General features: G+C 67.4%; 68 protein-coding genes and 1 tRNA gene (2 of these 69 running past the window's edge). 59 read left to right on the top strand and 10 right to left on the bottom strand.

Going from position 1 to position 54,891, the window contains the following annotated elements:
* Positions 1–87, bottom strand: the start of a protein-coding gene (locus PQI66_RS10175; protein WP_339998010.1) for a carbon-nitrogen hydrolase family protein. The gene continues 804 nt to the left of window position 1, outside the view; 87 of the gene's 891 nt are visible here — the first part of the coding sequence; its start codon is at positions 85–87; its stop codon lies off the left edge, out of view.
* Positions 88–123: 36 nt separating this feature from the next.
* Between PQI66_RS10175 and PQI66_RS10170 the strand changes: the two genes are divergently transcribed.
* The 12 genes from PQI66_RS10170 to PQI66_RS10115 all read left to right on the top strand — a co-directional run bounded on the left by PQI66_RS10170 (position 124) and on the right by PQI66_RS10115 (position 14,006).
* Positions 124–1,599, top strand: a complete 1,476-nt coding sequence (locus PQI66_RS10170) for a SulP family inorganic anion transporter (RefSeq protein WP_339998009.1) — start codon at positions 124–126, stop codon at positions 1,597–1,599.
* Between the two features lie 173 nt (positions 1,600–1,772).
* The gene (locus tag PQI66_RS10165) at positions 1,773–2,072 is read left to right on the top strand and encodes a hypothetical protein (protein ID WP_339998008.1); all 300 of its coding nucleotides are present in this window, start codon (positions 1,773–1,775) and stop codon (positions 2,070–2,072) included.
* Complete coding sequence (locus PQI66_RS10160) at positions 2,072–3,472, top strand: alpha/beta hydrolase (protein WP_339998006.1); 1,401 nt, start codon at positions 2,072–2,074, stop codon at positions 3,470–3,472. Before PQI66_RS10165 ends, PQI66_RS10160 begins: the two co-directional genes overlap by 1 nt.
* Entirely contained in the window at positions 3,473–4,651 is a 1,179-nt protein-coding gene (locus PQI66_RS10155) for an NAD(P)-binding domain-containing protein (RefSeq protein ID WP_339998005.1), read from the top strand.
* Positions 4,652–4,719: 68 nt separating this feature from the next.
* Positions 4,720–5,802, top strand: a complete 1,083-nt coding sequence (locus PQI66_RS10150; protein ID WP_339998004.1) for an LLM class flavin-dependent oxidoreductase — start codon at positions 4,720–4,722, stop codon at positions 5,800–5,802.
* A 413-nt stretch (positions 5,803–6,215) separates the two neighbouring features.
* Complete coding sequence (locus tag PQI66_RS10145; RefSeq protein WP_339998003.1) at positions 6,216–6,851, top strand: Abi family protein; 636 nt, start codon at positions 6,216–6,218, stop codon at positions 6,849–6,851.
* A 334-nt stretch (positions 6,852–7,185) separates the two neighbouring features.
* Entirely contained in the window at positions 7,186–8,112 is a 927-nt protein-coding gene (locus tag PQI66_RS10140; protein WP_339998002.1) for an exodeoxyribonuclease III, read from the top strand.
* Positions 8,113–8,144: 32 nt separating this feature from the next.
* Positions 8,145–8,786, top strand: coding sequence for a GyrI-like domain-containing protein (locus PQI66_RS10135; RefSeq protein ID WP_339998001.1), 642 nt, complete (start codon positions 8,145–8,147; stop codon positions 8,784–8,786).
* A 148-nt stretch (positions 8,787–8,934) separates the two neighbouring features.
* Positions 8,935–10,332 (top strand): alpha/beta fold hydrolase, encoded by a 1,398-nt coding sequence (locus tag PQI66_RS10130; RefSeq protein WP_339998000.1) that lies wholly within the window; start codon positions 8,935–8,937, stop codon positions 10,330–10,332.
* Between the two features lie 21 nt (positions 10,333–10,353).
* A complete protein-coding gene (locus PQI66_RS10125; RefSeq protein WP_339997999.1) occupies positions 10,354–11,886 on the top strand; it encodes an amino acid permease in 1,533 nt (510 codons plus the stop codon).
* 27 nt (positions 11,887–11,913) lie between these two features.
* A complete protein-coding gene (locus PQI66_RS10120; protein ID WP_339997998.1) occupies positions 11,914–12,777 on the top strand; it encodes a PhzF family phenazine biosynthesis protein in 864 nt (287 codons plus the stop codon).
* On the top strand, positions 12,774–14,006 hold the full coding sequence (locus tag PQI66_RS10115; RefSeq protein WP_339997996.1) for an MFS transporter: 1,233 nt from the start codon (positions 12,774–12,776) through the stop codon (positions 14,004–14,006). The genes PQI66_RS10120 and PQI66_RS10115 overlap by 4 nt, the downstream gene beginning before the upstream one ends.
* On the opposite strand, the gene PQI66_RS10110 is transcribed toward PQI66_RS10115, so the two are convergent.
* Complete coding sequence (locus tag PQI66_RS10110) at positions 13,983–14,489, bottom strand: heat shock protein transcriptional repressor HspR (protein WP_339997995.1); 507 nt, start codon at positions 14,487–14,489, stop codon at positions 13,983–13,985. The genes PQI66_RS10115 and PQI66_RS10110 overlap by 24 nt on opposite strands.
* Positions 14,490–14,509: 20 nt before the next feature.
* A complete protein-coding gene (gene dnaJ, locus PQI66_RS10105; RefSeq protein WP_339997994.1) occupies positions 14,510–15,715 on the bottom strand; it encodes a molecular chaperone DnaJ in 1,206 nt (401 codons plus the stop codon).
* Between the two features lie 150 nt (positions 15,716–15,865).
* Here dnaJ and PQI66_RS10100 point away from each other — a divergent pair, with 150 nt between their 5' ends.
* The 3 genes from PQI66_RS10100 to PQI66_RS10090 are packed head-to-tail and all read left to right on the top strand — an operon-like array spanning position 15,866 to position 20,788.
* Positions 15,866–16,933, top strand: coding sequence for a hypothetical protein (locus PQI66_RS10100; protein WP_339997993.1), 1,068 nt, complete (start codon positions 15,866–15,868; stop codon positions 16,931–16,933).
* A 5-nt stretch (positions 16,934–16,938) separates the two neighbouring features.
* Positions 16,939–19,734, top strand: a complete 2,796-nt coding sequence (locus PQI66_RS10095; RefSeq protein ID WP_339997992.1) for a hypothetical protein — start codon at positions 16,939–16,941, stop codon at positions 19,732–19,734.
* Positions 19,735–19,756: 22 nt separating this feature from the next.
* Positions 19,757–20,788 carry a hypothetical protein gene (locus PQI66_RS10090; RefSeq protein ID WP_339997991.1) on the top strand — a complete coding sequence of 344 codons (1,032 nt, stop codon included), beginning with the start codon at positions 19,757–19,759 and terminating at the stop codon, positions 20,786–20,788.
* 111 nt (positions 20,789–20,899) lie between these two features.
* On the opposite strand, the gene grpE is transcribed toward PQI66_RS10090, so the two are convergent.
* Positions 20,900–21,532: a nucleotide exchange factor GrpE gene (gene grpE / locus PQI66_RS10085; protein ID WP_339997989.1), complete on the bottom strand. Its 633-nt coding sequence runs from the start codon at positions 21,530–21,532 to the stop codon at positions 20,900–20,902.
* A gap of 2 nt (positions 21,533–21,534) precedes the next feature.
* Positions 21,535–23,391 (bottom strand): molecular chaperone DnaK, encoded by a 1,857-nt coding sequence (gene dnaK, locus PQI66_RS10080; RefSeq protein WP_339997986.1) that lies wholly within the window; start codon positions 23,389–23,391, stop codon positions 21,535–21,537.
* 209 nt (positions 23,392–23,600) lie between these two features.
* Here dnaK and PQI66_RS10075 point away from each other — a divergent pair, with 209 nt between their 5' ends.
* The 7 genes from PQI66_RS10075 to PQI66_RS10045 all read left to right on the top strand — a co-directional run bounded on the left by PQI66_RS10075 (position 23,601) and on the right by PQI66_RS10045 (position 30,723).
* Complete coding sequence (locus PQI66_RS10075) at positions 23,601–24,563, top strand: alpha/beta hydrolase (RefSeq protein WP_339997985.1); 963 nt, start codon at positions 23,601–23,603, stop codon at positions 24,561–24,563.
* A 96-nt stretch (positions 24,564–24,659) separates the two neighbouring features.
* Positions 24,660–25,766: a hypothetical protein gene (locus tag PQI66_RS10070; protein ID WP_339997983.1), complete on the top strand. Its 1,107-nt coding sequence runs from the start codon at positions 24,660–24,662 to the stop codon at positions 25,764–25,766.
* 119 nt (positions 25,767–25,885) lie between these two features.
* The gene (locus PQI66_RS10065; protein WP_339997982.1) at positions 25,886–27,172 is read left to right on the top strand and encodes a pyridoxal phosphate-dependent aminotransferase; all 1,287 of its coding nucleotides are present in this window, start codon (positions 25,886–25,888) and stop codon (positions 27,170–27,172) included.
* 12 nt (positions 27,173–27,184) lie between these two features.
* Entirely contained in the window at positions 27,185–28,546 is a 1,362-nt protein-coding gene (locus tag PQI66_RS10060) for a sensor histidine kinase (RefSeq protein WP_339997980.1), read from the top strand.
* Between the two features lie 33 nt (positions 28,547–28,579).
* Positions 28,580–28,783: a hypothetical protein gene (locus PQI66_RS10055; RefSeq protein ID WP_339997979.1), complete on the top strand. Its 204-nt coding sequence runs from the start codon at positions 28,580–28,582 to the stop codon at positions 28,781–28,783.
* Between the two features lie 26 nt (positions 28,784–28,809).
* Complete coding sequence (locus PQI66_RS10050; RefSeq protein WP_339997978.1) at positions 28,810–29,517, top strand: response regulator transcription factor; 708 nt, start codon at positions 28,810–28,812, stop codon at positions 29,515–29,517.
* 30 nt (positions 29,518–29,547) lie between these two features.
* Complete coding sequence (locus PQI66_RS10045; RefSeq protein WP_339997977.1) at positions 29,548–30,723, top strand: lipase family protein; 1,176 nt, start codon at positions 29,548–29,550, stop codon at positions 30,721–30,723.
* A gap of 385 nt (positions 30,724–31,108) precedes the next feature.
* Here the strand turns inward: PQI66_RS10045 and dcd are convergent, their stop codons facing one another.
* Positions 31,109–31,720, bottom strand: coding sequence for a dCTP deaminase (gene dcd, locus PQI66_RS10040; RefSeq protein ID WP_339997976.1), 612 nt, complete (start codon positions 31,718–31,720; stop codon positions 31,109–31,111).
* Positions 31,721–31,824: 104 nt separating this feature from the next.
* Here dcd and PQI66_RS10035 point away from each other — a divergent pair.
* A tRNA-Gly gene (locus PQI66_RS10035) sits at positions 31,825–31,898 on the top strand.
* 183 nt (positions 31,899–32,081) lie between these two features.
* On the opposite strand, the gene PQI66_RS10030 is transcribed toward PQI66_RS10035, so the two are convergent.
* Together PQI66_RS10030 and PQI66_RS10025 are read right to left on the bottom strand one after the other, a co-directional pair.
* Positions 32,082–32,246: a hypothetical protein gene (locus tag PQI66_RS10030; RefSeq protein WP_339997975.1), complete on the bottom strand. Its 165-nt coding sequence runs from the start codon at positions 32,244–32,246 to the stop codon at positions 32,082–32,084.
* A 70-nt stretch (positions 32,247–32,316) separates the two neighbouring features.
* On the bottom strand, positions 32,317–32,742 hold the full coding sequence (locus PQI66_RS10025) for an XRE family transcriptional regulator (protein WP_339997974.1): 426 nt from the start codon (positions 32,740–32,742) through the stop codon (positions 32,317–32,319).
* A 228-nt stretch (positions 32,743–32,970) separates the two neighbouring features.
* Here PQI66_RS10025 and PQI66_RS10020 point away from each other — a divergent pair, with 228 nt between their 5' ends.
* From PQI66_RS10020 to PQI66_RS09995, 6 genes are all read left to right on the top strand, one after another.
* Positions 32,971–33,162 carry a helix-turn-helix domain-containing protein gene (locus tag PQI66_RS10020; protein ID WP_339997973.1) on the top strand — a complete coding sequence of 64 codons (192 nt, stop codon included), beginning with the start codon at positions 32,971–32,973 and terminating at the stop codon, positions 33,160–33,162.
* A 98-nt stretch (positions 33,163–33,260) separates the two neighbouring features.
* Positions 33,261–34,205, top strand: coding sequence for a lambda-exonuclease family protein (locus PQI66_RS10015; protein ID WP_339997972.1), 945 nt, complete (start codon positions 33,261–33,263; stop codon positions 34,203–34,205).
* On the top strand, positions 34,202–35,158 hold the full coding sequence (locus PQI66_RS10010; RefSeq protein ID WP_339997971.1) for a hypothetical protein: 957 nt from the start codon (positions 34,202–34,204) through the stop codon (positions 35,156–35,158). The genes PQI66_RS10015 and PQI66_RS10010 overlap by 4 nt, the downstream gene beginning before the upstream one ends.
* The gene (locus tag PQI66_RS10005; RefSeq protein WP_339997970.1) at positions 35,155–35,985 is read left to right on the top strand and encodes a hypothetical protein; all 831 of its coding nucleotides are present in this window, start codon (positions 35,155–35,157) and stop codon (positions 35,983–35,985) included. Before PQI66_RS10010 ends, PQI66_RS10005 begins: the two co-directional genes overlap by 4 nt.
* Positions 35,982–36,281 carry a hypothetical protein gene (locus PQI66_RS10000; RefSeq protein WP_339997968.1) on the top strand — a complete coding sequence of 100 codons (300 nt, stop codon included), beginning with the start codon at positions 35,982–35,984 and terminating at the stop codon, positions 36,279–36,281. The genes PQI66_RS10005 and PQI66_RS10000 overlap by 4 nt, the downstream gene beginning before the upstream one ends.
* On the top strand, positions 36,278–36,526 hold the full coding sequence (locus tag PQI66_RS09995) for a hypothetical protein (RefSeq protein WP_339997967.1): 249 nt from the start codon (positions 36,278–36,280) through the stop codon (positions 36,524–36,526). Before PQI66_RS10000 ends, PQI66_RS09995 begins: the two co-directional genes overlap by 4 nt.
* A 106-nt stretch (positions 36,527–36,632) precedes the next feature.
* Here the strand turns inward: PQI66_RS09995 and PQI66_RS09990 are convergent, their stop codons facing one another.
* Positions 36,633–37,217, bottom strand: coding sequence for a hypothetical protein (locus PQI66_RS09990; RefSeq protein WP_339997966.1), 585 nt, complete (start codon positions 37,215–37,217; stop codon positions 36,633–36,635).
* Positions 37,218–37,881: 664 nt separating this feature from the next.
* Here PQI66_RS09990 and PQI66_RS09985 point away from each other — a divergent pair.
* From PQI66_RS09985 to PQI66_RS09935, 11 genes are all read left to right on the top strand, one after another.
* Positions 37,882–38,160, top strand: coding sequence for a hypothetical protein (locus tag PQI66_RS09985; protein ID WP_339997965.1), 279 nt, complete (start codon positions 37,882–37,884; stop codon positions 38,158–38,160).
* Positions 38,161–38,236: 76 nt separating this feature from the next.
* A complete protein-coding gene (locus PQI66_RS09980) occupies positions 38,237–38,413 on the top strand; it encodes a hypothetical protein (protein WP_339997964.1) in 177 nt (58 codons plus the stop codon).
* Positions 38,391–38,600 carry a hypothetical protein gene (locus tag PQI66_RS09975; protein ID WP_339997963.1) on the top strand — a complete coding sequence of 70 codons (210 nt, stop codon included), beginning with the start codon at positions 38,391–38,393 and terminating at the stop codon, positions 38,598–38,600. Before PQI66_RS09980 ends, PQI66_RS09975 begins: the two co-directional genes overlap by 23 nt.
* 75 nt (positions 38,601–38,675) lie before the next feature.
* A complete protein-coding gene (locus PQI66_RS09970) occupies positions 38,676–39,191 on the top strand; it encodes a single-stranded DNA-binding protein (RefSeq protein ID WP_339997962.1) in 516 nt (171 codons plus the stop codon).
* Positions 39,192–39,201: 10 nt separating this feature from the next.
* Positions 39,202–39,438 (top strand): hypothetical protein, encoded by a 237-nt coding sequence (locus tag PQI66_RS09965; RefSeq protein WP_339997961.1) that lies wholly within the window; start codon positions 39,202–39,204, stop codon positions 39,436–39,438.
* Between the two features lie 109 nt (positions 39,439–39,547).
* Entirely contained in the window at positions 39,548–39,826 is a 279-nt protein-coding gene (locus tag PQI66_RS09960) for a hypothetical protein (protein WP_339997960.1), read from the top strand.
* A complete protein-coding gene (locus PQI66_RS09955) occupies positions 39,823–40,770 on the top strand; it encodes a hypothetical protein (protein ID WP_339997959.1) in 948 nt (315 codons plus the stop codon). The genes PQI66_RS09960 and PQI66_RS09955 overlap by 4 nt, the downstream gene beginning before the upstream one ends.
* Positions 40,767–41,090 (top strand): hypothetical protein, encoded by a 324-nt coding sequence (locus PQI66_RS09950; RefSeq protein ID WP_339997958.1) that lies wholly within the window; start codon positions 40,767–40,769, stop codon positions 41,088–41,090. The genes PQI66_RS09955 and PQI66_RS09950 overlap by 4 nt, the downstream gene beginning before the upstream one ends.
* A complete protein-coding gene (locus tag PQI66_RS09945; protein WP_339997956.1) occupies positions 41,080–41,457 on the top strand; it encodes a hypothetical protein in 378 nt (125 codons plus the stop codon). Before PQI66_RS09950 ends, PQI66_RS09945 begins: the two co-directional genes overlap by 11 nt.
* Positions 41,454–41,846, top strand: coding sequence for a hypothetical protein (locus PQI66_RS09940; protein ID WP_339997954.1), 393 nt, complete (start codon positions 41,454–41,456; stop codon positions 41,844–41,846). The genes PQI66_RS09945 and PQI66_RS09940 overlap by 4 nt, the downstream gene beginning before the upstream one ends.
* Positions 41,847–41,896: 50 nt before the next feature.
* Positions 41,897–42,784, top strand: coding sequence for an oxidoreductase (locus PQI66_RS09935; RefSeq protein ID WP_339997953.1), 888 nt, complete (start codon positions 41,897–41,899; stop codon positions 42,782–42,784).
* Between the two features lie 148 nt (positions 42,785–42,932).
* Here the strand turns inward: PQI66_RS09935 and PQI66_RS09930 are convergent, their stop codons facing one another.
* The gene (locus PQI66_RS09930) at positions 42,933–43,304 is read right to left on the bottom strand and encodes a hypothetical protein (RefSeq protein ID WP_339997952.1); all 372 of its coding nucleotides are present in this window, start codon (positions 43,302–43,304) and stop codon (positions 42,933–42,935) included.
* Between the two features lie 116 nt (positions 43,305–43,420).
* Between PQI66_RS09930 and PQI66_RS09925 the strand changes: the two genes are divergently transcribed.
* The 19 genes from PQI66_RS09925 to PQI66_RS09835 all read left to right on the top strand — a co-directional run.
* Positions 43,421–43,672 (top strand): hypothetical protein, encoded by a 252-nt coding sequence (locus PQI66_RS09925; protein ID WP_339997951.1) that lies wholly within the window; start codon positions 43,421–43,423, stop codon positions 43,670–43,672.
* A 100-nt stretch (positions 43,673–43,772) separates the two neighbouring features.
* Positions 43,773–44,015, top strand: a complete 243-nt coding sequence (locus tag PQI66_RS09920) for a hypothetical protein (RefSeq protein WP_339997950.1) — start codon at positions 43,773–43,775, stop codon at positions 44,013–44,015.
* 127 nt (positions 44,016–44,142) lie between these two features.
* Positions 44,143–44,562: a hypothetical protein gene (locus PQI66_RS09915; RefSeq protein WP_339997949.1), complete on the top strand. Its 420-nt coding sequence runs from the start codon at positions 44,143–44,145 to the stop codon at positions 44,560–44,562.
* Positions 44,559–44,933, top strand: a complete 375-nt coding sequence (locus PQI66_RS09910) for a hypothetical protein (RefSeq protein WP_339997947.1) — start codon at positions 44,559–44,561, stop codon at positions 44,931–44,933. Before PQI66_RS09915 ends, PQI66_RS09910 begins: the two co-directional genes overlap by 4 nt.
* Positions 44,930–46,069 carry a DNA polymerase III subunit beta gene (dnaN, locus tag PQI66_RS09905; RefSeq protein ID WP_339997946.1) on the top strand — a complete coding sequence of 380 codons (1,140 nt, stop codon included), beginning with the start codon at positions 44,930–44,932 and terminating at the stop codon, positions 46,067–46,069. Before PQI66_RS09910 ends, dnaN begins: the two co-directional genes overlap by 4 nt.
* A 51-nt stretch (positions 46,070–46,120) precedes the next feature.
* Positions 46,121–46,594, top strand: coding sequence for a WhiB family transcriptional regulator (locus PQI66_RS09900; protein ID WP_339997945.1), 474 nt, complete (start codon positions 46,121–46,123; stop codon positions 46,592–46,594).
* Entirely contained in the window at positions 46,591–47,034 is a 444-nt protein-coding gene (gene dut / locus PQI66_RS09895) for a dUTP diphosphatase (RefSeq protein ID WP_339997944.1), read from the top strand. Before PQI66_RS09900 ends, dut begins: the two co-directional genes overlap by 4 nt.
* The gene (locus tag PQI66_RS09890) at positions 47,031–47,288 is read left to right on the top strand and encodes a glutaredoxin family protein (RefSeq protein WP_339997943.1); all 258 of its coding nucleotides are present in this window, start codon (positions 47,031–47,033) and stop codon (positions 47,286–47,288) included. Before dut ends, PQI66_RS09890 begins: the two co-directional genes overlap by 4 nt.
* Positions 47,285–47,659, top strand: a complete 375-nt coding sequence (locus tag PQI66_RS09885) for a DUF3310 domain-containing protein (RefSeq protein WP_339997941.1) — start codon at positions 47,285–47,287, stop codon at positions 47,657–47,659. The genes PQI66_RS09890 and PQI66_RS09885 overlap by 4 nt, the downstream gene beginning before the upstream one ends.
* A 96-nt stretch (positions 47,660–47,755) precedes the next feature.
* The gene (locus PQI66_RS09880) at positions 47,756–47,929 is read left to right on the top strand and encodes a hypothetical protein (RefSeq protein WP_339997940.1); all 174 of its coding nucleotides are present in this window, start codon (positions 47,756–47,758) and stop codon (positions 47,927–47,929) included.
* A 171-nt stretch (positions 47,930–48,100) separates the two neighbouring features.
* Entirely contained in the window at positions 48,101–48,475 is a 375-nt protein-coding gene (locus PQI66_RS09875) for a hypothetical protein (protein ID WP_339997939.1), read from the top strand.
* Positions 48,472–48,735, top strand: coding sequence for a hypothetical protein (locus PQI66_RS09870; RefSeq protein ID WP_339997937.1), 264 nt, complete (start codon positions 48,472–48,474; stop codon positions 48,733–48,735). The genes PQI66_RS09875 and PQI66_RS09870 overlap by 4 nt, the downstream gene beginning before the upstream one ends.
* A gap of 43 nt (positions 48,736–48,778) precedes the next feature.
* Positions 48,779–49,348: a hypothetical protein gene (locus PQI66_RS09865; RefSeq protein WP_339997935.1), complete on the top strand. Its 570-nt coding sequence runs from the start codon at positions 48,779–48,781 to the stop codon at positions 49,346–49,348.
* A 50-nt stretch (positions 49,349–49,398) separates the two neighbouring features.
* On the top strand, positions 49,399–49,977 hold the full coding sequence (locus PQI66_RS09860; RefSeq protein ID WP_339997933.1) for a hypothetical protein: 579 nt from the start codon (positions 49,399–49,401) through the stop codon (positions 49,975–49,977).
* A gap of 29 nt (positions 49,978–50,006) precedes the next feature.
* The gene (locus PQI66_RS09855) at positions 50,007–50,645 is read left to right on the top strand and encodes an SOS response-associated peptidase family protein (RefSeq protein WP_339997932.1); all 639 of its coding nucleotides are present in this window, start codon (positions 50,007–50,009) and stop codon (positions 50,643–50,645) included.
* A gap of 769 nt (positions 50,646–51,414) precedes the next feature.
* The gene (locus PQI66_RS09850; RefSeq protein WP_339997931.1) at positions 51,415–51,948 is read left to right on the top strand and encodes a ParB N-terminal domain-containing protein; all 534 of its coding nucleotides are present in this window, start codon (positions 51,415–51,417) and stop codon (positions 51,946–51,948) included.
* Positions 51,949–52,040: 92 nt separating this feature from the next.
* Positions 52,041–52,454, top strand: coding sequence for a hypothetical protein (locus tag PQI66_RS09845; RefSeq protein ID WP_339997930.1), 414 nt, complete (start codon positions 52,041–52,043; stop codon positions 52,452–52,454).
* Positions 52,454–53,671 (top strand): PBSX family phage terminase large subunit, encoded by a 1,218-nt coding sequence (locus tag PQI66_RS09840; protein ID WP_339997929.1) that lies wholly within the window; start codon positions 52,454–52,456, stop codon positions 53,669–53,671. The genes PQI66_RS09845 and PQI66_RS09840 overlap by 1 nt, the downstream gene beginning before the upstream one ends.
* On the top strand, positions 53,668–54,891 hold the 5' portion of the coding sequence (locus PQI66_RS09835) for a phage portal protein (protein ID WP_339997928.1). It continues 534 nt past the right edge of the window; only the first 1,224 of its 1,758 coding nucleotides appear in the window; it begins with the start codon at positions 53,668–53,670; its stop codon lies beyond the right edge, outside the window. The genes PQI66_RS09840 and PQI66_RS09835 overlap by 4 nt, the downstream gene beginning before the upstream one ends.

The raw sequence follows: 54,891 nt of genomic DNA, 5'->3' as shown, positions 1-54,891 counted from the left end.
GGCGGACCCGGCGATGTAGGATCTGATCTTCTCGAGGTTCTTGTCGACGTCCGGCACGGAGTTCATCTGGATGACGGCGATGCGCATGCTGCCAAGGGTACGTGACCGGCCTAGGATTGTCGGGTGAGTTCTTCCACCGCCGAACGTTCCCCCGCCAGCGTCGTCAGCGCCCTGCGCAGTCCGCGCCTGCTCACCGTCGAGATCCTCGGCGGCCTGGTGACCGCGTTCGCGCTGATCCCGGAGTCCCTGAGCTTCGCGATCGTCGCGGGCCTGGACCCGATGATGGGCCTCTACGCGGCGTTCACCATGGCGTGCGTGACGGCGGTGCTGGGCGGGCGTCCGGGCATGGTCTCCGGCGCGGCCGGCTCGATCGCACTGGTGATCTTCCCGGTCGCCCGGGACCACGGGGTGGAGTACCTGCTGGCCACGGTGATCCTCGGCGGGGTGCTGCAGATGGTGATGGGCGCGCTGGGCGTGGCGAAGTTGATGCGCTTCATCCCGCGGTCGGTGATGGTCGGGTTCGTCGACGCGCTGGCGATCCTGATCTTCTCCGCCCAGCTCCAGCACCTGGTCGGGGTGCCGTGGCTGGTGTACCCGTTGACGGCGGCCGGGCTGCTGGTGATCATCCTGTTCCCGCGGGTGACCTCGAAGTTCCCGGCACCGTTGGCGTCGATCCTGCTGATCACCCTGGCGGTGATGGTGTTCAGCTGGGACGTGCCGACGGTGGGTGACCAGGGCGAGCTGCCGTCGTCCTTCCCGGGGTTCGGCGTGCCGTCGGTGCCGTTCTCGGCGGAGACGCTGGGGATCATCGGTCCGTACGCGGTGGCGTTGGCGCTGGTGGGGCTGATGGAGTCCCTGTTGACGGCGAAGCTCGTCGACGACCTGACCGACACGCACTCGGACAAGACCCGCGAGTCGCTCGGCCAGGGTGCGGCGAACGTGGTGACCGGCTTCTTCGGCGGCATGGGCGGCTGCGCGATGATCGGGCAGACGATGATCAACGTCAAGCAGGCCGGTGCCCGGACACGGGTGAGTTCCTTCCTCGCCGGCGCGTTCCTCATCGTCCTGTCGGTGTCCCTGTCGGACCTGGTGGGGCAGATCCCGATGGCTGCGTTGGTGGCGGTCATGCTGGTGGTGGCGTTCACCACCTTCGACTGGAACAGTGTGCGCACGCTGCGGGTGATGCCGGTCTCCGAGACGGTGGTGCTGCTGGTGACGGTGGTGGCGACGGTGCTGACGGACAATCTGGCGGTCGGGGTGATCCTGGGCGTGCTCACCGCGATGGTGGCCTTCGCCCGGCGCGTGGCGCACCTGACCAGGGTGGAGAGGGTCGGCGGGCCGGGCAGCGGACGGTACCGGGTGGACGGGCAGTTGTTCTTCGCCTCCTCGAATGACCTGGTGTACCAGTTCGACTACACGCACGACCCGGACGAGGTCACGGTCGATTTCTCGGATGCGACGGTGTGGGACTCGTCCACGGTCGCGGCACTTCAGGGGGTCCGCGAGCAGTACGCGCGGCGGGGGAAGTCGGTGACCTTCACCGGACTGGACGCCACGAGCCGCGGGTACATCGACCGGCTGGAGGGCCGGTTGGACTGAGGACCGCACGATCGGGGTGATCGGGTTATCCACAGGCCGCGGTAGTTCGTCGGTGGAATCCGACGAAAGTTGTCCACAGTTCGGGGCACCTTGTCTGCACCCCTTCCTGCCCTGCTCGGCGGTGTCGTAGTCTCCGTGGACCGCAGTTCACCGGTTCCCCTCCAGGAGGCAGCATGACGACCGTGTTTGGCATCGATCCGTCGCAGGTCAGGGTCACCGCGCAGGCGTTGGACGGGGAGGTGTCCGTGATCTCGGCCGTCGCGCAGGACGTCGCGGCATCCGTGCCGTCGGCGGCGTCGCTGCCCGGAGGGCGCACGCTCGCGGCCCTGGTCGACGGCGCCGGTCAGGTCGCCGCTGCCGTCGGTGGGGAGGCGCGGGTGGTGGATGTGCTGGGCGGTGACCTGCGTTCTTTCGCTGCTGTCGTGGATTCCGCCGAGCAGGATGCCACCGTCTCCCTGGAAGGTGCGCGCTGATGGACGTCCGGGAACTCGCCACGGCCACCGTCGAGGAGACTGCCGCCTGCGCGCATTCGTGGTCCGCGGCGGCAGGAGAGCTGGATACTGCCGGAACCGGCCTGCGGGGCCACGGGGCGCTGCCGGGATGGAGTGGTACGGCCTCGGACGCGATGCGCCACCGGGTCGACAGTTCCGCGAACCGGGTGATCGCGGTGTCCGTCGCCGCCCGCGGGGTCGGTGTCGTCCTGCGGCACCATGCTGCGGCGCTGGGACAGGTGAAGGGCCAGGTCGCCCCGGTCCTGGCGTTGTCGCGGACGACGGGGATGCAGGTCTCCCCGACCGGCACCGTGACCCCGCCGACCCCGGTCCCGGCGTTGACCGCGCTGGCGGCGGCCTGGTCGGTGGTCCTGCACGCCTGCCGCGCCTTCGCCTCGGCGCTTGACGGTGCGACGGCGGCGGTGGTCGCTGCGCTGTGCGCGGTCCGCGAGGCCCCGGTGGTGACCGCGGTGGACCGTCGTGGGCTGGACGCCGGCGCCGCACGGGCGGAACTCGTCGCCGATCCCGCAGCGACGGCGGCGGCGGTGACGATGCCGTCGGGACTGCAGGTCCCGCTGGACGACGCCCGGGAGGCTGCCCTGCGTCGGGCGGTCGTCTCGGCGCGGCAGGAGCTGGCGCTGCGTGGCCTGGACCCGGACGCGGTCGGGGTGTCGGTGGAGCAGGTCGACGGGGAGGCGGTCGTGGTTGTCGGCGACATCGCGACGGCGGGGAAGGTGACCACGATCGTCAGTGGTGTCGGATCGTCGTCGGACGGCGCGCTCGTCGGCTCTGCGGGCGGCGCCGGACGCATCGCCGGTCCCGGGCACGCCGTCGTCGCCTGGCACGGCTACCGTGCCCCGGATGACGTGGGCCGCGGGCTGAGTCCGAGCTACGCCGGTGTCGGTGCCCCGTCCCTGCGCTCCGTGCAGTCGACGCTGCGGGAGCGGTCTGCCGACGGTGCCGAGCTTCAGGTCGTGGCGCACAGTTACGGCACCACACTGGTCGGCGCGGCCGCGCGGGATCCGGCGTCCCCGCTGGCCGCCGACACCGTGCATCTGCTGGGCAGTCCCGGCACCGGGGCGGGGCAGGCGGACCGGATGAACCTCGACGCCCTGGACGGCCACGCCGAGGTCCACGCGTGGCGGGCACCGGGGGATCTCATCGGCGCCGCGACCGGGGCGTTCGGCGGTGTGCACGGGAGCGATCCGACGGCGGCGGGCTTCGGCGCGGACAGCGTGAACGGCGCGCCACCTGGTCAGCAGGACGGTGTCGTCGGACGTATGCTGGGCCGCATGACCGACGGTTACCTGTGGTTCCGGGGCGAATGGGACTCCCACAGCAGCTACCTGTCCGACGACCATGTGCTGGAACAGGTGCGCTGAATGTTCTCGGTGGTCATCGTCGGTGCCGGCCAGGCCGGTCTCGCGGCAGCACATGCGCTGGTGCGGAAGGGGTTCACACCGGGGGTCGACATGCTCGTCCTCGACGGGAATGACGGCCCCGGCGGCGCATGGCGGCACCGGTGGGATTCGTTGACGCTGGGCCGGGCGCACGGCATCGCCGACCTGCCGGGACTCCCGATGCCCCGCCCTGACCCGGATGTCCCCGCCGCGAACCTGGTCGCCGACTACTACGGCTCCTACGAGGAGACGTTCGCCCTGAAGGTGAGACGACCGGCCCGGGTCATCCGTGTCGACGGTGGCGCGCCAGGACCACTCACCGTGACGGTGATGGCGGACGGGACGTGCACCCGGATCCAGACCAGGATGCTGATCAGCGCCACCGGCACCTGGACGCACCCCTACATCCCCTACACCCCGGGGATCGACCGGTTCCGCGGACGCCAACTGCACACCACGGAGTACACGAGGAAGGAGGACTTCGCGGGAGAGAGGGTTCTCGTCGTCGGCGGCGGCCTGAGCGCGGTCCAGTTCCTGCTCGAACTCCACCAGCCCGGTGGTGCCGCCTCCACGGTGTGGGCCACCCGCCGCCCGCCGAACTTCGTGGACCGGACCTTCGACAACGACGACGCGACGTGGGGGCGGGACGTGGAACGCCGGGTGCGTGCCGACACCGAGCAGGGCCGACGCCCGGCCTCGGTGGTGCGCAACACCGGCATTCCGGCGCTGCCGGAGTATCTCGCCGGCGTCGTGGACGGGACGTTGGTCTCCCGGGGTATGTTCACCCGCATCAATGAAGAATCGGTGACCTTCGGCGGCGAGGCCGGCAGCGACCGCAGTGACGACGGTGACGGCGGTGACGGCGGTGACGGCGGTGAGCTCGTCCAACCGGACAGCTGGCACCCCTTCCCGATCGGCCATGAGGAACCGGTGGACGTGATCTTCTGGAACACCGGATTCCGTCCTGCACTGACCCATCTCGCACCGTTGCACCTGCGCGAGCCCGGCGGTGGGATCACCGTCGTCAATGAGGTGGAGGTCGCGCGGGACGAGCGGATCCTGCTGGCCGGGTACGGCTCGACCGCGTCGACGGTGGGGGCGAACCGTGCCGGACGCCTGGCAGGACAGGTCGCCGCGCGCCGACTGTCGCCGCCGTCGTGAGTCTTGTCCGTGCGGTCACCCTGCTATATAGTTGACATGTCAACTACACACTCCCACCAGGAGATACCATGAAGGCCTTCGGATTCCTCAGTTTCGGCCACTACGATCTCGGCGCGTCCGGTCCCTCCACCCCGGGACGCACCATGCCCGGAGCGAGGGAGAACATCACCAACGCCGTGGAGATCGCCGTCGGGGCCGACGACATCGGCGTCAACGGCGCGTACTGGCGCGTCCACCACTTCGCCCCGCAGCACGCCGCACCGATGCCGATTCTCGCGGCCGCCGCCGCACGGACCAGGCACATCGAGGTCGGCACCGGCGTGATAGACCTCCGGTACGAGAACCCGCTCCACCTGGCCGAGGAGGCCGCCCAGCTGGACCTGCTCGCAAACGGCAGGGTCGCGCTCGGCGTCTCCCGCGGATCGCCCGAGCCGGTGGACCGCGGCTACGCCGAGTTCGGCTACTCCCCCGAGCCCGATGATCCGAAGGGCGCGGAGATGGCGCGGCAGAAGTTCGACCGCTTCATGTCCGCCGTCGACGGGGAGGGCATCGCCACCGCCCTCCCGTTGGACCAGCAGTACCCACGGATGTACCAGCCGAATGCACAGGTGCCGGTGATGCCGACGTCATTGTCGCTGCGCAAGCACGTGTGGTGGGGCGCCGGCTCCCGTGACACCGCCGTGTGGGCCGCGCAGAAGGGCGTGAACCTGATGAGTTCCACGCTGCTCACCGAGGCCAACGGCGACGAGTTCTCCGATCTCCAGGCCGACCAGATCCGACTGTTCCGTCAGGCATGGAAGGAGGCAGGGCACACGTGGACCCCGCGGACATCGGTGTCCCGGTCGATCTTCCCGATCCTCTCGGAGACGGACCGCCGCATGTTCGGCTCAGGCGACGACGGCGGGGTCGGCTACATCGACGACAGCACCGCCACCTTCGGCCGGACCTACGCCGACGAACCCGACAAGCTGATCGAGGAGCTGAAGAAGGATGCGGCCGTCATGGAGGCGGACACCCTGATGCTGACGATCCCCAGTCAGCTGGGCGTGGATGCCAACCTGCGAATCCTCTCGTCCTTCGCGGAGCACGTCGCCCCGGCGCTGGGGTGGGAACCGAACACCTCAGGTCCGGTGAAGGGTTACCCGGTCTAAGATGTGAGGAGAAATGAAGTGGAACTGGCGGGCTATCTTCTCTGCCGGAGCACGACCGAGTCCGACCTTGTCGCTCAATCCACTGCCCCAGAAGCAGACGGTTGCCTCACTCATCCATCGGCCGCAGATCAAAAATCGGCGAAAACCGTAGGCGGCGCCCACCTGTTTTTCGTGTCTCCTTACGATCCACGCCCTGCGTCTCTTCGGAATCAAGACCATGCCGGAGACCACAGCCGCCGAGACCACTCCCCACCCCTGTGAAGCGCCCGAAGGAAAATCATTAGCCCCGGCGATCTAGTTCGTATTCCAGACTGTGCAGTCCAGTCAAACCAGGGATCGTTCCGGGGCTTTCACTTAGTATAGTGCCCCGTCCTCCCCTGCTCTGTCAAGATCACAGTGCTACCCTCTCTCAGATGAACCGGATCACGGCAGACCAGCTGGAGGCATGGATCTCGCCTGAGCGACTGCACCGATACCGTGTCCATTCGGCTGACACCGTCGAGCTCTACATGTACAACGCGCGGCGCTCCACGCACATGTCCGAACTGATCCTGCACATCGAGGTACTGATCCGCAACGTGATCCACCGCGAATTGTCCTCCACGGACCGAGCAACCCAGATCCCGTGGTATCTCGACACTCAACACTACGGGTTCAACCGGCAGATGATCCGGAATCTGGACAAGGCGGTATCCACTGCCGGTGGGCCGCGTGCCCCCGGTGGAAAAGTCGTCGCGGAACTGATGTTCGGCACCTGGAGGTTTCTGCTGAGCACGCAGTATCAGGCCACAGTGTGGCCCGTAGCCGCCCGTGGCTTTACCGGCAGGGTACGCAGCCAACGTGACCGCAGCGAGTTGCATGCGGCGATGGACTACCTCAACGGTGTGCGCAACCGGTGTTCGCATTCCGAGCCGGTCTATCACCTCGACGATGCAGAGTTCATCGGGAACGCCAGTACAGCTGCCGGCTATGTTGATACGGCCGCGGCCAGTTGGCTCGAGACCCTCTGGGCGCAGCGGTTGACGGAGAACCCCTTCCCCACTGCCTAGAACACCATCGCCTATGACGCGGTCCGGTCGCTCGTCGCGCTGCCAGTTCATCTGTCATAGCTGCCTCGGTCGTTGTGAGTGCGATCTGCGGGAATGGTACTGACAGGTCTTTCACCAGGCCCGGCACGGGTACAGCAGAAACCGATCTCCCACTACCGGATGACACAGGTCGCGTATCCGGCTAGCAGACCAGGGATCATCGGCCTCACCCGGAACTTTTCTCGGCGGTGGAGCCGCGTAAGGGCATCCGTGTGAACTGCCTGCCGGTCAAGCCGTAGCTACGTAGTCAGCTGACAACGACCGACGGCAGTTCGAGGGAATGTAGCCTCAGGGGATGCTCCGCATCGCGACCGCCAATGTGAACGGGATCCGTGCCACACACCGGAGGGGATTCGGTGACTGGCTGGCCACCCGCGACTGCGATGTCATCGCACTGCAGGAGACGCGCGCCCAGGCCGACAAGCTCCCCGACGGTGCCTTCGGCGACTACCACGTGGCCCTGGAGACCGGTGAGATCCCGGGACGCAACGGCGTCGCCGTCCTGACCCGGCAGGCTCCGCGGTCCGTCCGGACATGGAACGGGACAGCACTCCTCGGCGCACCGGGCTGCGGCCCTGATGACCTCCGGCGGGTTCCGGCACCCGACCATGTGAGTCCCGCCCGGGAACTCCGTACCTTCGCCTCCCAGGGTCGCTACCTCGAGGTCGACCTCGCTGACGCCCCCCTCACGATTGCCAGCCTCTACCTGCCCAAGGGCGGCCTCCCCGCCGAGCTCCAGCGGCCCGGACGGATGCGTGAGGCACCCGACGGCGGTGCCCGGTACAACCGCAAGATGGCGTTCATGGCAGGATTCTCGCGCTACCTCACCCGTACCCGGCGCACTGCCGCCGCCGCGGGACGGGAGTTCCTCCTCATGGGCGACCTCAACATCGCCCACACCCGGCAGGACCTCGCCGCCTGGCGACGCAACCAGCAGAACGACGGCTTCCTGCCGGAGGAACGCGAATGGTTCGACCAGCAGCTCTCCGCCCGCACACTCGTCGATGTCGTCCGGCACCTGCACCCCGACGAGGACGGACCGTACTCCTGGTGGTCCTGGGCGGGCGAGTCCTTCGCAAAGGACTCGGGCTGGCGCCTGGACTACCATCTGGCCACTCCCCGGCTGGCACGATCAGCGGTACGCGCCGAGGTCGACCGGGACGTCCGGGGCATCCGACTCTCCGATCACTCCCCCGTGGTCGTGGACTATGAGCTTGTGTAAACCGAACAGATCCACGCGGTGAGAGGACATCCATGAACACCACCAAGGTCGACCTCAAGAAGTCCCTCGACTCCTACCGTGCCCGGCGCGGCGAGTTCCGCATTCTGGACGTGCCGCCACTGCGCTACATCATGGTGGACGGGCACGGTGACCCGAACACGTCCCCCGCCTACACCTCGGCGCTCGAGGCCCTCTACCCCGTGGCCTACTCGATGAAGTTCGCCAGCAAACGTGAGCTGGGGCGCGACTACGTGGTGCCGCCGCTGGAAGGGTTGTGGTGGGCCGAGGACATGTCGTCGTTCACCACCGGCCGCGACAAGTCCCGGTGGGACTGGACGATGATGATCATGACCCCGGACTGGATCGACGAGACGCTCTTCGCTACGGCAGTGCGAGCGGTGGCGGCAAAGTCCGCACCCGCCAGTCTCGGCGACGTCCGGCTCGAGACGTTGTCCGAGGGGCGGTGTGTCCAGACGCTGCACATCGGCTCCTTCGACGACGAGGCCGCCGTCCTGGAACGGATGCACCACGGCTTCATCCCCGACAACGGTCTGCGGCTGCGGGGGACACATCACGAGATCTACTTCAGCGACCCCCGGAAGACTGCTCCTGAGAAGCTCCGGACACTGTTGCGTCAGCCGGTCACGCCGCCATCCGTCCCGGAATTGTTCTAGCCCCAGGTACGCGTCCGGGCCGGAAGCGTACCTGGGGCTAGAACAATTTCCCGGGGGCGTCACCGGGCGGCCACACCATCGCCGTGGCACCGTCACCTGCACCCGCCAGTGCCCGCCGCGTCCATCGACTCCGGTAAGACTTGAGGGCATGAACACGCCCGTATCCCGCTCCTCCGCCGCCGGCACCTCCCCCGACCTCAGGACGACCTCGACCCGTCGCCACGGCCACACTGTCCGCGAACACGTCCTCACCGCACCGCTGGTCCACAACCCTGCCGCCTCCGGCGACGCCACAGACCCCCGCACCATCGAGGTCTACGCCCGCGAGTACGTCCCGGACGGCGGCGAGGACCGTCCCGTCATGCTGTTCCTTCAGGGCGGACCGGGCCACGGCGCGCCCCGTCCCGCGGCGGACGGCGACGGCGGATCGCTGTCCGGGTGGCTCGGCGAGGCCCTCAACCACTACCGCGTGATCCTCTTCGACCAGCGCGGCACCGGCCGGTCCACTCCGGTCGACGTCGCCGCACCCGAAGCACTCGGCCCGACGCCCCAGGACCAGGCCGACTACCTCACCCACCTGCGCGCCGACAGCATCGTGGCAGACGCCGAGCTGCTGCGGCAGGCGCTCGGGGAGGACCCCTGGACCCTGCTCGGCCAGTCCTTCGGCGGGTTCTGCATCACGACCTACCTGTCACTGCGCCCGGAGGGAGTGAAGGAGGCCTTCTTCACCGGCGGGCTGCCGGGCCACGTCAGCGACCCGCACACCCGGGTCGACGACATCTACCGCGCCACCTTCGCCAAGACAGCGGTACGCAACGACCGCTTCTACGCCCGGTTCCCGTGGGCCGGGCAGCGGGTCGCCGAGATCTGCCGTCACCTCGACGACACCGAGGAGACGCTGCCCACCGGAGAACGTCTGACCTCGCGACGGTTCCGCACCGTGGGCATGAACCTGGGACGTACCGGCGGGTTCGACACACTGGCCTACCTGCTGGAGGATCCGTTCCGCGCCGTTCCCGGCAGTCCGGGCGCAGCAGGACGCCGACGCCTGCGCACCCCGTTCCTCACCGAGCTCGCCGGCCACGTCACCTATGCCGACGCGCCGCTGTACGCGGTGGTCCACGAGTCGATCTACGGCATCGACACCGCCACGAACTGGGCGGCACACCGCCTCCGCGAGGAGGTTGCGGGATTCGCCGAACGTACCGGCGACCACACCACGTACCTCACCGCCGAGCACTTCTTCCCGTGGCAGTTCGAGGAAGACCCCACGCTGCGCCCCTGGAAGGAGGTCGCCGACCTGCTCGCGGCGAAGGACGACTGGACACCGCTCTACGACGCCGACCAGCTCCGGCAGACCAGCGTGCCGACGGCCGCCGCGGTCTACCTCGACGACATCTTCGTCCCCTTCGAACTGTCGATGGAGACCGCGGCGACGATCCGGGGCCTGCGTCCCCACGTCACCAACCGCTGGGAGCACAACGGGATCAGCCAGGACGGCGCCGCCATCCTGCGCCATCTGCGCGCGCTGGTGAAGGACCACTGATCCGGGATACGCTGTCTCCCCGTGACTGACACCTCCCCCGCCCCCGCGGCGACGGCCCCGGACCCCACGACCCGCAGGGACACCGTCCGCCTGCCGACGCTGGTCTCCCTCATCGTCGGCTCGTGCGTGGGGGCGGGTATCTTCGCCCTGCCGCAGAACATCTCCGCGGTGGCCTCGCCGGGTGCCGCCGTCATCGGCTGGGTCATCACCGGCATCGGCATGCTGTGCGTCGCCTTCGTCTTCCAGGCGTTGGCGCAGCGCAAGCCGAACCTGGACTCCGGGGTGTACAGCTACGTCCGGGGAGGCCTCGGGGACTTCGTCGGGTTCGCGTCCGGCTGGGGGTACTGGCTGGGCAGCATCATCGCCCAGGTCGGCTACGCGACCCTGTTCTTCGGGTCCCTCGGCCACTTCCTCCCGCTCTTCGCCGACGGTCAGTCGCTGGTCCAGGCGTTCTTCGTGTCCGGGCTGAACTGGGTGATCTTCCTGGCGCTGTCGCGGGGCGTACGCCAGGCGGCCGTCCTGAACGTGGTCACGACCGCGGCGAAACTTCTGCCGATCCTCGCCTTCCTCGGGATCCTGGTCTTCGCCGGTTTCCACACCGAGGTATTCACCGCCGACTTCTGGGGCTCGGCGGACACCTTCGGCGACAACGCCGACGAGGCAGCCAGTTTGTCCGACCAGGTCAAGGGCATGATGTTGTTCACCGTGTGGGCGTTCATCGGTGTCGAGGGTGCCTCGACGTACTCCCGCCGGGCACGCCGCCGCAAGGACGTCTCCATGGCCACCTTGCTGGGCTTCCTCACTGTGTTCCTGCTGCTGGTCATGGTCAGTTTCCTGTCCTACGGGGTGGCGCCGCGCGAGGAGCTCGCCGCCATGGGCGACAACTCCATGGCCGAGGTCCTCGAGCTCGTCGTCGGTCCCTGGGGAGCCGGTCTGGTCTCCGTCGGGCTGTGCATCTCCGTCCTGGGCGCGTACGTGTCCTGGCAGATGCTGTGCGCCGAACCGATCACCCTGATGGCGCAGGACGGCCTGCTCCCCCGCAGGCTCGGCTACATCAACCAGCGGGGTGCCCCCGTGGTCGCCCAGCTGTTCTCGGCGATCGTGATCCAGCTGTTCATCGTGATCTTCTACCTCAACGAGTCCGCCTACACCACGATGGTGCAGCTGGCGACGTCGCTGTACCTGATCCCCTACCTGTTCTCCGCGCTGTACCTGATCCTGCTGTGCACCCGCGGGGAGGGACTGTCGCACCCCGACGCCGGCACGAAGTTCGACCTCTCCGGGCCCACGGTGGACGCCCGGGGCAACCGGAGGCACCTGGTGATCGGTGCCCTGGCGTTCGTGTACTCCCTGTGGCTGTTCTACGCCGCGGACGTGAAGTACGTGCTGATGGGCATGGTGCTCATCGTGCCGGGCATGATCGCCTACGTCGTCACCCGCCGCCGTGCCGGGGGACGCGTCTTCAACGCCTTCGAGTGGGTCATCGCCACCGGCGTGACGGCCGCGGCGGTCGTCGCCGTGGTACTGATCGCGCAGGGGACGCTGAGTCTGTGACCCTCACGGTCATCTACACTCCGTGACATGACCCACCACCGTTTCGCCCAGGTCGACGTCTTTTCCGACGACCCCTACCTCGGCAATCCCGTCGCCGTGGTTCTTGATGCCGACGGCCTGTCCGACGACCGGATGAGACGGATCGCCCGCTGGACGAACCTCTCCGAGACGACGTTCGTCGTGGCACCCACCGCTGACACCGCCGACTACCGGATCCGGATCTTCACCCCGGGCGGGGAGCTCCCCTTCGCCGGGCACCCCACGCTCGGCACCGCCCACGCATGGCTGGAGAACGGTGGGGTTCCACAGCGCCCCGGGGTCATCGTCCAGGAGTGCGCCGCAGGGCTGGTGGAGGTCCGTCACGAGCCGGAGTCGCCTGCCCCGCTGTCCTTCACCGCCCCGCCGACAACCCGGACGGGCCCGCTGTCCGACGACGTCCTCACCAGGATCTGCACCGCCCTGCGTATCGGGCGGGGCGACGTGGTCGCACACCAGTGGGTGGTCAACGGGCCGCAGTGGGCGGCCGTCCAACTACAGGATGCCCAGGCCGTCCTGGGCCTGGTGCCGGACTTCAGTACCGTCAACGACCTCGACATCGGCGTCTTCGGTTTCCGTGACACGACCGGCATCGAGATCCGGGCATTCACCCCGTCCGACGGGATCGGTGAAGATCCCGTGACCGGGTCCCTCAACGCGTCGGTCGGCCAGTGGCTGTTCCGCACCGGAAAGATCCGCGGCCCGTACACAGCGTTCCAGGGGACCGTGATCCACCGTGCCGGGAGGGTACGGGTCACCCCGGCCGACGACGGCACCGTCCGGGTCGGTGGGGCCACCACGACGTTGTTCCGCGGCATCGCGGAGACCCCCGACCGCTGGCTGCCGAATCCATGAAGCCCGCCGACATCGCACGCGTCCACCGCCGCACCCTGCGGGTCGTGATCCTCAGCCAGATCCTCGGCGGGGCGGGCCTGGCCGCCGGCATCACCGTCGGTGCCCTGCTGGCGCAGGACATGCTCGGCTCCGACCGTCTCGCCGGCTTGCCGACCGGGCTATTCACCCTCGGATCCGCCCTCACGGCGTTCCTCGTGGGCCTGTCGACCCGACGCTTCGGCCGACGCACCGGCCTGGCCTCCGGGTTCCTGGCCGGTGGCCTCGGCGCGGTCGGTGTCGTCGTCGCCGCCGTGCTCGACAGCCCGGCGCTGCTGTTCGTCTCGTTGTTCATCTACGGTGCCGGCACGGCGACGAACCTGCAGGCCCGCTACGCCGGTGCCGACCTCGCCCCCGAGGACCGGCGGGGTCACGGCACGTCGATGGCGATGGTGGCCACCACCGTCGGCGCCGTCGCCGGACCCAACCTCGTCGAGCCGATGGGGCGGGTGGCCGACGCCCTGGGCGTCCCGACACTCGCCGGGCCGTTCATCCTCGCCGCGGCGGCGTACACCGGGGCCGGTATCGTGCTGTTCCTCCTGTTACGCCCGGACCCCTACCTGCTGGCCCGGGAGATCGCGGGCCTCACACCGGCCGATGACACCTCCGGCCCGTCCGGGGCCCCCGACAGCGGCAACCCCTCCGGTGTGCGCCTGGGAGCTGCGGTCATGATCCTCACGCAGGTCACCATGGTCTCGATCATGACGATGACGCCGCTGCACATGCAGGCCCACCACCACTCCATCGGCGCGGTCGGCCTCGTCATCGGACTGCACGTCGGCGCGATGTGGCTGCCGTCGCTGGTCACCGGACGCCTGGTCGACGCTGTCGGGCGCCTCCCCGTGGCCGTCGCCGGCGGTGTGGTCCTGCTGGCCACCGGGGCACTGGCCGCCCTGGCACCCGGCGACTCCCTGGTGCTCCTGGTCATCGCCCTGATGCTGCTGGGCCTCGGCTGGAACCTGGGCCTGGTCTCCGGCACCGCCATGGTCGTCGACGGCACGGTGCCGGACAACCGTCCGCAGGTCCAGGGCACCATCGACGTCGCCGTCGCGGTCGCCGGTGCCGCCGCCGGCCTGGCCTCCGGCGCCCTGATGAGCGCGGTGAGCTACCAGGCGCTCGCCGTCGTCGGCGGGCTGATCCCCCTGGTCCTGCTGCCCCTCCTGCTGCGGTCAGCGGTCGCCGCGCGGCGGTGACCCCTCACCGCCACCGCTGTCACCCCGACCACTCTGGCCGTCCTGGGCGCCCTGACCTCCCCGGCGCCCGCGGCGCCGCTGCTCCCACAGCACCACGGCGGTGGAGCGCGGGACGTGGACGATCTCGCCACGACGTCTTCCCCGCCCGGCCTGCCCGGAGTTCTGCTCGGCGGTGGAGAGCCGCAGCTGCAGGACGTCCACCTTGTCCTTGAGGTCCCGGACCTGGTTCTGCAGGTCGATGATCGCCTTGATGCCGGCGAGGTTGACCCCCTCGTCGTGGCTGAGCCGTTGGATCTCGAGAAGCTGGTCGATGTCGTCACGCGAGTAGCGGCGACCGCCGCCGCTGGTGCGCTCGGGCGACACCAGCCCCAACCGGTCGTAGGTGCGCAGCGTCTGCGCGTGCATCCCCGTGATCTCCGCGGCGACGGAGATCACGAACACCTCCCGGGCCTTGTCGGGGACGTCTCCGTTCCTGTCACTCATCGTCAATCACCAGCTGCCTGTCAGTTTCCGGACCAGCCCGCACGGGGGTCGAAACCGGTCCTCTTCTCTTCCTCAGCGTAATGACGCAACGCACTCGCCGCGCCCTCGTCGAGATTCTTCGGCACCGCGACCTTCACCGTCACCAGCAGGTCGCCGGAGGCACCGTTGCGCTTGGTGACACCCCGGCCACGGATGCGCAGCGTCGTCCCGTCCGCCGTACCCGCCGGGATCTTCACCCGCACGCGGGTGTCGAGTGTGGGCACGGTGACCGCCCCGCCGAGGGCGAGCTCGGTGAAGCTGACCGGCACAGTCATCTTCAGGTCGTCGCCGTTGCGGGTGAACAGGTCGTCCGGACGGACGTGGACGGTGACGAACAGGTCGCCGGAGGGACGTCCGCGCTCACCCGCCTCGCCCTGGCCGGCGAGCCGGACCTTCTGCCCATCGACGACGCCGGCCGGCACACGCACGGTGATCGTGCGGGTGCGGGTGATCCGTCCGGTGCCGGAGCAGTCGTGGCACGGGTCCTCGATCCGGGTCCCGGTGCCGTTGCAGTCGGAGCAGGGGCGGGAGAAGCCGAAGGCCCCACGGTTCTCCGAGACCACACCGCTGCCGGAGCAGGTACCGCACCGGGCGCTCGAGGTCCCCGGCGTCGCCCCGGAACCGTGGCAGGTGGTGCACGCCGCCGGACTGGTCAGCCGGATCGGAACGGTGACACCCTTGGTCGCCTCACGGAAGTCCAGGGTGATCTCGGTCTCGACGTCCGCCCCGCGCGTCCGGCGCTGGGTGCGCGTGCCGCCTGCCCGGGATCCACCGCCGAACATGTCGCCGAAGACGTCACCGAAGCCGCCGGCACCACCGGTGCCAGCGCCGCCGGCCCGGTTGAACAGGTCACCGAGATCGAATCCCCCGGCAGTTCCGGCACCGCCGGCACCGCCGGTCGCCCCGCCGAAACCGCCGAAGCCACCCGACGGGGACCCGTAGCCGCCGCTGGCGACCATCTGCTTGAGCTCGTCGTACTCGGCGCGCTTGTCCTTGTCGCCGAGGACCGAGTAGGCCTCTGAGGCGGTCTTGAACCGGTTCTCGGCCGCGGTGTCACCCGGGTGCGCGTCGGGATGGTTCTCCCGCGCGATCCTGCGGTAGGCCTTCTTGATCTCGTCGGCCTCCGCGGTGGACGACACGCCGAGGTCGGCGTAGTAGTCCTTGTCGATCCACTCCTTCTGGGCCACCTGGTTCCTCTCTTCCTGAAACAGTCCCGGTTGTACCGGGACTCCGGTCGTGTGACGGCTCTCCGCGAAACTTGAGCCTATCACGCTAAGGTCTATCTCCTCCAACGCACATCAGGCGGCGAACATTCCCGGCTGTTAGGGTAGGTTCCCATGTTCTCCAGAGACGGCCGGAAGCGCCCCACCCCACGGCGGGTCGTCGACCCGGAGGCACCCGACGCGATGTTCCCCCACCTGCCCCGGCACCGCGCCGACCTGCTGCGTGAGGAGACGATGCGCCAACTCCACGCCGACGGCTTCGACACCTCGTGGCGCGCCGACGGCTACATCGTCGCCACGCCCGCCGAGCCCCCCGTCGACTCGTCGGAGGGGCAGTCCCCGGACGAGACCTCCCGGCGGCTCATCGGGCTGGACAACCTCTCCCTCCAGATCGCCGCGGCACCCCACGCCCCGGACTCCGACATCGTCGACCTGATCCACCATTTCCTCGCCACCGTGCTCACCGAGATCGACGTCGACGGGCTGCCCGACGCCGACTTCCTCCGGCAGCTGCACGTCCGTCTCGCCGTCCGCGGCACCCTGGACGCCGCATCCGGCGAGGTCGACGACGCCTCCCGCGACTTCACCGGTGACCTGCGCGTCTCCCTCGTCCTGGACACCCCGGACGCCGTGATGACACTCACCGACGAGTCACTCGCCTCCCACGGCAGCGCCACCGCAGACCAGCTCGCCGACCTGTACCGCGTCGGTTACCGCAACACCTGGCAGGAACTCCACGACGCCGCCGTCGACGTCAACGAGGTCCGCGGTGACAGAAGCGGTGACGGGTCCAGGGGCACATCCGGCGCACACTTCCACGTCGTGGAGTCCGACTCCTTCTTCCTCGCCAGCGCCCCGCTCTTCCTCGACGACCTGCTGCCCCTCTGGATCCCGGACCTGGACACCTCCGCCGGGGTGATCGTCGCCGTGCCGCACCGGCACCTCATGCTCGTGCGCGAAGTCACCACCGGCCAGGACCTGCTCGACGGCATCAACACGATGACCTCGGTCGCCCTGGCCCAGCTCTCCACCAACCCGGGGCCGCTCACCGCGCGACTGCACCTCGCGCACGACGGTGACATCCGCGTCTTCACCGAGATCACCACCGGCGACGACGGGCAGCGCATCCTCCAGGTCGACCCCGACGACTACCTGCTGTCGCGGCTCGAGAACGGGAACTGACCGTCGTGGCGAAGTCCGTCAAGAAGAAGAACGTCACCACCCGCCGCACCTTCCTCATCGGCGGGATCACCGGCGCCGGTGTCCTCGGAGCGGCCGCGGTCGGCGGCGGCGTCCTGTTGCGCAACCGCGACGATTCCCCGTCCGACCTGCCTGCCCCGGTCGACCCCGGCCCCCTGCAGCTGCAGGTCGGCGGCGACGGTCACCCCGGACGGGTCACCGTGGTCACCACCGCGGGCCGCCCGCTCGTCCACTTCGACGGCTACCGCCTGACGTCCTCGGTCGGCACCCGTGGCGCCGACGTCGACGATCCGGGCGACGGCCGTCCCGGGTCGGGGCCCGTCCGCGTCGAGTTCGAGGTCACCGACCCGGACTACACCGCGTCGGTCACCTACCGCGCCGACGGGGGACGGGTCACCGCGGACTGGGAGTTCACCACCCCCGGCGACGGTCTCGACGACGCGGGGGATCCGCTCCTGCGCGGGGGAAGGATCTACCGCACACTCGTCGACACCCGGACCGACACCGAGCTCCACGTGCCGGCCAGCCGTTGGGTGCGCGACGACCGCGGCGGGGTCCCCGTCCAGGAACGCGTCGCCGAGCTCAACTTCGTCGAGTGGGACGTCCCCGGCAGCACTAACGGTGGCAGCGACAGCGGGGACGGCGGGGACGGCACAGCCCGCCGTCTCTACGGATGTATCACCACCGCCGCCGGCACATCGCGCAGCAACACCATGCTGCAGGCCGCCCCCACCCTCGACGGGGACGGCACGTGGCGCTGCCACCTCGAGTTCCGGGCGGACACCACCGTCGGCTCCGCCCGCCGCCTCGTCGACGACGGCCGCACCCTCCTCGCCGGTGCGGTCCTGGGCACCACCGGGCTCCCCGACCCCACCGTCGACGTCACCACGTCGTCGACCTACAACGTCTTCACCGACGGCGGCGCGCAGACGTTCACCGTCGGTCTCGCCGGGTACTCCGGACGCAGCACCACCGTCGTCGGCGTCGTCGCCCGCGACTTCGACGGCACCGAGATCCACCGCTCCGACCACGAGGTCCGCATCCCGCAGGACGCCGACCACGTCGACACCGAGGTCACCATCGACCTGCCCGGACCGCGCTCCTGGTGCTCGGTCGAGGTCACCGGCGCCGACTCCTTCGCCCGTACCGCCGCCGCCGTCTGGCCGGACCACGAGTTCGGCCCCGCCGACCGGTCCATCATCGGGCTCGGCGGATTCGCCTCCACCACCACCGACGGCGGCTCCCAGAGCCCCGGCCTGGAGTCGTCCGCCGCCGAGCGGACGCTGTGGCGCCGACTGGGCGTCCGGCACCTGCGCAACCCCTGGCTGACCGCCGCCGAATCCGCCGACCTGGGCATCAGCACCGCGATCCAGCCCAGCGGTGCGCCCGGGAAGTTCGACGACGCCTCCGGTGGTGGGAGCTTCACCGAGTGGGCCGGCAGCGCCCTCGACCGGGGCGAGGACGCCGGTGTGGCACACTACGAGCTGCTCAACGAGTGGGACCTCTCCGACGGGGACACCGTGAAGCTCGCCACCGAGTACACCGACCGGTGGCTCGTCCCCTTCCGCGCCGAGATGGACCGGCGCGGCACCGACGCCACACTGCTCGCCATGCCCCTGGCCGGGTGGGACGCCGGGTTCCTCGACACCATCCGTGACCGCGACGGGTGGGACCTCCTCGACGGCATCGCCGAACACGCCGGACGCGGCAACTACGTCGTCGACTACGACGGCGGCCAGTGGAACTTCCTCGGTCAGGTACGCACCGCCCGCGCCTACCTCGACGGCCACGCCACCTCCGCCGACTCCCCGACCGAACTGTGGCTCACCGAAACCTACGCCTGCACCCGCCCCAACGCCTGGTGGTACGACGACGAACGGACCGCCGCGGACTCCGTCCTGCTCACGCTCATGCTCGCGAAGGCCGAGGGCGTCACCGGCGTGCACTGGTACCAGCTCGCCGACGGGCTCTGGTACGACAAGTACGGCGTGGACCCGGCGCAGGCGGAGTACCACTACGGGCTGCTGCACGTCGACCGTTCCCCCAAACCGTCGTTGCCCGCCTTCGCGTTCGCCGCCGAGATGCTCGACGGGGCGACCTTCCTCGGCTGGATCGAGTCCCCCCACCCGGATCTGCGGGGCCTGCGGTTCTCCCGCGGCGACGGGGCGGTCTTCTGGGTGCTGTGGAGCAGACAGGACGGCTACCTCACCAACGTCACCCACGGCTCCGACAGCTACTTCCCCCACCCCGAGGCCTGGATCCCTCCGGACGGAGCGTCCCTGCAGGTCGCCGTCCCCGGGGCGACGTCCTGCCGGGACGTGCTCGGGCGCGACCTGCCGCTCGACGACGGGACGGCGACGGTCACCGGTTCCCCGGTGGTGGTGACCGGGGACATCGACGCCGACCTCGCCGGACCACGCGACGTCGACGGTGAGATGTCCGTCGACCTGACCGGGGTGTCGGTGCGCCGCGGGGACGCCCCCGGCACCCTGGTCGTCTCCGGTGTCAACGGCACCGGTGGTCGCCTGGGTCTCCGGGTGACGGGACGCCAGGTCCGCGGGGAGGTCGGCGAGACCACGCTGACCGTCGCCCGCGGGGAGTTCTCCGAGACCGTGGACCTGGGTGACGCACTGCCGGACGACTCGGAGTCACCGTCCGCGACCGCCGTCGGCGCCCGTGAGGGACGGCCGCAGGTACGGGTCATGGCGCAGCGACGGCAGAAGGTCACTCCGCACGCCGCGGAGTCGCAGGCCTACCGGGCGGAGTACTACCGCACGGTGTGAGCACTTGTTAGTGTAGGAAACCATGTTCTTCCGAGACGGTCGTCAGCGCGGCACCACCCGGCGGAACGCCGTGTCCAACGGGCCCACCGCCCCCACCGCGCCGGACACCATGTTCCCCCACCTGCCCCGCCACCGTGCGGACTTCCTCCGCGAACAGACCGTCCGCCTGCTCAACGAGGAGGGGTTCGCCACCTCGTGGCGTCCCGACGGGGTGATCGAGGCCCGCAGCGTCACCGGAGTCCTCCCGGTGTCACTGGACACCCTCTCCCTGCAGCTCGCCGACGCCGGGTCGCACGCGAACCTCTCCGAGCTGCTGGAACTCATCCGCCGCCACATCCACGCCGTCACCACCGGTGGTCCGACCGACCGGCCCGGTGTCGCCGACCTGTCCGACGCCGACTTCCTGCGCCACCTCCGCGTCCGCCTCGCCCCGGCAGCGACCCTCGACGCCATGACAGGCCTCGTCGCCGACGCCTCCCGCAGTTTCCTCGGCGACCTGCACGTCTGCCTGGTGCTCGACACGCCCGACCGGGTCATCGCCCTCGATGACGACGCTCTGGCCGCCCACGGTTCCGCCACGGCCGAGGAACTGTCCGACCTCTACCGGGTGGGCTACCGAAACACCTGGCAGGAGCTCGCCGACTGCCGGGTCAGGGTGACGCCGGTGCAGCATCTCCCCGCCCGGTCACGGTTCTGGACGGTGGAGTCCGACTCGTTCTTCCTGACCAGTGCCGCCCTGTTCCTCGACGAGCTGCTCCCCCGGTGGATCCCGGGACTGGACACCGTCCACGGTGTCATTGTCGCGGTCCCGCACCGTCACCTGATCCTGGTGCGCGAGGTCACCGCAGGCCAGGACCTGCTGGACGGCATCAAGGCGATGAGCACCGAGGCGCTGGCGGAGAACGCGGGGAAGCCGGGCGCGCTCAGCGCCCGGCTGCATCTCCGGCACGAGGGTGTCACCACCGTCTTCACCGACGTCGCCACCAACGGGGAGGGCCAGCAGGTCGTCTCCATCCAGCCCGACGCCTACCTGACCGCACGCCTCGAGGACTGAGCGGCGCAGGGTGACACAGGAAAAGTCTCCGCCCGTGCACACCGACCGGGGGTCAGCGTGCACGGGCGGAGACTTCTTCAGGACTGCCGGGCGGGAGCCCGGGACGTACGGCTAGCGGTCGGCGATGACCACCATGGCGGTCCGCAGCACGCGGTCGCCGAGCCGGTAGCCCCTGCGCAGGACGGTGCCCACGGCCTTGTCGTCGCCGCTGGAGGTGTCCTGCACCGCCTCGTGCTTCGACGGGTCGAACTCGTCGCCCTCGGCACCGAAGGTCTCGACCTTCAGTCCGCCGAGCACGGAGTCCAGCTTGTCGGCCACGGCCTTGAGCGGGCCGCTGAGGTCGCCGTGCTGCTCGGCGAGATCCAGGTCGTCCCGGATCGGGAGCAGGGACGCGGCGACCTCCGCTTTCGCGGACTCGCGGATGCCCACCCGGTCGCGCTCGGTACGACGACGGTAGTTCGTGTACTCGGCGCTGACACGCTGCAGGTCGGCGGTCCGCTCGGCGAGCTGCGCCTCCGCATCGGAGAGCTCACCGGAGCCGTCGAGGTCGGCGTCCGCGGTGTCGGCGACGATGTCCTCGTCGTCTCCCGCGAGGGCCTCCACCGTCTCGACGGTCTCCGCGTCGACCGCGCCGTCGGCGTTCTCGGCGTCGAACATGGCGTCCTCCTCCGGGGTGGTCTCGGCCATCTCCGGCGCGGTGTACTCCTCGTCGGTCAGGTCCGGGTCACCGGGGTTGTCGGGCATGGTCACTTGGAATCATCTCCGGACTTGGTGTCGTCCTCGTCGACGACCTCGGCGTCGACGACGTCGTCGTCGGCTGCGCCCTCGGCACCCTCAGCACCGTCGGCGTTCGCGGCCTCGGCCTCGTAGATGGCCTTGCCCATCTCCTGGCTCTCGGCGGAGAGCTTCTCGACGGCGTCCTTGATCGCCTCGATGTCGTCGCCCTTCAGCGCTTCGTCGACGGCGGTCGCAGCCTCCTCGACCTTGGTCTTGGTCTCCTCGGAGACCTTGTCCTCGCTGTCGGCGAGGAACTTGCGGGTCTGGTAGGCCATCGACTCGGCGGAGTTGCGGACCTCCTGCTCCTCGCGACGCTTCTTGTCCTCGTCGGCGTGGGCCTCGGCGTCCTGGACCATCCGGTCGATCTCCTCCTGGGTCAGGCCGGAGCCGTCCTGGATGGTGATCGAGGTTTCCTTGCCGGTGCCCTTGTCCTTCGCGGTGACGTGCACGATGCCGTTGGCGTCGATGTCGAAGGTGACCTCGATCTGCGGCACGCCGCGCGGGGCGGGGGCGATGCCACCGAGCTCGAAGGAGCCGAGCAGCTTGTTCTGCTGGGCCATCTCGCGCTCACCCTGGAAGACCTGGATCTGCACCGACGGCTGGGAGTCCTCGGCGGTGGTGAAGGTCTCCGACCGCTTGGTCGGGATGGTCGTGTTGCGCTCGATGAGCTTGGTCATCACGCCGCCCTTGGTCTCGATACCGAGGGACAGCGGGGTGACGTCGAGCAGCAGCACGTCCTTGACCTCACCGCGCAGGACGCCGGCCTGCAGCGCGGCACCGACGGCGACGACCTCGTCCGGGTTGACGCCCTTGTTCGGCTCCTTGCCGCCGGTCAGCTCCTTGACCAGGTCGGACACGGCCGGCATACGGGTGGAGCCACCGACGAGCACGACGTGGTCGATGTCGGCGACCTTGAAGTCGGCGTCCTTCAGGACGGACTCGAAGGGCTTCTTCGTCCGGTCGAGCAGGTCCTGGGTGATGCGCTGGAACTCGGTGCGCGACAGGGTCTCGTCGAGGAACAGCGGGTTCTTGTCCTGGTCGACGGTGATGTACGGCAGGTTGATGCTGGCCTGCTGGGAGCTGGACAGCTCGATCTTGGCCTTCTCGGCGGCCTCACGCAGACGCTGCAGGGCCATCTTGTCCTTGGACAGGTCGACGCCGTTGGCGGTCTTGAACTTCTCCACCAGCCAGTCGACGATGCGCTGGTCCCAGTCGTCGCCACCGAGGGAGTTGTCGCCGGAGGTGGCGCGCACCTCGACGACACCGTCGCCGATCTCCAGCAGGGAGACGTCGAAGGTTCCGCCACCGAGGTCGAAGACCAGGATGGTCTGCTCCTTGTCACCCTTCTCCAGGCCGTAGGCCAGGGCAGCCGCGGTCGGCTCGTTGACGATGCGCAGGACGTTCATGCCGGCGATCTGGCCGGCGTCCTTGGTGGCCTGGCGCTGTGCGTCGTTGAAGTAGGCCGGCACGGTGATGACGGCGTCAGTGACGTCCTCACCGAGGTAGGACTCGGCGTCCCTCTTGAGCTTCTGGAGGGTACGGGCGGAGATTTCCTGGGCGGTGTACTTCTTGCCGTCGATCTCGCTGGTGGTCCAGCTGTCGTCGCCGATGTGGCGCTTGACCGAGCGGATGGTGCGGTCGACGTTGGTGACCGCCTGGTTCTTCGCGGACTGTCCGACGAGCACCTCACCGTTCTTGGCGAAGGCGACGATCGACGGGGTGGTCCGGGCGCCTTCGGAGTTGGCGATGACGGTGGCCTCGCCACCTTCCAGCACGCTGACGACCGAGTTGGTGGTTCCCAGGTCGATTCCGACTGCACGTCCCATGATGACTTCCTCCTGCTGTTCTTGAGCTTGTTAAGTGAGCCGCGCTCAAGTCTGCACCTGACGTTCCGAGGTGTCAACCTGAGTTGAGTGCCTGCGACTCAATGTCTGACATCCTGTACAACTCACGACCGGGCAAAGTTGTTCCCGGTCCGCTCAACTTTTTCACCAACTTTTTTGTGCGCCCCTCCGCTGACCTAGGATCGACCCCCATGAGCCTGCAGATGCGCCTTCTCGCCGCCCTCCCGGCGGCACTGCCCGGTCGCTCCGGACGGGCGTCCTGGTCCTCCGCGGCGCGGGTACGGGAACTCATGGACCGTCCGCGCCCCTCGGCCGCCGTCCCCCACGAGCTCTACCAGGTCAACCACGTGGTCAAGGACACCGTCACCACCGCCGACGGCGACGTCACCGTGCACAGTCTCGTCCCGGCCACCGACGCCCCGCGGGACACCCCGCTGGACATCTGCGTCTACGTCCACGGCGGCGGTTACGTCAACGGGCTGAGCGTGGCGCACTGGAACCTCGTCAGTGAGATCGCCGCGACGGGCACGAAGGTCGTCGTCCCCGACTACGGGTGCGCACCGGAGTTCGAGGCCACCGCCGCCGCCCGCCTTCTCGACACCGTCGTCGCCCGGGCCGTCGACGACGCCGACGCCTCCGGACTGCGCGTCACCCTCGCCGCGGACTCCGCGGGGGCCGGCCTCGCCCTGGGCTGGATGCTCGACCGTGCCAGCTCCGGCGACAACCCGCTCACCGGCAGGGTCGACCGGATCGCGATGATCTGCCCGTGGCTCGACGCGACCTGTTCCAGCCCCGGTACCGACGACCTCCTCGCCGACGACCCGTGGCTGCACCCGGACGGACTCCGCGTCGCCGGGGAGGCGTGGGGACGACAGGCCGGCGTGGAATCCACGCTGGTCAGTCCGCTGACGGCGTCGGACGCCCTGCTCGCCGACCTGCCGCCGGCGCGCATCTGGACGGGCACCCGCGACATCCTGCACGCTGACGCGGCCGAGTTCTCCCGACGGACCGGCTGCGCCCTGACCGTCGTCGACGGGGCCCTGCACAACTACCCGTTCCTCGCCGCCCCGGAGGCGCGCACGGCGCGCGCCGAGATCGTCTCCTGGCTGGCCGCAGCCGGCCCGTCCGACACGTCCGGCGCCGCCGTGGATTAGTGAGAGCGTGATCGGGGGCTAGGATAGACGGGACCGTTCCATGCGCCGGTGCCACACGGCACCGCGCAGAACCGTGTGACGAGACGAAGAGACCAGATGAGCAATCCCTCAGACCCCCACCGCCACCATGGTGACGACCGCCCGAGCGACACCGACGCGTTCGAGGACACCGAGTTCTCCATGGACGACGGTTCAGCACGCGCGCCCGAGGAACGCTCCGGCGACCTCGAGGGGTACGAGGCCGAGGTGGAACCGTCCGGCGACCGGCCCGACGGGGACCACCAGGTGACCGGTGGGGGCGCCGGGGACGCCGGTGAGGTCATCGACGCCGAGTCCACCGAGGTGGCTGACGAGCCGTTGGGTTCCGCCCGCGACCCCGAGGTCACCGGCATCATCCCGGTGGTCAACGACGACCGGATCTCCGAACACGAGCAGAAACTCGCCTCGGACAACGAGGAGTCGGCGACCACCGTCCTGCCCGCGGTCGACGACGGAGCTGCGGCGGGAACGGCTGCCGGAGCTACTGCCGGGGCCGCTTCCGGAGCCACTTCCGGAGCCGACGCGGCGGAAGAACCGACGTCGACAGATGCATCCGCCGGTGGCGGGTCACGCCCCTGGTACGCGAGTTTCCCCACCTGGGCCTGGATCCTGGTGATCGGTGTGGGGCTCTCCGTGGTCGGCGCGGCGACCGCCGTGGCGATGATGAACAGTGGTGGGGACGAAGAGCGTCATTCCCCTTACTCCAGCGTCGTCCCGAGTTACCCGCGGCCCGAGGCATGGGACTCCAGTGACCCCATCCCCAGCGCCCAGCCCAACAACGGTGCCGGGAGCAACTACTACTACGAACCGGACTACAACGAGCCGGAGGAGTACACCCCGTGGACTCCGGACGAGTCTGACGACGACGCCCCGTCCTCGCCGTCACCGTCCCCGAGCGAGCAGAACCCGGGCGACAACGGTGGAAACGGCGGCAACACCGGCGGCGGAAATACCGGGGGGAACGGTGGCGGCACCGGCGGCCAGCCCACGCCCGGTGACGGTGACGGTGGTGGCACCGGCGGAGGTAACGGCGGCACTGGTGGCGGCACCGGTGGCGGCAACACGAGCCCGCCGGCCGGCGGCGGCGGAGACGGCGGCGGCACCGGCGGTGGGACGGGTACCGGTGACGGTGACGGCGGCGGCACCGGCGCGGACCAGGAGTAGTGCCCGGAGCCGCGGCAGGGTTCGGGTCGGGAGTCGGACCGCCCGTTTGAGGGGGCTGACCCCACCGTGTTCCGCGGCTCGACTGTCACGGTGCCGTGACGGCTGGCACAATTGCTGAAATGAGCACTGAAGAGAACACCGCGCAGGGCAACAGCGGACATGACGGGAGACGCGGCGGGGCCCGCCAGCCGCGCCCGCTCGACCAGTCCACGAAGCTGCAGAACGTCCTCTACGAGATCCGCGGCCCGGTGAACGCCGAGGCCGAGCGCATGGAGGCCGACGGCCACCGGATCCTCAAGCTCAACACCGGTAACCCGGCGGCCTTCGGTTTCGACGCCCCCGACACGATCGTGCAGGACATGATCGCCGCCCTGCCGTACGCCCAGGGGTACTCGCAGTCCAAGGGCATCCCGTCGGCACGTCGCGCGATCGTCGCCCGCTACGAGATGGTCCCGGGTTTCCCCGCCTTCGACATGGACGACGTGTTCATCGGCAACGGTGTCTCCGAGCTGATCACGATGACGACCCAGGCGCTGCTCAACGACGGCGACGAGGTGCTCATCCCCGCGCCGGACTACCCGTTGTGGACCGCGGCGACGACCCTGTCCGGCGGCAAGCCCGTGCACTACCTCTGTGACGAGGAGGACGACTGGGCACCGTCGATCGAGGACATCGAGTCGAAGATCACCGAACGCACCAAGGCGATCGTGATCATCAACCCGAACAACCCGACCGGCGCGGTGTACAGCCGCGAGGTCGTGCAGAAGATCGTCGACATCGCCCGCGAGCACTCGTTGCTGCTGCTCTCCGACGAGATCTACGACAAGATCCTCTACGACGACGCCGTGCACGTGAACACCGCTGCGCTGGCCCCGGACCTGCTGTGCATCACCTTCAACGGTCTGTCGAAGGCCTACCGCGTCGCCGGATACCGGGCCGGGTGGGCGGTGATCACCGGCCCGAAGGAGCATGCGAAGGGCTTCATCGAAGGCCTGACCCTGCTGGCCTCGACCCGCCTGTGCGCGAACGTCCCCGCCCAGTACGGCATCCAGGTGGCACTGTCCGGACGGCAGTCCATCGACGACCTCGTCCTGCCCGGCGGTCGCCTGCTGGAGCAGCGCAACACCGCCTACACCAAGCTCAACGAGATCCCCGGCATCAGCGTGGTCAAGCCGATGGGCGCGCTGTACGCCTTCCCGAAGATCGACCCGGAGGTCCACGAGATCCACGACGACGAGCAGTTCATGTTCGACCTGCTGCGGTCCGAGAAGATCCAGATGGTCCAGGGCACGGGCATGAACTGGCCGTCCCCCGACCACTTCCGCGTGGTCACCCTGCCCTGGAAGCAGGACCTGGCCGAGGCGATCGAGCGTCTGGGCAATTTCCTGGCGTCCTACCGGCAGTAGGACGCCCCTGCCGTGAACGCCAGCCTCCGGACGCCTCACCGTCCCCGCCGGCTGCTGCCCCTCCTCCGGGCCAGCCGGGTCACACGCCTGGGTGTGGTCGAGACGGTCCTGGCGGTCGCCCTCACCCTCGTCGAACCGCTGGAGACCCCGGGGACGGCCTCCACGGGCGCGGTCGTCGTCGCCCTGCTCACCCTCGTCCTCGTCGCCGGAGCCGCGCGGTTCCCCGTCGCGGCGTCGATGCTGTCGCTCCTACTCGTGCTGTCGACGTTCATCACCGACGGCACCGTCCCGCTGTACTCCATCTTCTTCACGATGCTCATCGTCGAGATCGTCGCGGCCAGCGGGCAGATCCTGCTCGCGGGGTCACTGGCACTCGCCCACTGGGCGCTCTCCGCGGTGGACCCGCAGGCCGGGACGGTATCCACCGACGTCGCCGCACTGACGATCGTCGCACTGGTTCTCGCCGCAGCCCACATGATCGGCTGGTCGCGGGCGAGCCACCGACGCCAGCAGGAGAAGCTGCGTGCGTCGCTGGCCGCCCACGAGAGGCAACAGCGCCTGGAGCTCGCACGCGAACTGCACGACTCCGTCGCCACCTCACTGACGAGCGTGGTGATGCAGGCACAGGCACTGACACTGTTGCCGTCTGCCGGTGGGGACACCGACGGGGACGCCGGCGCCGACACCAGCGCCGACACCCGGCACCGCGGACTCGAGTCGATCTCCGAGACCTCCCGGACCGCACTGTCGAACCTGCGCACCATGCTGCAGCTGCTCAACGAGCGGCCGGACCACCCGTCCTTCCGCGCCCGCAGCGACGGTCCTTCCCCCGACCACGCGCTCGACCGGACGCTGGCCAGGATCCGGCAGGAACTCGACGCGCACTCCCTGGAGCTGTGCGCGAAGATCGACCTGCCGCCGGACGTCGCGCGGTCGGTGAACACCCCCCGGGGGCCGTCCACCACCGCCGGGCCGGGGACGAGCGTCGACCTGGACACCATGGTCAAGGTCCTCACCGAAATGACCTCGAACGCCGCGAAGCACTCGCCACCGCACTCCACCGTGTCGTTGACCTGCACCGTGCAGGACGATAAGTTCGTGGTCACCATGGTCAACCCGGTGCATCGCACGGCCGGACCGCCCGGTGCCCGGCCTGCAGGTGCCTCCGGCGGTGACCTGTTCTCCAGCGGGATGGGGCTGGGCTCCATGCACGCCCGGGCGAGGAATGCCGGGGGTGACCTCGAGGCTGGTCCGGTGGCCTCCCCCACCGGCCCTGGCAGTGCGTTCCCACACGGAGCAGCCGCGGAGGGGGGAGTCACGGAACGCGTCTGGCGTACCACTCTCCGACTCCCTATAGTTGTTATCAAATCTTGATAATCACCCCTCACACCGATTCCAGGAGCTCTCATGCCCTCTCCGTCACCCACGCCTTCCCGCGCACGCCGCCTGGTCCTCGCCGCAGTGACCGTCGCCCTCACCGCAGGGCTGTCGACCGGTGCCGCCAGCGCCGACGCCACCGGCTCCTCGTCCCTCACGGACACCAAGCGGGCGATCTCGGACATCTTCAGCTGCAAGTACCAGCCCAATCTGCCCTGGTGCCGTAACCGCTGAGAGACACCACCCGCACCCTGCCTGACATGTCCGCTACCCCTGTCCGTCTCCTGATCGTGGACGACGATCCACTCGTCCTGTCCTCACTCCGCCTGTACTTCGGCTCCCCCGCCGGGGAACAGGTCGACGTCGTCGGCGAAGCATCCACCGGTCAGCACGCACTCGACATCCTCGACGCCTGCCATGAGGACAACCCCGTCGACGTCGTCCTGGCCGACATCCACCTCCCCGGGATGGACGGGGTGGAACTGCTCGGACGCATCCGCGAACTCCCCGAGCCCCCGGTCTTCGTCGCGATGACCGCGTTGGACGAGGAGGAGACCATGCTCTCCGTCCTCGCCCGCGGCGGTCGCGGCTACATCCTCAAGAGTTCACGGCCCGAGTTCATCATCGACACCGTCCTGGCGACCGCCAGCGGCGGCACCGTGGTCAGCCCGCAACCCGCGTCGAACCTGGTCCGCCACCTCACCCCCGAGCAGGAGGCACCTGTCCCGGCCGTCCCGGAGCATGCTGCCCCGGAGCTCCCCCGGCTGTCCGCGGCCGAGGAGACGATCCTGTCCCTGGTGTGCGTCGGACTGTCCAACGCCGAGATCAGCCGGAAGACCGGTCGTTCGTCGAGCATGGTGAAGAAGCAGGTCTCACAGCTGCTCGGGAGGTTCGGCGCGTCCACCCGCGTGCAGCTCGCCGTCCTCGCCACCGAGGCCGGCTTCCGCCCCGACGACCTCCGGCGGTAATTTAGGCTTCCCTAGGCTATTCTTCTCCGCATGACGATTCTGCGGCCCACCTCGCCCCGTGCCCTGGTCACCTCGGCCGTCCTCGCCCTCTCCACCGTCGCGGCCACCACAGCCGTCTCTCCCGCGAGCGCCGGAACAGCGGAGATCTCCCGGCCCGCTCCCGGTACACCCGTGACCGTCGAGGACCTCCCCGAGGATCTCGTCCTCACCCACGCCTCCCGCGGATGGTTGTTCGAGTACGCCACGACCGGCCCCGACGGCGGTGCAGCGACCAGTCTCGGCACGCTCTACCTCCCGGACGGCGATGCACCGGACGGCGGCTGGCCCGTCGTCGCCTACGGCCACGGCACCCAGGGACTGGGGGACAGGAACGTCAGCTACACCGGCTGGGTCGGCGAGGAGAACACCGGCGACCAGTACCTCGCGAAATGGCTGGACGCCGGGTTCGCCGTCGCCGCGCCCGAGTACGTCGGCCTGGGCACCGACGGCGTCCACCCCTACCTGAACACCCGCAGCGCCGGTGCGGCGATGATCGACGTGGTGCGCGCCGCCACCACCGTCTCCCCCGACGTCTCGACCACCTTCGTCACCAACGGCTACTCCCAGGGCGGACACGCCTCCGTCGCCGCCGCGTCGATGGTCGGCGAGTACGCCCCCGAGCTCCACCTGGCAGCTGCGACTGCCGGCGGTGTACCCGCCGGCGTCGCCGACGAGATCACGAAGGTCGCACCGTGGATGCAGGTCACCCAGCCTGACCTGATGACGTACTTCGGTTACGTCCTCGCCGGGTTCCGTGCCGCCGACCCCGACTTCCCGTTGGACGACTACCTCACCGCCAAGGGACGCGACCTGGTCGACGCCGCCGAGGAGCTCAACTACCTGGAGATGGCCGAGGCGATCGGTTCGACAACGGTCGGCGACCTGGTGACCCGCCCGTTGTCGGACGGGCCGCTGTCCGGGGCTCTGGCACGGCACCTGAACCTGCCGACCACCGGGTGGGACGCACCGGTGTTCATCTACCAGCAGGCCTTCGACATGGTCTCGCCGATGCCGTACACGAACAACCTGGTGGCGACGGCCCGGACGAACGGGCAGGACGTGACCTACCGGGTGGACCGGGATCCCGCCGGGCATGCCGGATGGACGGACGGGCTGCCGCAGGCGCTGGAGTTCGCCACGGCGGCGACCGCTGCACCACGGCAGTGACGCCGCAGTAAGGCTCCAGTGACACCGCACCGCGTTGCCATGGTTCTTTAATCCACGGCTCGTAGATTGAATGTCAGCGCCTCCGGAGGTCGCTGAGACACCATGATCACGGTGGTCACCGGAGCCAACGCAGTGAATGAAGCGACAGACCCACCCACCCCGGTGAAAGGACGCGTATACGGCAGCTGAGCATTCTCCTCTTGAAACGTCAGCACCTCACCCCCGGCGGCAATGCCTCCGGGGGTGCGGTGTGTCCGGAGCCGGGCGGTCGCGGGGCGTCCCCAACACCACAGCGACAGGGACGGTTTCCGAGCACAGATGCGCCGAGTCGGGGAACTCGGCACCTCCGTGCTCGGAAACCGTCCCCTCAGTTCTTCTACCCGGGCTATTTCCGAAAGTTCAGGTAGGCCTTCGACGGCGTCGGCCCACGCTGCCCCTGGTACTTCGACCCCAGCGGACCTGAACCGTAGGGCGCCTCCGCCGGACTGGAGAGGTTGAACAGCGCGAGCTGACCGATCTTCATCCCCGGGTACAGTGCGATCGGCAGGTTCGCGGTGTTGGAGAGTTCCAGGGTGATGTGCCCGTTGAACCCCGGATCCACGAAACCTGCGGTCGAGTGTGTGAGGAGGCCCAGGCGCCCCAGCGACGACTTGCCCTCGAGACGGGCGGCGAGGTTGTCCGGCACTGTCACGAACTCCAGCGTCGAGCCGAGGACGAACTCGCCGGGGTGCAGGATGAACGCCTCGGACGCGACACCACCGTCGTTGACCGGAGTTCCGTCCTCTCCGGTGCCGTCACCGACCTCGACGAGGGTGGTGAGGTCCTCCTGCGGCAGGCGCGGATCGATGTGTGTGTAGCGGGAGTTGTTGAACACCCGGAAGTAGCGGTCGAGACGCACGTCGATGCTCGACGGCTGGATCAGGGTCGGGTCGAACGGGTCCAGGGCGAGGTCACCTGAACCGAGGGCTGCGCGGATGTCTCGGTCGGAAAGAAGCACGTCACTTACCCTAGCGGACCAGCACCCACCCCGTTGTCTCACCCCACCGCAGGACTGTGTTAGAGTCATCGGCAGTGCGAAAGCCCAACCGCAGAAGCACAAGCGCCGATGTAGTTCAATGGTAGAACATCAGCTTCCCAAGCTGAATACGCGGGTTCGATTCCCGTCATCGGCTCCACTACTTGACCTGCATGGTCATCCGTTTTCTGTCGAAGCGGTGGCCTGCTAGTCAGGACCAAGGTCCGCACAGTCGAGAATATCCGGTTCGGAGCGACTCCGACACGCCGCGGACGGGCCTACCCCCGCTGTAGAACCACTGAAGCCCCGGCTATCTCGGCCGGGGCTTCTCTGCTGCGCGGGGTCATGCGACCGCGTGGGTGGGGATCTGCATCACCGCATGGATGCGGCCCAGCCCGTCCTTGGGGTTGCACAGGGCGATGGTCCACCGGGGTGAGGGGTCGAGCGCCTTGACGTTTCCGTAGGCATCCCAGTCGGATCGAGCTTGGTCGATGTCGGTGGGGGTCATGTGGTCCCCGGCGATAACCAGGGCCCTGTTTGGGATGACCAGCAGGTCAAAGTCTGTTCGATGTTGTGTTCTATCGTCCGCCGGCCTCTGTGTCGTCATCCGGTACCTTCCGTAGCTCTCTCACCAGTTCTTCGACGACTCTAACCTGCCGGTCGGACAGGCCTGTGGCGTCGATGCGAACCACACTAGCACTGTTCGAACTACTGTTCGATAAATCGGTCCACTCTGTCTTTGGCACCCCCGCGGCCCGCAGTAGATCCACGACATCAATATTCAGGAGGCCTGCCAGCTTGTCGTACTCCTCCACGGTGAGCACGGTCGCTTCCCCGGTGCGCTCGCGCACCCCGCTCTCGAGCTCGCGGATCCACATCCGGTAGCCCGCTCCCTTACCCATGGCTGTGAGAAGCTCCGCCTGGGAGAGTCCCACATCCGCCCGGGCGTCGCGGACCATCTTCCCGACGCGGCGGGACCGGAACAGCTCATCATCTGTACTCATGGGCGGAATGCTACCACCTGCCACGAGGTTTTTCATAAGCCAAAAACCACTCACGACCTGCACATATACCCATTGCATGCAAACTCAACAAGGCACGTCTGCTCTCATCGGTTGCACATTCTGCTACCAGTAGCTACCATTGTGGCATCGCACACGAAAGGACACGAAGCGATGCAACGCCAAGCAACACCACACGAAACGTCCACGAAGACCAGGAAGGAGAACCGCGTGACCCCCGTCGTCTACAAGACCAGCGACTTCTGCAAGGCCTACGGCATCAGCCGCCAGACCTTCGACAAGCACGTCGCCGCCGGACGCCTCAACCCCAAGCGCATCGGCAAGGAATACCGCATCCACCGCGACGAAGCCGAACGATGGTTCGAGTCCCTCCCCGACTACGAACCCCCGAACGTCGCATAAAAGGGCCGCCCTACTCAACGCCACGGGACTGCCATCCCATGAATGCGGCGGAGCCAGGCGGCCAACACACACCTTACCCCTCAAAGAGGAGCAGAACAGTGCACTCAGAATCATACCAGCAACAACCGTCGGGGCACATCCTCCCCGGATCCGACGAGCACCGGCGCCTGATGACCGGTAGCAAGATCGCCGCGGCGCTCGGCCTGTCGAAGTTCGAGACACCGGCTGAGCTATGGCACCGGATGCGCGGCGATGTGCCCCCGCAGGAATCAACCCCAGCGATGCGCCGCGGCCACAACCAGGAAGCGGCGATTCTCGAGTGGTACTTCACGGAGATGCGCCCGGACCTCGAGCAGACCAGTGCCGAGCAGACGTTCACCCGGCCGGACCTCCCGTGGGCCGCAGCGAACCCGGATGCCGTCGCAGTTGAGGACCGTGAAGTGGTGTTCATCGACGCGAAGTCCATCGCCCGCGACGGCGGTGAGTGGGGCAAGACCGGAACCGACCAAGTGCCCTTGTACTACGTCACGCAGATGATGTGGGCGATGCACATGACCCACGGCCCCGAAGGTTTCGGCGTCACCCGCACCTACGTCGTGAAGCACGGGCCGTACGTCGACCAGTACGACGAGTACTACGTCGACTACGACCCTGCCCTGGCCGACCAGATCCGACAACGGGTGCACGCCTTCTGGGACTCCCTCACAGACGACCAGGGTTGCCCGCCGATCACCGACCGTGCAGGCACACACCGCGTGTTCGCCAAGCTGCACCCCGACATCGTCCCAGACTCCGTGTGGGAGATCTCCCCCGCCGTCGCCCGCGACTACATCCACGCCCGTGACCAAACCAAGGCCGCGCAGGCAGCCGAGGATGCCGCGAAAGCCCGGATCCTCACCGCGATGGGCACCGCGAAGACCGCGGTGTGCGGCGGGGTGAAGGTTGGCTACCGCCGCCCCACGAAGAACGGCGTCAGCTTCTACCCACCACAACGGCCCGTGGATGTCTCGGACCTCCCTGACGAGCAGGAGGACGCGGCATGAACCACCCCACCCCTACTCGCCAGCAACAACCACCGGCGGCCCTGACCCCCGCCGCCCAGAAAGGCACCATGAACACCGAACTCGCCACCACCTCCGCATCAGACGCCCTCCACGAGAAGATGGAGTGGTCGCAGGCCATGTCCTCCGGCACCCTCATCCCCCAGCAGTACCGGCAGAACCCCGGCAACCTGCTGTTCGCCGCGGAGTTCGCCGACAACCTCGGCGTCGGCCGTATCCACGTCCTCACCTCCATTGCCGTCATCAACGGCCGACCGTCAGCATCCGCTGATCTCATGGCTGCGATGGTCCGGGCGCATGGCCACAAGCTCCGCGTCTGGGGCGACGACACCGAAGCCCACGCCGAGATCGTCCGCCACGATGACCCCGACTTCACCTTCCGCGCCGACTGGGACGAAGCCAAGGCCCGCAAGGCCGGACTGTGGGGCAACAAGGGGCCGTGGACCCAGTACCCGGCCGCCATGCTCCGCGCCCGAGCCATCAGCGAGGTCGTCCGCATGGGCGCACAGGACGTCATGGCCGGTGCGGTGTACACCGCCGAGGAGCTCGGCGCGACGGTGAACGCCGAGGGCGAGGTACTGGACGCCGGCCCCCAGAACCAGCCCGCGCAGCGCCGACATGAACCGCGGCAGGAGCCTTCCCCGGTTCGGTCGGAGTCGCCTGCACAGTCAGCCGCCGACCGTCTCGGCAGCGCCCTCGGCGCCACCCCGGCCGACACCAAGACGGTGGAGGAATGGGCCGCCCTGGTCGCCGCTGCACAGACCCAGGACGAGCTGACCGCCCTGTCTCGGGACGCACAGAAGAACCCCGCCTGGCAGTGCGACATCAAGGCACGGTTCACCGCCCGGAAGAACGAGCTCGCCGAGCAGGAAGCGCTCGCATCCCAGGTCGAAGACGTCGACGGCGAGATCGTCCAGGACGGAGACGCAGCGTGACCACCACTCTCGACCCGCTGACCGCACTGCAACAACCCGCTGAAAGCGTGTGCGCCCGCCCCGGCTGCGCACGCCGCGCCTGGCACGCCAACAACACCTACTGCCAGCCACACGCACACGCCCTCGGACTCCTCCACCACCGCGTGCCCGCCGCCCCCATCCGTGCACACGTCCAAGCCTGCATCGACGCCGGCGCCACCATGCAGGCTATCGCCGACGACACCGGTGCCGGCTACACCAGCGTCCACCGACTCATCCGCGGCACCAGCACCACCCTCCGCCGCGCCACTGCCGAGAAGCTCCGGCGTGCCACGCCCGACATGACCGGACTCGTCCCCATCCTCGGCACCCGCCGCCGACTCCGCGCATGGCGAGCCGCAGGCTGGACCACCCGGGAGATCCAGGAGGCTACCGGCATCCCCGCCTGGACCGTGCAGGAGATCGTCTCCGACCAGTGCCGCATCAGTACCGTCAGCCGCACACGCCACCAGACCGTCGCCGCAGCGTTCGCCACCGAGACGCAGCAGGTCCGCCGCCCCGCAGACCGGCGCATCACCCGGAAAGGCTGGCCTCTCCCCGCCGAATGGGACAACCCCGACAACCCGGACGAGAACCCCGCCATCCTCCGCACCGCCTACGCCGACGACTACCGCCCCGCCCTCGACCACATCATCGCCCACCACGGCGACTGCGGCGCCGCAGCCCGAGCACTCCGCACACACCAATCCACCATCTACCGCCTCGCCGACGGCGAACGCACACCCTCCCCCGAAATCCGGCAGAAGATCACCGCCCACTACCTCGCCCTCCACGGAGCCGCAGCATGAACCACCAACCCCTCGACAACTGCCTCGCCGCCGAAACCCGCGCCGGCCGCACCTGGGCCGACCGCGCCGAAGAAGCCATGGCCACCCTCGAACGCCAGGGCACACCCTTTACCGGTGACGACCTGCGTGACCTCATCGGCCCGGATCACACTCCGCACCACCCGAACGCGGTCGGTGCCCTGTTCAACCAGCACCGCCGCGCCGGCCTGATCCGCCAAGTCGGATGGCACACCAGCACTGCGCAGAAGCGCAACGGCGGCAGCCACCGACGATGGATCGGGGTGACCAACCCGTGACAGAGACGAAGCGGAAGACGCTCAATTTCGAGGTCCCCGTCGACACCTACGTCGACGTCAGCCTCGACATCGCAGACATGGTCGAGATCCTGGAAGAGAACGGCTACTCAGTCATCGACACCGTCGGAGCGTCCCCCGACGACATTCCCACCGGGATCCCCAACGCGATCGAAACCGAGATGTACGCAGCCAAAGACCCCAAGGTGAAACTCGCCTACCAATGGGTCCTCGACCTCATCAGGTGACCGATGGACACCCCACACGACGACCGCGCCCCCACCTGAACCACCCGGCCTGACCCCACCGAAACGGGGTCACTTTTCAATACCCCCAAAAACCTTGCACGCAAACTCACCAGGAGGCCGCCACATGGCACGCAACTACGCCGCAATCCAACACACAATCTGGGCCGACCCCGACTGGCGCACCCTCAGCGTCCCCGCCCAACTCCTCTACTTCACCGCACTCTCCCACCCCACCCTCACCCTCGCCGGCATCCTCGACTGGCGCCCCGCCAAACTCGCCGCCCTCGCCGAAACCTGGGACCGCCAAACCATCGAAGCCGCAGCCCACGAGCTCGAAGCCAACAACTACCTCATCATCGACCACGACACCGAAGAGTGCTTCATCCGCAGCTTCCACCGCAACGACCACTCCATCAAGCAGCACAACCTCGGCACCACCATCGCCCGAGCCTGCACACCCGTCGCATCCCCACTCCTCCACAACCACATCGCCGCCGAACTCTGGCGCCTCCACGACGACCACCCCGAATACAAAGGCTTCAACTCCGACGAGCTCCGCGAATACATGAACCGCCGGCCCCCAATCCACCCTCCCCGTGACCCCCGCGGTAAGGGTCCCGATAACCCCCACATTGACCCTAGCGATGACCCTAGGGCTGACCCCCCAAATGACCCTGGGATTGACCCTCAAATTTCAGAAATTGAGGGTAGCGATGACCCTAGCCGTGGGGGGTCCAGTGGGGGTAGCCCTGAACCAAGAACCACTAACCCCAAACCCCAAACCGGTAGTGGTTACGGTGGTCGGGAACGTATACGGGGAGCGGCCGCGAATGCGGGTGAGCCCCCGGAGGAATTCTCGGAGGGTCCGGCGGACGCTTCGCGCCGCCCTGGTGATCCGTCGGAGGCGCGGTGTGCGGCGCATCGGGGTGTGCCGGTCGGGGAGGTTCCGCCGTGCGGGGGTTGCGCTCGGGAGCGTCGACGTGCCGAGGATGCGGTCAAATTCGCGTCAGAACGGGCCGTGGAGCGCCGTAGGGCCGCTGTTGGGGGTTGCACCCTATGCGACGGCAACGGAATGGCTCAGGCGTCCGATGGCGGCGTTTTTCGGTGCGGGCACGATGAGCGGTCGCTGGAGCGGTCCGGGTTCGCTGGCGGTGAGGTGATCCCGATCCGGGAGGTCGGCTAGAGCCGAGCAATGGTCGCCTGCAAAGGTTCGCGGCCCCCGGTTTTTGATACCCCCGCGCACAGGTCAGCGCCTTGTTTGCTCTCATTGGTTGCATGAAATGAGAGCAATTGCTACCATCGAGTTATCGCCGAGGGGCTGCCACCCCGAAGCACACACCTCAAGGAGACAGATCATGCACAAGCAACAACACCCGGATGACGACCCGGACTTCGGCGCCGTCATCCGCACTCGCCCCACCGTGTGCGAGTGCACCAGCATCCCCGTCGGGGAAGGCGACGAACGCATCGTCCCGAACCCGGAGTGCCCGCGCTGCGACTACGACCCGCGGGTCCTCGCCGAGGAGTGGGACGCGATCGACCAGGAGTACGGGCTGCGCCGCACCGACGACGGGGAGTGGATCCCCGCCGCCGAGTGGGACGAGGAAACGGCGATGCGCAAGGAGGCGGCGTGATGGACCTCGCACCGACATGGGCTGACATCTTCCGCCTCGAGCACACGGAGGACGTGGCGTGGGAGGACGGCATCGGATGACACGCGCAGACATTCTCCCCGCCGCCATCCTCCTGCCCCTCGGCCTGGTGTTCAGCGTCGGCTTCATCTACGCCACCGCCCACACCCTCGCCGGCCCGGCCGGGCTCACCGCCGCCCTCGCTTTCACCGCCTACTACCTCTGGGGACGCTATGCACACCACGCACCGCACTGACGCACAGATCCACACCCTTCTGGAGTGCGCGGCCGAGGACTTCGTCGACCGGGTCGCCCACCTCGCCGGCCAGCTCGACGACGTGCACGACATCGGCCGCACCTTCGACCAGACCATCGGCCGGGTCCGCAGGTCAGCACACGCGGAAGTCACCCGCCTGTACAACTCCCGCGAACCCCGCGGATGACCGGCTCGTATCCGTGGGGAAGCGGGTACGAACCACCAGGACAAACCACATGACACAACAACAGGAGCAGTAACAATGGCCCAGGGAGACACCCCAATCACCGTCGTCGGCAACCTCGTCGCCGACATCGAACTTCGCTACACCCCGTCCGGCGCCGCCGTCGCCAACGGCCGCGTCGCCTCCACCCCCCGCCGCTACGACTCACAGTCCAACCAGTGGGTCGACGGAGACGCCCTGTTCATCACCTTCAACATCTGGAAGCAGGCCGCCGAGAACACCGCCAACAGCCTCACCAAGGGCGACCGCGTCATCGTCACCGGCCGTCTACGGCAGCGCTCCTTCGAGACCCGCGAGGGCGAGAAGCGCACCGTCTTCGAGGTCGAAGCCGACGAGGTCGGCCCCTCGCTGAAGTACGCGACCACGCAGGTCACGAAGACACCACGGCAGGGCGGGAACTTCGGTGGCCAGCAGCCCCAGGGCAACACGGCCGGCAGCTTCGGCGGGCGCCCACCTGGCGACGACGACCCGTGGAACGCCGGCGGGCAGGGCAACGGCTACCGACCCGGCTTCGACGACGAACCGTCCTTCTAGGAGCCCGACCGTGACCCATCAGCTCCCGCCCCGCGCACTCACCCATCAGCAGAAGCGCACCAAACGCCGCGACGACCGATTCAAACAGCAGCTCGAAGACGGCGCCTGGCACGCCTGGCCCGTTCGACTCAAACCCGGCACCGCGCAGAACACCGCCTGGCGCATCAACAAAGGCCACAGGCTCGGCGACGGGTACGAAGCCCACGTCCGCCAAGGCACCCTCTACGTCCGACAGGAACAACAATGACCGACCTCCCCGAAAACACCGTCCCCGACGGCGTCGGCCGCATCGTCGGCGCCATCGACTGGCCCCTGCTGTGCGAGTGGATCCGCGAACTCCTGGAGGCGATCTGCTCATGACCATCCTCGAAACGATCCTCACCCTGACCCTGCTCGTCCTGGTGCCGTGGGCCGTGTGGTCCGCCATCGACCTCTGGCGACTCCGCCGAGGCCTGAACCTCATCGACGCAGTCCATGCGGAAGTCGCCTACGTGGAGGTGCCGGACCATGAGCGCCGCCTGATCAACCACGACACCCGACTCCTCACCCTCGAGGACTCCCGCAGCCACACCGCCGACCTTGACGTGCCCACCATCCACCGGCCCGTGCCGGACGACTTCTGGAGGAACCGATGACCGACCAGCCAACCCCCGTGACCGACGACGACCGCCTGGCGCACGAATGGGCCGATATGGCAGAGAACTACCCCGACGAGGCGACTACGTGGAAGGCTACGGCCCGCGCTATCCGCGCTCACGTCCCCGCCCCGCCTGCGACCCTCGCCGACGAACTGCGGGAGACGGCGGGGATGATGAACTACGCCGCGACCCGTGCGCCGGAGATTCGGGATCGGATCAATAAGCACGCTGATCGTGTGGAAGCCGTCGAGAAGGAGAACCGCGACAACGTCCACCGAATCATCGAGTGGATGGGCACGGCGGGGACACTGCGTGCCGAGGTGGAGCTGCTGAAGGAGCAGGACGAGGCACGCAAGGATGAACTCCACAAGTACCGCGAGATCCGGAAGAACCAGCGCGCCGAACTCGCCCGACTCAATACCGAGGTGGAGCGACTGACGGAGGAGCGTCTGGACCGGAACCCAGAGACGAAAGCACGCGTCGAGAGGGCTATCGCCAACCTGGACCAGGCAGAGACCGTGGAAGTCGACGTGCCTCCGGGAATGTACGAGCTGGACCGTGGCCTGCCCGACCCCGCCGACGTGCCGGATGGCGAGCCGTGGGAGGTCATCGGCCCCGAAGGACGGGCCATCGGCTTCCGCGACGGATTACCCGGGGGCGAGTGGGCCATAGCCTACCCCGGCGGACATGGCTCCGATGATGTCGGCGACCAAGCTGTCACCCTCGTCTCCCGCCTGCTGCCGGAGACCCGCCGAGTGATCGACCGGCCCGAGGCGCTGGACGCGCTGCCCGTGAGAAGCGTCGTGGTCAGCCAATATGGAAGAGGCTGGGTCAAGACGCTAAACGGGGGATGGACTCTTAGCGGGACGCCGGTCACATCGAAGGACGTAATCGACACCCTCGGCCCGGTGACCGTGATCCACGAGGGGGTGACGGCATGACCCGCATCAACGACGTGGCGGGCATTGTCCGGTCATACTTCAAGGAGAGCGAGCACTACCCCAACGTGTGGGAAGACATAGCGGGGAGCCTCGATATTGCCGGGCACCTCATGCCCGACCTGCCGAGCGGAAGGAGAGTCGGGAACGAGATCGAGTGGCGGCTGAACAACTGTGACGAGGCAATCGCAGATGACGAAGGCGGACTGTGGATATACGACGGCGGGCGGATGATCCCCGAGGAACCCATGACCCTGAGGGCACGGGCACTGATCTACCTTGCAGCCGCTGACTACGCCGAGGAGCACACCAATGACCAGTGAGAAAGAACTACGGCAGATCGCGGCCGGGTTCATCCGGGACAGCCTGGATGACCTGGCTGACGAAGCCGGAGTGGAGCGCCCCGATGATCTGTCCTCCCTCGACGACCACAACCTCGACCGAGCGTGTGCACTGATCCGCACCTGGCCGATCCCGGACCTGCCGCCAGCGGACCGCGACGGCATCTGGTGGCCCGAGAGGGGGCTGAAATACGGGCACGTCCGCCCAGGCAAGGAGGGTGTAACCATCTCCCGTGGCGGGTCGGGGCGCACCAGCATGTACACCAGCCTCCACCTCACTCCGGATGAGGCTGAAGAACTCGCGTCGCTGCTCATGGCAGCCGCGCACTACGAAAGGAACCAGGAATGAGCAACGAAGCAAAGTACCGGAAGATCGCGGAGGACGAGGGCAGGAACTTCCTCACCGAGTACGAGTTCATCAACCTCGCGGAGGTTAACGACGAAGACCTGACCGAGAGTGAAATGCGACGGGTCCACGACATCATCACCCGGGAGCTGAGGATCACCCCCGCCCCGCAGATCATCCGCACGCCCGCCGAACTCGAAGCGCTCGACCCGGAGACGATAGTGCAGCGCCCGCCCCAGTACCCGGGGCAGCATTCTCGGACCGAGCACGCTAGCGACTTGCTCTACATAGTCCAACGGTGGGGTACAGACAAGCACCTCCCCGCCGTGGTGGTCGCTTCGGGTGAGCGCGTCCGCGCCTGCCGGGAAGCACTCGAAGGAGGGGAAGCGTGAGGTACAAATATTGCTATCCGGCAATATGATGTTCATGTAACCTATGATCCATGTCACGCGATACCTGGAACGCTACAGACATCACCCCTCAAACCGGCCGCCACTACATCATCACCGGAGCCAACAGCGGACTCGGACTCATAACCGCCCGCGAACTAGCACGAGCCGGAGCGACCATCACCATGGCCGTCCGCAACGTTGATAAGGGTAAAGTTGCAGCCGCAAAGATCGGCGGCGATGTAACCGTCGAAGAACTCGACCTCGCAGACCTCGGGTCAATACATCGCTTCGCCGACCGAACTGATCACGACATCGACGTGCTCATCAACAACGCCGGCATCATGTTCGTGCCCTACGGAAAAACAGCCGACGGCTTTGAACGACACATCGGTACCAATCACCTCGGTCACTATGCGCTCACCAACCTGCTTCTTCCCAGGATTCAGGAGAAAGTCGTGACACTGTCCTCGCAAGCCCATCGGCGAGGCTCGATAAACCTCGAGGACCTACAGTGGGAGAATAGGAAATACTCCCCGACGGGAGCATACGGGGCCTCCAAACTGGCAAATCTACTGTTCTCCCTCGAACTACAACAAAGACTGACCGCCACAGGATCCGACATCGTATCGCTCTCCAGTCACCCGGGCTACAGCGCAACCAACCTACAAAGCCACTCAGAAAGTCGGCCCGCCGAGCTCCTCATGAAGATCGCGAACCGGACAGTAGCGCAACCCGCCGACATGGGCGCTCTGCCGACACTGTTTGCAGCAACCGAACCACTCCCACCTGCTAGCTACGTCGGCCCGAATGGACTCTACGAGTTCCGCGGCTACCCGACGCTGGTCGGACGATCCAACGCCGCGAGCAACCTTGACCTTGCGGTTCACCTTTGGGAGAAGTCTGAGGAGCTAACAGGAATCCGCTTCCCTCTCCAGTAGACGCTGGATGGAGCATCGCCACAGTGGCTACCCAACCAGATCGGAGATGACCAACACTGCCCTATTGTCAGGAGTCGTGCGCCTAAGTAGTCGCCGCTGAGCTTGCTCCACCGAGCGACACATCGGCCCCGTGTAGGCGGTGGAGTAACTAGTTCGTCCGCACGCGGGATTGTGAGAGCACGGAACCCTGGTCGGAGATCCTCCAGGTGTAGACCACGCTGCCCCGGGGATACTTCGCAGCATCCCGCACGTCTCGGTTGATAAGCCGCTGGGCGGAATTCAAGACCGCCACAGTAGTCGCAGGGCCAGCGGTACTGAGCACAAGATCTGCTCCCGCCCCGGCAATATCACCGGCCGGGCTCGCAGCGAGGATCTTCGTGGCTACCGGGTCGATGTAGATCTGCCCCGACTGCGGGTACAAACCCTGGTCAATCGTTGCGGCGTTGGCAGCCGGGGCAGCCAGCCCGATCGTCGTGGCAGCGGCGACAGCAGCCGCGGCGAGCTTCATAGAACGCTTCATGAGCTTTCCTCTCAGTCAGATGAGTGATGATCAAGATATAGATGATTGGAGAAGCCTGTGCAGTGTGAAGAGCGTGAAAGACAGAACGGTCCCCCCGAAAGAAGTGAGCTAACCCCATGACCTCGATCATCCTCCTCGCCGTCGGCATCGTCGTCGGCGTACCCCTGGGCGCTTTGTGGTGTGCCCGCCGGCGCGACCAGGCGCCCATCGAACTCCCCGCGCACGAGCACCTGTGGGCCGAATGGGAGCACCTCCATCGGCACGTGCTTCGGAATAGTCCTGACGCGGTTCCGTCCGGCTACGAGATGGTCCAGCGGCGATCCTGCTACACCTGCGGATTCACCGAATACCACACCGACAGGCTCTGAACGCCTGTTCGAACGTCACGGTTTCATGTCCGGTGCCCCGGGTAAGGTACCCCCAGGCGTACCACCAGGCACGCCACACCAACAACAGATGGAGAATTCCATGACCCTCAAACGCGCCTACGCGAACGGCGAGGACGGCATCACAGTCCACCGAAATGAGAAAGCAGGGCAGTACTACAGAGTCGTCCACGACATCTTCCCCGCCGGATCCTTCGCAGTCGTCAATGACAATGGCTCCCTGAGCATCACGAACAACCAGGTTGGCGGACCCGTTGCAGCATACCCCGCAGGCGGATGGAACCATGTCGTGCCCGAGGTAGAGTCCGTAGACGACTCCAAGTAGAAGCCAACCTCCGGCCCACCACCCGGGGGTTTCTTCATGCCCACGAATGCTCTCTTTGCGCTCATTATCTGATACCATCACGACCACACGGCCCGCTGCCACGGGCCCCTACACACAAGGAACAGGAATGCCCCAACCTCGCTACCCCGCCGCGCCGCTACGTGCCGCCGCGCAGAACATCGTCGACCACTACCGCGACATCGGATACGCCGCCGAGAAATGCGGCGTCGCCAACAACACCATGCGACGGGTACTGGACCCCCACACCACCACCGTCGGTGTGCGCGTCGCCCGCAAGATCGCCGGCGCCACCGACACCCCAATCCCCGACCCCGTGCCCCGGGTCACCAGCCGGCAGCGCGTCGCCGACCAGATCATCGACATCATCGAAGCCACCGGCGGAGTCCAGCAGGCGGCCGAGCGCACCGGCATGACCCCCGCGCAGTTGGGCACCATCGCCAACCACCTCGACCAGCGCGTACCCCGCCAGTTGGCCGACCACATCCAGAGCTGCCACCAGAAGATCACGGGTCGGAACGTCGCATGACCACCCACACCATGCCGCTGTCGTTCACCCGGCCGCCGCTCAACCTCAACCAGCGGCTGCACTGGCGGAAGAAAGCAGCGATCACCCGCGAACTCCGGCGCGAAGCATGGGTCCGCGCCCGCGGCATGCGACTCGGCCTCTACCCGCACATCACCGTCACCCTGCACTGGCAAGCCCCCGACCGCCGGCGCCGCGACTCGATCAACCCCACGCCGACCCACAAAGCACTCGTCGACGGACTCGTAGACGCCGGCGTCATCCCCGACGACACACCCCAGTACGTCACCGAACACATGCCAGTCATCCACCAATTCGAGCCCGGCACGCCCGCATCCTGCTGGCTCGAAATCACCGCCCAGGAGAACCGATGAAAGCCCAGTTCAACCGAACCACGCTCGTCAACGCCACCGACCTCGTCAAGCCCGCACTCCCCCTCAAACCCACACAGCCCGTACTCCGCGGACTGAAAATCACCGTCCACGACCAGGCCGCCACCCTCTCCGCGTTCGACCAATCCACCAGCATCACCACCCGCATCCCCTGCGACGACAACAGTGCCGTAGCCGCCGAAGACGGAACCGTCCTCGTCGCCGGCCGAGTGTTCGCCGACATCATCCACCGACTGCCCAACAAACCAGTCGTCATCACCGCCACCAGCTCCGCCGTACAGATCACCTGCGGGCGGTCCAAAGTGGAACTACCCGCCCTGAACCTCGACGACTACCCACCCCTCCCGGACACCCCGGAGCAGGTCGGCGCGATAAACGGACACGACCTCACCAAGGCGATCTCCGCCGTCGCCACCGCGTCCTCCCGCGACGACACCCTCCCCATGCTCACTGGCGTGAAGCTCATCGCCACAGATGGGAAGTTGACCCTCGCTGCCACTGACCGGTTCCGCATGCACATGCACCACCTCGACTGGGACGGCGACGACCTGGACCTACTGCTCCCGGCCCGCAGCCTGCAGGACGCCGCCCGCATCATCGGCTCCCAGCCCGCCCAGATCCTCGCATCCGACAACCGGTTCGGATTCACCGTAGGCCCCACCACAATCATCGGCCGCGTACTCGATTCCGACTTCCCCAAGGTCAACAGCCTCATCGCAAAAACATGCACCACCGCCGCCCGAATCGGCCGCCAGGCGATGACGGACGCGGCGAAGCGCGTGGCCGCCATCGGAGACGCCACCACGCCCCTGCGGCTCGAGTTCAGCCACGGCGAGGTCACCATCAGCGCACAGTCCAACGACACCGGATCCACCAGTGACGTCGTCGATTGTGGACTCCTCGGCGAACCGATGATCATTTCGCTGCACCCGGGCTACCTCACCGACGCGCTGGCGTCAGTGGGCGACGACAACGTGGTGTTCGCCCTCAACGGCACCAGTTCTAACCCTCGCCCCGCCACGGTCTACCCCGACAGCGTGATTGAGGACGCGACAGAGATGGCGACCCCGACGACGGACCGGGTGGCCCTGGTGATGCCGGTCAGACTTCCGGGCTGAGCACGCCCAGTAATGCTCTCATTGGTCTCAATGTCTGCTACCATCTACCGCATGGGGAGACCATTGTGCGCAGGTAATCGGGCCTACACCGACCCGAACCACCACGACGCCCACCAAGCAATCGCCGCCTGCCACCACTGCCCCCTGATCCGTACCTGCGCCGCCGACGCCCTCCGGGCCGGCGACTCGTTGGACGGGTCCATGCGAGCCCCCGCCACCGGGGTGATTGCCGCCGGCGTCATCTGCACCGGCGACCAGCACACCGCGGCACAGCTCGCAGCCATCGCCCATGTCCCAGCCCCGCAGCCCAGGGCCCGGCGTACTCGCATGCGACGCCCCGACAACTGCCTGGGATGCGGGCGCCCGATGAGCGTCCGCCCCCGCGGCGACGGCGTGCATTTGACCCCGGACATCGTCACGCACTGCGCACACGGCTACTGCCGCGACTGCGACAAGGCACGGCGACGCTCCGGCGAGATCACACCCACCCGCACCCACACCCGCGACCTACTAGGAGCAGCATGAGAATCCCCATCACCCTCGACCCCGGCGCCCTGCCGCCACGACAAGCCACACCGGGCGCCGCGGCCCACGACCTTCATGCCCTCACCGACGCAACGATCCTCCCCGGGTGGGTTGCGAAGATCCACACCGGCGTGCACCTCGGACTCTCCTACCCCCACTACGCCTACGTCCTGTCCCGGTCGGGCCTGGCGTCCGGCGGCGTATGGGTCGCCAACGCGCCCGGCCTGATCGACGCGGACTACCGCGGGGAGGTGTGCGTGCTGCTGTACAACTCCACCAACTACAAGTACCAGGTCACCGCGGGGGACCGGGTGGCCCAGTTGCAGCTCCCCCGGTGTCTTTCCCCCGAGTTCGACGTCGTCGACGAACTCGACGGCACGACCCGCGGCGACCGCGGTTTCGGATCCACCGGCACCGGGCAGGCGGTGGCCGTCCAGTGAGCTACCACGCGACCGTGTACTCCGCCCCGGGTTGCCAACGCTGCCGCATCACCTCCCTGCAGCTCCAGAAGATGGGCGTCGAGACGACCACCGTGCAGATCTCGGACCACCCGGACAAGGCCGCCGACATGCGAGCTCGCGGCGAACTCACCCTGCCGTTGGTGGAGGTCACCGGCGACGACGGCGAACGCTTCCGCTGGACCGACATGCGCAAAGACAACCTCGACGCACTGAAAGCACTGGTGAACTCATGACCGACCAGATCAACCCGGCCCACTATCGGGCCCATCCGGCGTTCGGCATCGAGTGCTACGAGCTGACCAGGTTCATGGACTTCACCACCGGCAACGCCTGCAAGTACCTGTGGCGCAGCGGCCGCAAAGGCGACGCTGTCGAGGACCTACGCAAGGCGCACTGGTACCTCGAGCAGCTCCCGTCGCCGAACATCAGCATCATCCCGCAGCAGTTGGTCGACATCGTCGCCGCGCAGGCCCGCGGGTTCCTCGAAGACCGGGAATCCGACGTCGAATGGTTGACCGTCGCCGCGATTCTCCACCTCATCCTCGACGACCGCGAAACCGCCCGGGACATGGTGCAGACCGCCATCCAGAAGGAGAACTGCTGATGGATGACTTGGAGCGCTGCAAACGCAACCACCCCAGCAACTGGGCCCGCGAGCACGCCACGTTCGAACGGCTCATGCGGCAGATGGAGGACGACGATGCCGAGTAAGCACCTGCGTGCCGCGCCGTGGGCCGCGGCCCTGTTCGCCATCATCGTCGCGGGCATGGTCCTCGACAGCCGCGGCTCAGCGCCACTAGTCGCCGTCGCCGTCGTCCTCACTGTCACCGCCGCGTGGCTGGAACTCACCGAGCGCATCGACGATGACACGTGACCGGCCACCATGCCCCACCCCCGCCAAGCTCGCCCACCCCACCTGGTGGCAAGCCGACGCCGCCCTCGGCCGAGCCTGGCGCCGCGGACGCAACACCCACCTCCCCTGCCGCGCCTACCACTGCCAATGCGGCGCATGGCACCTCACCAGCCAACCACTAAGGAGCACCACATGAAGTTCGAAGAACGACTCGCCCGCGCCATCGCCGACCTTGAGAAAGGCATCGCAGAAGCAACCGAGGTCACACCGCGCAGGATCGCCGCCGCATTGATCGGTACCGGCGTCGTCGCCCCCGCCGCCCCCGGCAGCCGGGAGCGCACCATCATCCGCACACTCCTTGCCGTAGACGCCAAAGGCATCGCCGACGGCGGCGACATCCTCGCACTCGAAAAGCACGGCATCGACATCATGACGCAACTCGGATACCTCATCGAGGACCCGATCAAGAAGGCCGTCCGGAGCGAGATCAACAGCAACGTCTTCCACATCGCCCTCAACAACTGGGCCAACAACGTCACACCGCCCACCACAGGAGACCCCGAATGACCAACCGCCAGCCCGCCCCACCCGACAACGCCCCCACCGTCCTCGACCGCACCGGGCACGGCCCCTGGATCTGGCCCGTCCGCGGCCGATTCTTGGTCACCAGCATCAAGCGGCGGCCCCGGAACGCCGGCTACCAGGAGACCAAACGCTGCCAAATCGTCGGCGACTACCCCACCATGGACGACGCACTCCGCGGCGCCAGGATCCGCCGACTCGGAGTGGCTCACTTCCGGCAGGGCGCGTTCGAACGCATGAGCTAGGCCCTACAGAAACCATGTCCTACCCGCAAGCTATCCTCCTGGTATGAGCATCCACGATGACGCACAGGCCGTCCTCCAAGCTGTATACGACCTCGAACAGCAACGCATACACATGCCCCACCTGGAGAGGGTCGCAGAACAGGCCGACCTCCCTGCGGAACAGGCTGACCGAGCCGTCGCATGGCTCCGCGACCGGGAGTACCTCAGCGGGGCGGGAGGGTCTTGGGGTGGCGGTTTCGCGAGAATGAAGACGACCACGAAGGGCCAGAACATCATCGAATTCGGCAGGCATGTCCGCGACGTCGAAGGCGCATCTGAACAGCCGGCGGGAACGACAGTCAACAACAACATGAACGGCGGAAACCTCCACCAGCAGGTCGGCGACGGCAACCATCAAGACATAACCATCGGAGTCTCTACTAACGAGCTCAGAAACCTTATCTCCGCACTTCGCGACGCTGGGGCAACCGACGCGGCGAACGAGGTCGATCAGGTGACCCGCGGTGGCAACGATGTGTCCGGAGCTAAGAAGGCACTCGGCATCGCGGTGTCGGCGCTCTCAGCTGCCGCCAGCATGGCCAGCGTGGGGACAGCAATCACTGCCGTTTTCTAGCGCCGACCTGTAGATGCAACGAGCGAACGTCCCGTCGGTATCCTAGTTCCATGGCAAACATATTCGTAGAGCGCGAGGCGGTCCTGAACGCCATACATGCGCTGCACAGAAAAGGCTATGCCCATCCCGGGAGGGACCAAGTAGCTATGGCATGCGGACTCGATAAGACCACCACTCTCAATGCCACGAAGTGGCTGAGGGACCGGGATTTTATCGATGGCACCGGAGCGGCCGACGGGTTCCTGTTCGTCATGCACATCACCCCCTATGGTGAAGACGCCGTTGACAGCGGAGCAAGCTTGAAGGATCTGACTTCCCCTAGGGGCCAATCCCATACCCGGGGAGATGTGCACATCACGAACAACACTAGTGGCGGACCTCTGAACCAGCAGGTCGGTGACCACAACCAGCAGCAGATCAACATCGGTGTCTCGCCGGACGACATCGCTGAGCTGATCGCCGCGCTCAAGGAAGCAGGGCATGAAGACCTTGCGGCGGAGGTTGCAACGGCTACAGACAACGGTCGGGCGCCGGGCAAGGTCGGTAAGGCTCTGACCACAGTCATCCCCGCACTGACGGCCGCCGGCGAACTGGCCGGAGCAGCCCAGATCATCGCAGGCTTCTTCTAACGCACCATGATCCGGCCTATCCTGGGTTCATGTGCGCTTCGTACGGACTCGACCCCCTCAGCACCTACGGCCTGGAACCGCTCGACGAGCGGGAGCCCCGGAACGCGCTCGAGCGGTGGATGGACGATCGTGGCGGCACGGCGAAGATCACCGGGAAGAAAGCCAGGAACCTCAACCCGTTGATCACCGCCGACGAGGACGGCCACCGGGAGCTGGACCTGGCCTGGTGGTGGATCCACCTCGGCAACCAGCCCGCCGAGTTCTCCGCGTTCAACGCCCGCGACGATAGGCTCCTGTCCTCCCGTGCGTGGAAGGGCCCCTTCAAGCAGCACCGAGCCCTCGCGCCGGCGACCTGGTACGTGGAGAAGGGCAAACATTTCGCCCTCCCTGACGGTGAAACGTTCGGCATCGCATCAATCACCACCACCGCCCAGACAGACGACGGAGACATGCTGACCTACGCTCTCGTCACCCGCGACGCCGTAGACGAAGCCGCGACCGTCCACCCGCGGATGCCGCTCATCCTGCCCCGCGACCTCCACGACGACTGGCTCGATCCCACCATCCTCGGCGACGGCGACCTGCTGGCGGAGGCACTCTCGGCGTCCGAGGAACTCAGCCGCGCCGTCCACATCGTGCAGCCCGGCAGCGCGGACGCCCTGTTCTGACCAGAGCCCCGCAAACCTGCCGCTACCGCCCCTGGAGGATGACGATCGCCACCGCCGGCCCGTCACCGAGGAGTACCACCGCGCCCAACGGTCCCACGAAAGTGGGTATCAGACACTGTGAAATACGCGTCTCGGTGACCAAATGAAGTTACCCCTGATGTACAGTTGGACTCAGACGGTCCTCCTAGCCCGTCTTCCCAAAGGAAGAAGCGCCCCACTCACCGGCCAGTAAGTGAAGCGCTTCTGAGACTCTAGAACTGTACCCAGTCGATCAGCTTGTGACATCCTTCCACAAGTATTCTGGATACCGTTCCTGCCAGGACCCGCATCGTAAGTTCACTCCTTACGGTGCGGGTCTTCTTGTTCATTGAACTCGATCCCGACATTTGCCTCACCTCCTCTCAACGGCAGAGGTGAACCTTCAAGGGGACGCGGTGCCCCTGTTAAGCCCCCACCCAGCGGTGAAGACTCCTAAACAGGACACCGCTTCGAGAAGGTCGAGCGTCAGGTTTCCCCGGGCTCTATCTGGATCGTATATCACTCGCTCCCCTATGTCATGCCGGTTAACGACATGCCTGTAGTTACCCACTGACCTGCAGTTATCCACTGTCAACCTCTGTGGATAGGTAACTCCTGACCTGTGTATAACTTGCATTCATCAGCAAGGTAGCTGTGGACAGATTGTGAATAGCGAACATCGAGCTGTGCACTTCTTGTGGACAAAAGTGTCTTGCCTGAACACCCACTCCCTCGTGCGATCCTCCGGGACATGACCTCCACCCGCATCACGCAGCTCCGCTTCTATCCCGGCAACGCCCGCCGCGGTGACATCGACCTCATCGCCGACAGTCTGCGCGTTAACGGGCAGGTCGCCCCGATCGTGGTGAACAAGGGGACACACGCGCCCGACCTCACGGACACCATCTTGAGCGGGAACCACACAACCATGGCGGCACAGCGACTCGGCTGGACGCACATCGACGCGCACTACGTCGACCTCGACGAGGACGCCTGTAAACGGGTCGTACTCGTCATGAACCGATCCTCCGACCAGGCCACCTACGAGCTGGAGGAACTGGCCGCCCTCGTCGGCAACATCGGCAACCTCGACGGCACCGGCTTCTCCCAAGACGACCTCGACGCCATGCTCGAAGCCCTCGACAACACCACCGACGACCTACTCGAGGAAGGCGACGGCGGCGACGCCCCGGAGGGCTACGACCTCACCGTCGAGTGCGAGTCCGCGAACCAACGCGACACGTTGAAGGCGAAACTCATCTCCGAAGGCTTCACCGTCTCCTAGTCGCCCCGCCCCGAACATCCGGACAATTCTGTCACTGTGACGGCCTGCAATGCACCGCCCCAGGAGGGCGCGACCAGGCCCAGGAGGTCACCGTGGGATTCGCACACCAAGACACCCAGCAAGTCCAGATCATGAAGCGAGCCGAGAAGACCTACAGTCTCCGCCTCGCCGGCTTCACCTACCGCCAGATCGGCGACAAGCTCAACATCGGCATCGACACCGTCCGCAAAGACATCGACCGGATGAAGGTCGAGTACCCGGAGACCACGGCCCGGGAACTCGTCGCCGAACAACGCGCAAAGCTCGTCGAGATGATGAAGCCCCAGTACCTCAAGGCCGCCGGCGGCGACCGTAAGGCCGCGGAGCTGATGCTGAAGATGATGGACCATGAGGCGAAGCTGTTCCGCCTGTACGAGCAGGACCAGGACAACGGGCAGCAGGCCGCGGTCGACGCGTTCAAGGCGCTCGGCGACGCGATCCGCAGCACGGTCCCGAAGGCCGAGTAGTGCCACTGTCGGAGAAGCAGATCGCCGCGTACGCCGCGTCGGATCAGTTCGTCAACGTGTGGGACGGTGCCGTTCGCTCCGGGAAAACGTTCGCGTGGATCCTGCTGATGCTCGAGGAGATCGCCCGGTACGACTCCCCCGGCGCCCTCATCGTCGTCGGGAAGAACCGCGACAGCATCTACCGCAACGTGTTCGAGCCGATCGAGGTGGTGCCAGAGTTCGAGCGGGCCCGCCCGTTCGTGAAGTACCGGCAGGGCGCGGCAACCGCGATGATCTTCGGCCGGAAGGTCCACGTCATCGGCGCGAACGACGCCGGCTCCGAGTCCCGTATCCGCGGCATAACCGCCGGCCGCGCCTGGTGCGACGAGCTGACCGTGCTCAACCAGGCATTCTTCAAGCAGCTCATGAACCGCCTGTCGATCGAGGGCGCGAAGCTGTACGCCACCACCAACCCCGACAGTCCGGGGCACTGGTTGAAGAAGGAGTACCTGGACAAGCTCGACGACCTGCCGTGGTCGTACCACCACTTCACGATGGAGGATAACCCTGCGCTGCCCGAGTCGTACAAGGAGAACATGCGCAGGTCGTACACGGGCTTGTGGTTCAAGCGGTTCATCCTCGGACTGTGGGTCAGTGCGGAGGGCGCGATCTACGACATGTGGGACGAGGACCGCATGGTGGTGGAACCGCAGGAGATCCCCCCGATCGAGCGGGTGCTGTCGCTGGGCATCGACTACGGCACGACCCACCCGACGGCCGGCCAGTTGCTCGGCCTCGGTACGGACGGGCGCCTGTACGTCATCGACGAGTGGCACCCGGGCCGCGCCACCGACGGTGCCCTGTCCGCAGACCTCACCCGGTGGCTCACGCAGCACCCGGACCCGGAGTGGGTGTACGTCGACCCCGCCGCCGCGTCGTTCCGTCTGCAGTTGTTCGAGGACGGGTACCGGAAACTCCGCCCGGCCGACAACCACGTCATCGACGGGATCCGCACCGTCGCCACCCTCCTCGACACCGGGGCCCTGCGCATATCGTCCACCTGCACGGGGCTGATCAAAGAGCTTCCCGGCTACCGGTGGGACGACAAGGCAGCCGAGAAGGGCGATGAGAAGCCCATCAAGGAGAACGACGACTACACGGACGCCCTGCGCTACGCCGTGATGTCCAGCCGTTGGGCGTGGTCCAGGCTGATCGACCGACAGGAGACCCCGGCATGACACTCCCCGCAGACGACACGGCGTGGCCCCCGGCCCCGTGGCAGCCGTTGCACGACATGGTGGCGGACGCCAGCGTGTGGTGGGAGGGCGACACCAGGAAGCTGCAGGGCCACTACGCTGCCGGCAGTGCCCCGGCGCCGCGCCCGTCGCAGTTCGCCGGCGGACTGGTGGGCGCGACCAGTCGCCTGTTCTGGGGGAAGCCGCAGACGCCCGGGCAGCGGCAGCGGAAACTGCACCTCCCATTGGCCGCCGACATCGCCAACTTGTCCGCGAACCTCATGTTCGAGACGCCGCCGCAGGTCCACCTCGCACAGAAGGGCAAGACCGACGACGGCGAACCGATCCGCGCCGGCAACGACAAGGCACAGGAACGCCTGGACCTGCTCGTCAACAACGACGAAGCCGCCGAACGCCTACTCGTCGCCGCGGAGTCCTCCGCCGCCCTTGGTGGCGTGTACGGCCGCGTCATGTGGGACACCAGCATCCAGCCCGAACCGTGGATCGACTGGGTCGACACCGACTCCGCGATCCCCGAGTGGAAGTACGGCAAGCTTGCCGCCGTCGCGTTCGTCGAGGGCCTGCCCACCATCGACAAGAAGTTCGTCCACCGCCTCCTGTCCCGCCACTCCCCCGGCCGCATCGAGTACGCCCTGTACGAGGGCAAGGACGACAACCTCGGCCGCCGCATCCCCCTTGCCGAGCACCCGTCGACCGAAGGCCTCGCCGGCATCGTCGACGCAGAGTCCGGTATCCAGACCGGCACGCAGCGGATGACCGCGGTGTATGTCGCCAACGTCCGCCCCGTCGTCGGATTCCGCAAGGACGGGCAGTTGAAGCAGATGGGCCGCCCGGACATCCCCTCCGACTCCTACGGACTTCTCGACATGTTGGATGAGGTGTGGACCGACCTGCGCCGAGAAATCCGTACCGCGAAGTCCCGCATCGTCGTCACCGAATCCATGCTGGACATTGGCAAGCCCGGGCAGGGCGCCGAGTTCGACATGGACCGAGAGATCTACTCCGCGGTCGGCGACACCCCGGACGGCATGAGCCCAGAGTTCTACCAGCCGGACATTCGCGTCGCCGCGTACGCGCAGGTGTGCGAGATGATCATCCGCGAAATCCTCCGCCGCGCCAACGTCAGCTCCCTCACCTTCGGCCTGGACAATGCGGGCGGGTCCGGCAACGTCACCGCACGCGAGATCGAAGCGAACAGCCGC

The sequence above is a fragment of the Corynebacterium sp. USCH3 genome, from assembly GCF_037619475.1.
In the GTDB taxonomy this organism is placed as follows: Bacteria; Actinomycetota; Actinomycetes; order Mycobacteriales; family Mycobacteriaceae; genus Corynebacterium.
This window is presented reverse-complemented; position numbering and strand designations above follow the sequence as displayed.

Excerpts from the sequence above, each read along its gene's own strand:
- PQI66_RS10165 (WP_339998008.1), top strand. The coding sequence starts at position 1,773 with ATGACGACCGTGTTTGGCATCGATCCGTCGCAGGTCAGGGTCACCGCG.
- PQI66_RS10160 (WP_339998006.1), top strand. The coding sequence starts at position 2,072 with ATGGACGTCCGGGAACTCGCCACGGCCACCGTCGAGGAGACTGCCGCC.
- PQI66_RS10155 (WP_339998005.1), top strand. The coding sequence starts at position 3,473 with ATGTTCTCGGTGGTCATCGTCGGTGCCGGCCAGGCCGGTCTCGCGGCA.
- PQI66_RS10150 (WP_339998004.1), top strand. The coding sequence starts at position 4,720 with ATGAAGGCCTTCGGATTCCTCAGTTTCGGCCACTACGATCTCGGCGCG.
- PQI66_RS10145 (WP_339998003.1), top strand. The coding sequence starts at position 6,216 with ATGAACCGGATCACGGCAGACCAGCTGGAGGCATGGATCTCGCCTGAG.
- PQI66_RS10140 (WP_339998002.1), top strand. The coding sequence starts at position 7,186 with ATGCTCCGCATCGCGACCGCCAATGTGAACGGGATCCGTGCCACACAC.
- PQI66_RS10135 (WP_339998001.1), top strand. The coding sequence starts at position 8,145 with ATGAACACCACCAAGGTCGACCTCAAGAAGTCCCTCGACTCCTACCGT.
- PQI66_RS10130 (WP_339998000.1), top strand. The coding sequence starts at position 8,935 with ATGAACACGCCCGTATCCCGCTCCTCCGCCGCCGGCACCTCCCCCGAC.
- PQI66_RS10120 (WP_339997998.1), top strand. The coding sequence starts at position 11,914 with ATGACCCACCACCGTTTCGCCCAGGTCGACGTCTTTTCCGACGACCCC.
- PQI66_RS10115 (WP_339997996.1), top strand. The coding sequence starts at position 12,774 with ATGAAGCCCGCCGACATCGCACGCGTCCACCGCCGCACCCTGCGGGTC.
- PQI66_RS10110 (WP_339997995.1), bottom strand. The coding sequence starts at position 14,489 with ATGAGTGACAGGAACGGAGACGTCCCCGACAAGGCCCGGGAGGTGTTC.
- PQI66_RS10100 (WP_339997993.1), top strand. The coding sequence starts at position 15,866 with ATGTTCTCCAGAGACGGCCGGAAGCGCCCCACCCCACGGCGGGTCGTC.
- PQI66_RS10090 (WP_339997991.1), top strand. The coding sequence starts at position 19,757 with ATGTTCTTCCGAGACGGTCGTCAGCGCGGCACCACCCGGCGGAACGCC.
- grpE (WP_339997989.1), bottom strand. The coding sequence starts at position 21,532 with ATGCCCGACAACCCCGGTGACCCGGACCTGACCGACGAGGAGTACACC.
- dnaK (WP_339997986.1), bottom strand. The coding sequence starts at position 23,391 with ATGGGACGTGCAGTCGGAATCGACCTGGGAACCACCAACTCGGTCGTC.
- PQI66_RS10075 (WP_339997985.1), top strand. The coding sequence starts at position 23,601 with ATGAGCCTGCAGATGCGCCTTCTCGCCGCCCTCCCGGCGGCACTGCCC.
- PQI66_RS10070 (WP_339997983.1), top strand. The coding sequence starts at position 24,660 with ATGAGCAATCCCTCAGACCCCCACCGCCACCATGGTGACGACCGCCCG.
- PQI66_RS10065 (WP_339997982.1), top strand. The coding sequence starts at position 25,886 with ATGAGCACTGAAGAGAACACCGCGCAGGGCAACAGCGGACATGACGGG.
- PQI66_RS10055 (WP_339997979.1), top strand. The coding sequence starts at position 28,580 with ATGCCCTCTCCGTCACCCACGCCTTCCCGCGCACGCCGCCTGGTCCTC.
- PQI66_RS10050 (WP_339997978.1), top strand. The coding sequence starts at position 28,810 with ATGTCCGCTACCCCTGTCCGTCTCCTGATCGTGGACGACGATCCACTC.
- PQI66_RS10045 (WP_339997977.1), top strand. The coding sequence starts at position 29,548 with ATGACGATTCTGCGGCCCACCTCGCCCCGTGCCCTGGTCACCTCGGCC.
- PQI66_RS10030 (WP_339997975.1), bottom strand. The coding sequence starts at position 32,246 with ATGACCCCCACCGACATCGACCAAGCTCGATCCGACTGGGATGCCTAC.
- PQI66_RS10025 (WP_339997974.1), bottom strand. The coding sequence starts at position 32,742 with ATGAGTACAGATGATGAGCTGTTCCGGTCCCGCCGCGTCGGGAAGATG.
- PQI66_RS10010 (WP_339997971.1), top strand. The coding sequence starts at position 34,202 with ATGAACCACCCCACCCCTACTCGCCAGCAACAACCACCGGCGGCCCTG.
- PQI66_RS10000 (WP_339997968.1), top strand. The coding sequence starts at position 35,982 with ATGAACCACCAACCCCTCGACAACTGCCTCGCCGCCGAAACCCGCGCC.
- PQI66_RS09985 (WP_339997965.1), top strand. The coding sequence starts at position 37,882 with ATGCACAAGCAACAACACCCGGATGACGACCCGGACTTCGGCGCCGTC.
- PQI66_RS09980 (WP_339997964.1), top strand. The coding sequence starts at position 38,237 with ATGACACGCGCAGACATTCTCCCCGCCGCCATCCTCCTGCCCCTCGGC.
- PQI66_RS09975 (WP_339997963.1), top strand. The coding sequence starts at position 38,391 with ATGCACACCACGCACCGCACTGACGCACAGATCCACACCCTTCTGGAG.
- PQI66_RS09970 (WP_339997962.1), top strand. The coding sequence starts at position 38,676 with ATGGCCCAGGGAGACACCCCAATCACCGTCGTCGGCAACCTCGTCGCC.
- PQI66_RS09960 (WP_339997960.1), top strand. The coding sequence starts at position 39,548 with ATGACCATCCTCGAAACGATCCTCACCCTGACCCTGCTCGTCCTGGTG.
- PQI66_RS09955 (WP_339997959.1), top strand. The coding sequence starts at position 39,823 with ATGACCGACCAGCCAACCCCCGTGACCGACGACGACCGCCTGGCGCAC.
- PQI66_RS09950 (WP_339997958.1), top strand. The coding sequence starts at position 40,767 with ATGACCCGCATCAACGACGTGGCGGGCATTGTCCGGTCATACTTCAAG.
- PQI66_RS09945 (WP_339997956.1), top strand. The coding sequence starts at position 41,080 with ATGACCAGTGAGAAAGAACTACGGCAGATCGCGGCCGGGTTCATCCGG.
- PQI66_RS09940 (WP_339997954.1), top strand. The coding sequence starts at position 41,454 with ATGAGCAACGAAGCAAAGTACCGGAAGATCGCGGAGGACGAGGGCAGG.
- PQI66_RS09935 (WP_339997953.1), top strand. The coding sequence starts at position 41,897 with ATGTCACGCGATACCTGGAACGCTACAGACATCACCCCTCAAACCGGC.
- PQI66_RS09930 (WP_339997952.1), bottom strand. The coding sequence starts at position 43,304 with ATGAAGCGTTCTATGAAGCTCGCCGCGGCTGCTGTCGCCGCTGCCACG.
- PQI66_RS09925 (WP_339997951.1), top strand. The coding sequence starts at position 43,421 with ATGACCTCGATCATCCTCCTCGCCGTCGGCATCGTCGTCGGCGTACCC.
- PQI66_RS09920 (WP_339997950.1), top strand. The coding sequence starts at position 43,773 with ATGACCCTCAAACGCGCCTACGCGAACGGCGAGGACGGCATCACAGTC.
- PQI66_RS09915 (WP_339997949.1), top strand. The coding sequence starts at position 44,143 with ATGCCCCAACCTCGCTACCCCGCCGCGCCGCTACGTGCCGCCGCGCAG.
- PQI66_RS09910 (WP_339997947.1), top strand. The coding sequence starts at position 44,559 with ATGACCACCCACACCATGCCGCTGTCGTTCACCCGGCCGCCGCTCAAC.
- dnaN (WP_339997946.1), top strand. The coding sequence starts at position 44,930 with ATGAAAGCCCAGTTCAACCGAACCACGCTCGTCAACGCCACCGACCTC.
- PQI66_RS09900 (WP_339997945.1), top strand. The coding sequence starts at position 46,121 with ATGGGGAGACCATTGTGCGCAGGTAATCGGGCCTACACCGACCCGAAC.
- dut (WP_339997944.1), top strand. The coding sequence starts at position 46,591 with ATGAGAATCCCCATCACCCTCGACCCCGGCGCCCTGCCGCCACGACAA.
- PQI66_RS09885 (WP_339997941.1), top strand. The coding sequence starts at position 47,285 with ATGACCGACCAGATCAACCCGGCCCACTATCGGGCCCATCCGGCGTTC.
- PQI66_RS09880 (WP_339997940.1), top strand. The coding sequence starts at position 47,756 with ATGCCGAGTAAGCACCTGCGTGCCGCGCCGTGGGCCGCGGCCCTGTTC.
- PQI66_RS09875 (WP_339997939.1), top strand. The coding sequence starts at position 48,101 with ATGAAGTTCGAAGAACGACTCGCCCGCGCCATCGCCGACCTTGAGAAA.
- PQI66_RS09870 (WP_339997937.1), top strand. The coding sequence starts at position 48,472 with ATGACCAACCGCCAGCCCGCCCCACCCGACAACGCCCCCACCGTCCTC.
- PQI66_RS09865 (WP_339997935.1), top strand. The coding sequence starts at position 48,779 with ATGAGCATCCACGATGACGCACAGGCCGTCCTCCAAGCTGTATACGAC.
- PQI66_RS09860 (WP_339997933.1), top strand. The coding sequence starts at position 49,399 with ATGGCAAACATATTCGTAGAGCGCGAGGCGGTCCTGAACGCCATACAT.
- PQI66_RS09855 (WP_339997932.1), top strand. The coding sequence starts at position 50,007 with ATGTGCGCTTCGTACGGACTCGACCCCCTCAGCACCTACGGCCTGGAA.
- PQI66_RS09850 (WP_339997931.1), top strand. The coding sequence starts at position 51,415 with ATGACCTCCACCCGCATCACGCAGCTCCGCTTCTATCCCGGCAACGCC.